Raw genomic sequence first — 57,671 nt, 5'->3', positions numbered from 1 at the left:
CTCCGGCGGCGCATCGGTGGTGACGCTGCAGTTCCAGCTCACGCTGCCGCTGGATGTTGCCGAGCAGGAAGTGCAGGCGGCGATTAACGCTGCCAACAGCCTGCTGCCTTCTGACCTGCCCAATCCGCCGGTGTACAGTAAAGTTAACCCGGCCGACCCGCCAATCATGACGCTTGCCGTCACCTCAACAGCCATGCCGATGACCCAGGTGGAAGATATGGTGGAAACCCGGGTGGCGCAAAAAATCTCGCAGGTTTCCGGTGTCGGGCTGGTGACGCTCTCCGGCGGCCAGCGCCCGGCGGTGCGGGTGAAGCTCAACGCGCAGGCGATTGCCGCGCTGGGCTTAACCAGTGAAACCGTGCGTACCGCTATCAGCAATGCCAACGTGAACTCGGCGAAGGGCAGCCTTGATGGCCCGACCCGCGCGGTGACACTCTCGGCAAACGATCAGATGCAGTCCGTGGACGAGTATCGTCGGCTGATTGTGGCGTATCAGAACGGTGCGGCCATTAGTCTTGGTGATGTCGCGACCGTGGAACAGGGCGCGGAAAATAGCTGGCTGGGTGCGTGGGCGAATAAACAGCAAGCGATTGTGATGAATGTTCAGCGCCAGCCTGGCGCGAATATTATCGATACCGCTGACAGTATCCGCGCGCTGTTACCGCAGCTCACCGAAAGCCTGCCCAAATCGGTCACGGTAAAAGTGCTGTCAGACCGCACCACCAATATCCGCGCGTCCGTCACCGATACGCAGTTTGAGCTGATGCTGGCGATTGCGCTGGTGGTGATGATTATCTATCTGTTTTTACGCAATATCCCGGCAACCATTATTCCGGGCGTTGCGGTACCGCTGTCGCTGATTGGCACCTTTGCGGTGATGGTGTTTCTTGATTTTTCCATCAATAACCTGACGCTGATGGCGCTGACTATCGCCACCGGTTTCGTTGTTGATGACGCGATTGTGGTTATCGAGAACATCTCGCGCTATATCGAAAAAGGGGAAAAACCGCTGGCCGCCGCACTGAAAGGCGCGGGCGAAATCGGGTTTACCATTATCTCGCTGACCTTTTCACTGATTGCGGTGCTGATCCCGCTGTTGTTTATGGGCGATATCGTCGGCAGGCTGTTTCGCGAGTTCGCCGTTACGCTTGCGGTGGCGATTTTGATTTCTGCGGTGGTGTCGCTCACCCTCACACCGATGATGTGCGCGCGCATGTTAAGCGCGGAATCCTTGCGCAAGCAGAACCGTTTTTCCCGCGCGTCGGAGCGCTTTTTTGAGCGCATCATCGCCGGTTACGGTCACCTGCTGGCGAAAGTGCTCAATCACCCGTGGCTGACGCTCAGCGTCGCGGTTGGCACTCTGCTGCTCTCGGTCATGCTGTGGGTTGTTATCCCGAAAGGGTTTTTCCCGGTGCAGGATAACGGCATCATTCAGGGCACCTTGCAGGCACCGCAGTCTGCTTCGTTTGTCAGCATGGCCGAGCGCCAGCAGCAGGTGGCGAATATTATTATGCAGGACCCGGCGGTGGAGAGCCTCACCTCGTTTGTCGGCGTGGACGGCACAAACCCGTCGCTGAACAGCGCGCGGCTGCAAATCAACCTCAAACCGCTCGATGCGCGCGATGACCGGGTGCAGCCGGTGATTGAGCGTTTGCAGCAGGCGGCCGCAAACGTGCCCGGCGTGGCGCTCTATCTGCAACCGACGCAGGATTTAACCATCGATACCACCGTCAGCCGCACGCAGTATCAGTTCACGTTGCAGGCCAATTCGCTGGACGCGCTGAGCACCTGGGTGCCGCAGCTGGTGGATAAATTGCAGGCCGCGCCGCAACTGGCTGATGTCAGCAGTGACTGGCAGGACAAAGGTCTGGTGGCGTATGTTAACGTCGATCGCGACAGCGCCAGCCGCTTAGGCATTAGTATGTCGGATGTGGACAACGCGTTGTATAACGCGTTCGGTCAGCGTCTGATCTCCACCATTTACACCCAGTCAAACCAGTATCGCGTGGTGCTGGAGCATGACACGGCGCAAACGCCGGGGCTGGCCGCGCTGGATAACGTGCGCCTGACCAGTTCAGATGGCGGCGTGGTGCCGCTCGCGGCCGTTGCTAAAGTGGAGCAACGCTACGCGCCGCTGAGTATTAATCACCTCGATCAGTTCCCCTCCACCACCATCTCTTTTAACGTGGCAGACGGCTATTCACTGGGCGATGCGGTGCAGGCGGTGCTCGATAGCGAGAAGAGCCTGAACTTCCCCAGCTCCATCACCACGCAGTTCCAGGGCAGCACGCTTGCTTTCCAGGCCGCGCTGAGCAGCACCATCTGGCTGATTGTGGCGGCAGTCGCCGCGATGTATATCGTGCTTGGCGTACTGTATGAGAGCTTTATCCACCCGATAACCATCCTCTCTACCCTGCCGACAGCCGGGGTCGGCGCGCTGCTGGCGCTGATGGTCTCCGGCAGCGAGCTGGATGTGATTGCTATCATCGGCATCATTTTGCTTATCGGTATCGTCAAGAAAAACGCCATCATGATGATTGACTTCGCCCTTGCCGCCGAGCGTGAAGAGGGCATGTCGCCGCGCGATGCGATTTTCCAGGCCTGTTTGCTGCGTTTTCGCCCCATTTTGATGACCACCCTCGCCGCCCTGCTTGGCGCGCTGCCGCTGATGCTCAGCACCGGCGTCGGCGCAGAGCTGCGCCGCCCGCTGGGGATTGGCATGGTGGGCGGTTTGCTGGTCAGCCAGGTCCTGACGCTGTTTACCACGCCGGTTATTTACCTGCTGTTTGACCGCCTGGCGCTGTGGGCGAAGAAACGTTTCCCGCAGCGTGAAGAGGAGGTGTAAGTGAAGTTTTTCGCGCTCTTCATTTACCGCCCGGTGGCGACGATTTTGATTTCGCTTGCCATTACGCTCTGTGGGATACTCGGCTTTCGCTTACTGCCCGTCGCACCGCTGCCGCAGGTGGATTTCCCGGTGATTATGGTCAGCGCCTCGTTGCCTGGCGCCTCGCCGGAAACCATGGCTTCTTCCGTGGCGACGCCGCTGGAGCGCTCGCTGGGTCGTATTGCCGGGGTCAATGAGATGACCTCATCCAGCTCGCTGGGCAGTACGCGCATTATCCTTGAGTTTAATTTCGACCGGGATATCAACGGTGCGGCGCGCGATGTGCAGGCCGCGATTAACGCCGCGCAAAGCCTGCTGCCGACCGGTATGCCGAGCCGCCCGACCTACCGCAAAGCGAACCCGTCCGATGCGCCAATCATGATCCTGACGCTCACCTCGGATACCTACTCCCAGGGCGAGCTGTATGATTTTGCCTCGACCCAGCTGGCGCAAACCATCGCCCAGATTGACGGCGTGGGTGACGTGGATGTCGGCGGTAGCTCCCTGCCCGCCGTGCGCGTGGATCTCAACCCGCAGGCGCTGTTTAACCAGGGCGTCTCGCTGGATGCCGTACGCAGCGCCATTAGCGAGTCTAACGTGCGTAAACCGCAGGGCGCGGTTGAGGATGGCGCGCACCGCTGGCAGGTGCAAACCAATGACGAGCTGAAAACCGCGGCCGAATATCGCCCGCTCATTATTCATTACAATAATGGCGCAGCCGTGCGCTTAAGCGATGTCGCCACCGTGACTGACTCGGTGCAGAACGTGCGTAACGCCGGGATGACCAACGCCAAACCGGCGATTTTGCTGATGATCCGCAAGCTGCCGGAAGCCAACATTATTCAGACGGTGGATAGCATTCGCGCCCGCCTGCCGGAATTGCAGAAAACCATCCCGGCGGCAATCGATCTACAAATCGCCCAGGATCGCTCGCCCACTATTCGCGCCTCGCTTGCAGAGGTCGAGCAGACGCTGGTGATTTCGGTGGCGCTGGTGGTCCTCGTGGTTTTTTTGTTCCTGCGCTCGGGCCGGGCAACGTTTATCCCGGCGGTGGCGGTACCGGTCTCGCTGATTGGTACTTTCGCCGCCATGTACCTGTGCGGCTTCAGCCTGAATAACCTGTCGCTGATGGCGCTGACCATCGCCACCGGTTTTGTCGTCGATGACGCCATCGTGGTGCTGGAGAATATCTCCCGCCATCTGGAGGCCGGGATGAAGCCGTTGCAGGCGGCGTTACAGGGTACGCGCGAAGTGGGTTTTACCGTTCTGTCGATGAGCCTGTCGCTGGTGGCGGTGTTCCTGCCGCTGCTGCTGATGGACGGTTTGCCGGGGCGCTTGCTGCGTGAGTTCGCGGTTACTCTGTCGGTGGCGATTGGTATTTCGCTGGTGATTTCCTTAACCCTGACGCCGATGATGTGCGGCTGGCTGTTAAAGCGCCAGAAGCCCAACACGCCAACCCGTTCGCGCGGTGTCGGGCGCTTGCTGGTTGCCCTGCAACAGCAGTACGCCCGCTCGCTGAAATGGGTGCTTAAGCACACCCGGCTTGTCGGGCTGGTGCTGCTCGGCACTATCGCGCTCAATATCTGGCTCTATATTGCTATCCCGAAAACCTTTTTTCCTGAGCAGGATACCGGGGTACTGATGGGCGGGATTCAGGCGGATCAAAGCATCTCGTTTCAGGCGATGCGCGGGAAATTGCAGAACTTTATGCAGATAATCCGCGACGATCCGGCGGTCGATAACGTGACCGGCTTTACCGGCGGCTCACGCGTCAACAGCGGCATGATGTTTATCACCCTGAAGCCGCGCGATGAGCGCCAGGCCACCGCCCAGCAAGTTATCGACAGGCTGCGTGGCAAGCTGGCGAAAGAGCCGGGCGCGAGCCTCTTTTTGATGGCGGTGCAGGACATCCGCGTCGGCGGTCGCCAGGCCAACGCCAGCTACCAGTTTGCGCTGCTCTCCGATGATTTGAGCGCGCTGCGCGAGTGGGAGCCGAAGATTCGTAAAGCCCTGGCAGCCCTGCCACAGCTTGCGGACGTGAACTCTGACCAGCAGGATAACGGCGCGGAGATGAACCTTATCTACGACAGGGAAACCATGTCGCGGCTGGGGATCAGCGTGCAGGCCGCCAACAACTTGCTCAATAACGCTTTTGGTCAGCGGCAAATCTCCACCATTTATCAGCCGCTAAACCAGTACAAGGTGGTGATGCAGGTTGACCCGCGTTACACCCAGGATGTCAGCGCGCTGGAAAAAATGTACGTGATTAACAGCGAAGGCAAAGCGATTCCGCTCTCGTGGTTTGCCCGCTGGCAGCCCGCGAATGCGCCGCTGTCGGTCAACCATCAAGGGTTATCTGCGGCGTCCACCATCGCCTTTAACCTCGCCACCGGCACCTCACTCTCCGAAGCGAGCGATGCTATCAACCGTGCGATGACGCAGCTTGGCGTACCGTCGTCGGTGCGCGGTAGCTTTGCCGGTACCGCCCAGGTATTCCAGGAGACGATGAATTCACAGATTGTCCTGATTCTGGCGGCCATCGCGACGGTGTATATCGTGCTGGGCATGTTATACGAAAGCTATGTGCACCCGCTCACCATCCTGTCGACGCTGCCGTCTGCGGGCGTCGGTGCGCTGCTGGCGCTGGAGTTGTTCGGCGCGCCCTTTAGCCTGATAGCGCTTATCGGCATCATGCTGCTGATTGGTATTGTGAAGAAAAATGCGATCATGATGGTGGACTTTGCGCTCGAAGCGCAGCGCCAGGGTAATCTGAATGCAGAAGAGGCTATTTTCCAGGCCTGCCTGCTGCGTTTTCGCCCGATTATGATGACCACGCTGGCGGCGCTGTTTGGCGCGCTGCCGCTGGTTCTCTCCGGCGGCGACGGCTCCGAGCTACGCCAGCCGCTGGGCATCACTATTGTCGGCGGCCTGGTGATGAGCCAGCTATTAACCCTGTATACCACGCCGGTGGTCTATCTGTTCTTTGACCGTCTGCGTATGCGTTTTAGCCGTAAACCGCGAGAACAGGCTCTCGAATGAATGAACTGCCAAGAAACATACGCTGGCAATTATGGATAGTGGCGTTTGGCTTTTTTATGCAATCGCTGGATACCACTATCGTGAATACCGCGCTGCCCTCGATGGCGAAAAGCCTTGGGGAAAACCCGCTGCATATGCATATGGTGGTGGTTTCCTATGTGCTGACGGTAGCGGTGATGCTGCCAGCGAGCGGCTGGCTGGCCGACCGGGTTGGCGTGCGCAACATTTTCTTTGCTGCCATCATCCTGTTTACCACCGGCTCGCTGTTCTGTGCGCTCTCTTCCACGCTGGATCAACTGGTGATGGCGCGCGTGTTGCAGGGCATTGGCGGCGCAATGATGGTGCCGGTCGGCAGGCTGACGGTGATGAAAATCGTGCCGCGCGAGCAGTATATGGCGGCGATGACTTTTGTGACCCTGCCCGGGCAGATTGGGCCGCTGCTCGGCCCGGCGCTGGGCGGGATACTGGTGGAATACGCCTCCTGGCACTGGATCTTTTTAATTAACCTGCCGGTCGGCGTGATTGGCGCTATCGCCACGCTGAGCCTGATGCCGAACTATAAGCTGCAAACCCGCCGCTTCGACGTGGCCGGTTTTTTGCTGCTCTCCTGCGGGATGGCGACGCTGACGCTGGCGCTTGATGGTCACAGCGGGCTGGGGATGAGCACGCCGCTGCTGGCGGCGCTGGTTATTGTCGGCGCGCTGGCCCTGCTCTTTTATCTCCTGCACGCCAGGGGAAATGACGGCGCATTGTTTAACCTGCGCCTTTTTGGCACGCAAACATTTTCTCTCGGCCTTGCCGGAAGCTTTGCCGGGCGGATCGGCAGTGGGATGCTGCCCTTTATGACGCCGGTCTTTTTGCAGATTGGCATGGGGTTTTCCCCTTTTCATGCGGGCCTGATGATGATCCCGATGGTGCTTGGCAGCATGGGGATGAAGCGGATTGTGGTGCAGGTGGTCAACCATTTTGGCTACCGCCGTACCCTGGTCGCTTCGACGCTCGGGCTGGCGCTGGTGTGCCTGCTGTTTATGGGTTGCGCGCTGCTGGGCTGGTTTTACCTGCTGCCGGTGGTGCTGTTTATGCAGGGCATGATCAACTCGATGCGGTTCTCATCAATGAATACCCTGACACTCAAAGATTTGCCGGATGATTTGGCGAGCAGCGGCAACAGCCTGCTGTCGATGATCATGCAGCTGGCGATGAGTATCGGTGTCACCGTCGCCGGTCTGCTGCTCGGTCTGTTTGGTCAGCAGCATCTGTCCGTTGACAGCGGCACGGCGCACCACGTTTTTCTTTACGCGTATCTCAGTATGGCGGTGATTATTGCCCTCCCGGCGCTGCTGTTTACCCGCGTGCCCAACGACACCAGTAAAAATGTTGTCATTGCCCGTCGCAAAAGGAGTCAAAAATGAAGTTCTGGCGGCCGGGGATCACGGCCAAGCTGTTTCTGGCTATTTTAACCACCTGCATCGTACTGCTGATAACCATGCACTGGGCCGTGCGGGTCAGTTTCGAGCGCGGTTTTATTGACTATATCAAGCATGGCAACGAGCAACGTTTACAGCTGCTGAGCGATTCGCTCGCCGAGCAGTACGCCCAGCACGGTAACTGGGCTTTCCTGCGTAATAATGGCCGGGTCATTTTTCAGATCCTGCGCTCGTTCGAGCATGATGACGACCGCCACGGTGGGCCGCCGCGTGGTGAATTTGACCTGCGTGACGAGGAAGGCCCGCCTCCGCCAGGCCCTGGCATGCCGCCGCACGGCTGGCGCACCCAGTTCTGGGTTATCGATCAGCACGCCAAAGTGCTGTTCGGCCCGCGCGCGCCGGTGCCAAAAGATGGCTCTCGCCGGGCGATTTTATTTAATAACCAGCCTGTCGGTTGGGTGGTTGCTTCGCCGATTGAGCGGCTGACGCGCAATACAGATATCAACTTTGACCGCCAGCAGCGGCGCACCAGCTGGCTGATTGTCGCGCTGGCTACGCTTCTGGCCGCGCTGGCCACCTTTCCGCTGGCGCGCGGCTTGCTGGCGCCGGTTAAACGCCTGGTCGAGGGAACGCATAAACTCGCCTCCGGGGATTTCACCACGCGCGTGAAGCCGGGCACACATGATGAATTAGGCCGACTGGCGCGAGACTTTAACCAGCTTGCCAGTACGCTTGAGAAAAACCAGCAGATGCGCCGGGATTTTATGGCTGATATCTCTCACGAGCTGCGAACGCCGCTGGCGGTGCTGCGCGGCGAGCTGGAAGCGATTCAGGATGGCGTGCGGCAGTTTACGCCTGAGTCGGTGGCCTCGTTGCAGGCGGAGGTGGCGACGCTCACCAAACTGGTCGATGATTTGCACCAGCTATCAATGTCCGATGAAGGCGCGCTGGCGTATCAAAAAACCTCGGTGGATGTGGTGTCGCTGCTGGAGATTGTCGCCGGGGCGTTTCGTGAGCGTTTCGCCAGCCGTAACCTGTCGCTTGCGCTGGAAGCGCCGGTGCAGGCCACGGTCTTTGGCGACCCGGATCGCCTGATGCAACTCTTTAATAACTTGCTGGAAAACAGCCTGCGCTACACGGATGCGGGCGGGCGCACCCTGATTCAGGCTTCACTGCACGACAATATGCTGCAACTGCGCATTTCAGACAGCGCGCCTGGCGTGAGCGACGAGCAACTCAAGCGCCTGTTTGAGCGCTTTTACCGCACCGAAGGTTCACGCAACCGCGCCAGCGGCGGCTCCGGGCTTGGGCTGGCAATTTGTTTCAATATCGTCGACGCGCACGGCGGGACTATCCATGCCGCGCACTCGCCTTTTGGCGGGGTTAGCATTACAGTGGAACTACCGCTTGAACGCGACCAATCGAGAGATGTATGACTGAATTACCCATTGATGAAAACACGCCACGCATCCTGATCGTGGAAGATGAACCCAAACTTGGGCAATTACTGATCGATTACCTGCGCGCGGCAAGTTATGCCCCCACGCTTATCGATCATGGCGATCGGGTGCTTGCGTATGTGCGCCAGACGCCGCCGGATCTTATCCTGCTCGATTTGATGCTGCCCGGCACCGACGGCCTGACCCTGTGCCGGGAGATCCGTCGCTTCTCCAATGTACCCATCATTATGGTGACGGCAAAAATCGAAGAGATCGACCGCCTGCTGGGGCTGGAAATCGGCGCGGATGATTATATCTGCAAGCCGTACAGCCCGCGTGAAGTGGTGGCGCGCGTCAAAACGATTCTTCGGCGCTGTAAACCGCAGCGTGAATTGCAGGCGCTGGATGCCGAAAGCCCACTGATTGTGGATGAAGGGCGCTTTCAGGCCAGCTGGCATAATAAACCGCTGGATTTAACCCCCGCCGAGTTCCGCCTGCTCAAAACGCTCTCCAGCGAGCCGGGGAAAGTCTTTTCCCGCGAACAGCTGCTGAATCATCTGTATGATGATTACCGCGTGGTGACCGACCGCACTATTGATAGCCATATCAAAAACCTGCGCCGTAAACTGGAAGCGCTGGATGAGGAGCAGTCGTTTATCCGCGCGGTCTATGGCGTGGGCTATCGCTGGGAAGCAGACGCCTGCAAACTGGCGTAAATAAGGACTAGCATGAAATATTGTTACCGCGCGCTGGCGCTGCTGTTTGTGGCCTTCGCCAGCCATGCTGAGATTACCGCAGAGGATGTTGCTGCCGACTGCGCAAAAATCAGTGAGTACGCGCAACAAGGTGAGCGATTTTATAAAGCCAAAAACTATCCAAAAGCGCGTGAAGCGTTTGAAAATCAGGTGGCGTGGCAGGAGCAGTGCGATGCGATAGCGCGGAATGTCGATAACGACTTGCTGGCAACCGCGTATAACAACGTCGCGCTGACCTGGATACGCGAAGGCGAGTACCGTAAGGCGCTGGCATGGCTCTCTATTATGCCGGAGAACAAAAAGTCGGCGTATAACCTGTCGCTGATCAAAGAGAAGCTGGCGGCGCTGCCGAAACCAGCGTCTGCCGCAGGCGAATACTGGCAGTATGCCGGGCGGGGCACTTTCGAAACCCTGACCCTTAAGCCGCAGGATAAAGAGACCTTTCTTGCCGACTGGTCAGGATACTATTTCGGAATGATGGCGATGTATTACGGCCCGAATCTCGGCGAATTCTCAGAAAAGGTGACGCTGAAAGCGGGCAAAGGCGTGATTAAGTTGCGCGACGGTAATATTTCGGATTGCACGATTTCGCTTAACCTGTCGCCGGATTTGCTGCACATAAAAGCCAAAACCGACGACCCGATGCAGTGCGGCTTCGGCCATAACGTCAGCGCCGACGGCACTTATCTGCGGGTAGATTAATCCGCCGGTTTACTCGCCTGCCGTGCGGCGCTACAATTCCCGCCCTAAAATCAGGGGAACTCCCCTGCAGCCCTGCTCAGGCGGGGCTGTCTGACCTGTCATCAGAACGAGAAAATCATGTTTAAACCGGAACTCCTCTCCCCGGCGGGAACGCTGAAAAATATGCGTTACGCTTTCGCTTACGGCGCAGATGCCGTCTACGCGGGGCAACCGCGCTACTCTCTGCGCGTGCGCAATAACGAATTCAACCACGAAAACTTGCAAATCGGCATCAATGAAGCCCATGCGCTGGGTAAAAAGTTTTACGTGGTGGTGAATATCGCGCCGCATAATGCCAAGCTGAAAACGTTTATTCGCGACTTAAAACCGGTGGTGGATATGGGGCCGGACGCGCTGATTATGTCCGATCCGGGGCTTATTATGCTGGTGCGCGAAAGCTTCCCGCAGATGCCGATTCACCTCTCCGTGCAGGCGAACGCCGTCAACTGGGCCACGGTGAAGTTCTGGCAACAGATGGGCCTGACCCGCGTTATCCTTTCGCGCGAGCTGTCGCTGGAGGAGATTGAAGAGATTCGCCGCCAGGTGCCGGAGATGGAGATTGAAATCTTCGTACACGGCGCGCTGTGCATGGCTTACTCCGGGCGCTGCCTGCTCTCCGGTTATATCAACAAGCGCGACCCGAACCAGGGCACCTGCACCAATGCGTGCCGCTGGGAATATAACGTGCAGGAAGGTAAAGAAGACGCCATCGGTAATATTGTGCACATTCACGAACCGATCCCGGTACAGAATATTGAGCCAACGCTTGGCATCGGCGCGCCCACCGATAAAGTGTTTATGATTGAGGAAGCCCAGCGCCCCGGCGAGTACATGACCGCCTTTGAGGACGAGCATGGCACTTACATCATGAACTCAAAAGATTTGCGCGCTATCGCTCACGTTGAACGCCTGACGCAAATGGGCGTGCACTCGCTGAAAATTGAAGGCCGCACAAAATCGTTCTATTACTGCGCGCGCACCGCGCAGGTGTACCGTAAGGCGATTGACGATGCCGCCGCAGGCAAACCGTTCGATACCTCTTTGCTGGAGACGCTCGAAGGGCTGGCGCACCGGGGTTACACCGAGGGCTTCCTGCGCCGCCACACCCACGACGACTATCAGAACTATGAGTACGGCTATTCGGTGTCTGAGCGCCAGCAGTTCGTGGGGGAATTCACCGGCGAGCGCAAAGGCCAGCTTGCTGCCGTGGCGGTGAAAAACAAGTTCTCCGTGGGCGATAGCCTGGAGCTGATGACCCCGCAGGGCAACGTCAACTTTACGCTTGAGCATATGGAAAACGCCAAAGGCGAAACCATGCCGGTTGCGCCCGGCGACGGTTATACCGTCTGGTTGCCGGTCCCGCAGGATATGGCGCTGGAGTATGCGTTGCTGATGCGTAATTTCAGCGGGCAATCCACCCGTAATCCACACAGCAAATAATCACATTGGGTTATTTTTTCAGGCCAGAAAAATCTTAGAATCGGATCACATACCTCCGTGATTATTACGGGTATTATCCATCGTGCTGAAAAACATAACCATAAACGCTAGCTGTACCAGGAACCACCTCCTTAGCCTGTGTAACCTCCCTTACACAGGCTGATTTTTTTCTCTTTGTCTGCTTTTTTCTCGCGTCCTTTCATCCTGAGGTAAACTTCTCACAGACTATTCTGTCAGGACGAAAAGAATGAACACATTTCCCTCAAGCCTATTGATACTTAACGGCAAAAGCGCCGGTGATGAAACGCTGCGTGAAGCAATAAATCTGCTGCGTGATGAAGGCATGGAAATTCATGTGCGCGTCACCTGGGAAAAAGGCGATGCCGGGCGTTATGTCCAGGAGGCGCAAAAGCTGGGCGTCTCGACGGTGATTGCCGGCGGCGGCGACGGCACCATTAACGAAGTGGCGACTGCCCTGGTTGGCAGCACGGGAGAAACGGTTCCGGCGCTCGGTATTTTACCGCTGGGCACCGCCAATGATTTCGCCACCAGCGTCGGCATTCCGCAGGCGCTGGACAAAGCCCTTCAGCTGGCGATTGTCGGCAAAGCCGTGCCGGTAGATATTGCCAGGGTGAATGATGAAACCTGTTTTATCAATATGGCGACGGGCGGATTCGGCACGCGCATTACCGCCGAAACACCAGAGAAACTCAAAGCGGCCCTCGGCGGTGTTTCTTATTTGATTCACGGGATGCTGCGTCTGGATGCGCTCAAACCCGATCGCTGCGAAATCACCGGCGAGAATTTTCACTGGCAAGGCGACGCGCTGGTGATAGGCATCGGCAATGGGCGCCAGGCCGGGGGCGGGCAGCAGCTCTGCCCGGATGCATTAATCAATGATGGGCTGTTGCAGCTACGCATTTTTACCGGTGATGAGTTACTGCCCGCGCTGGTCACCACTCTGACCCAGCCGGAAGAAGAAAACCCGCATATCATCGACGCGCAATCAGCGTGGTTTGAAGTCAACGCGCCCCATGAAATTATGTTTAACCTTGACGGCGAACCGCTGCACGGCGAGCATTTTCGTATCGAAGTGTTGCCCGCCGCGCTGCATTGCCGGTTGCCGCCGGACTGTGTATTGCTGCGCTAATAGGCCGCCACCGCCCGCGCCATTTCCCGGCTATATTGCTGGCTGGCATTGACCAGCATCTGCGTATAGTCGGTTCTCGCCTCGCCGCTTACCAGCGCATCAACGGTGAGCGTTTCGAGAATTTTACCGTGCTGCATCACCGCCACCTTCTGGCACAAATGTGCGATAACCCCAAGGTCGTGCGTCACCATCAGGTAGGTCAACTGCGACTCCTGGTGCAACTGTGCCAGCAGGTTCAATATTTCTGCCTGCACGGAGACATCCAGCGCTGAGGTCGGCTCATCGAGCAGCAACACCCTCGGCTCCAGGATAAGCGCACGGGCAATCGCCACACGCTGGCGCTGGCCGCCCGACAGCTGGTGCGGATAGCGCTCGCGAAACGCGCGGCTCAGACCGACCTTATCCAGTAGCGTATTGATGCGCCGGTCGCGATCGTTTATCGCATGGATTTGCAGCGGTTCCTCCAGAATATCGCCAATGGTGTGGCGCGGATGCAGCGAACCGTAAGGGTCCTGAAACACCATCTGCACCAGCCTACAGCGCTGCGGGCTGAGGCGTTTTTCCAGCGGCTGCTGATTAATCGATAGCTGCCCGTCCCAGTGGGTAAATAACCCGGCAAGACACTTCAGCACCGTGGTTTTACCGGAGCCGGACTCCCCCACCAGGCCGTAAATCTCGCCGGGTTGCACCGAGAAATTGACATCACAGAGCACCTGGTTGCGCTTTTCCCCCTCGCCGAACGCGAGGTTCAGATTTTGCACATCAATCATTTTGCTCTCCTTATTCACCAGACCAGCTTGCCTGGCGCTGTAACACCGGCAGCACCGGGCGGCGATTGTGGATTTCCGGCAACGCATGGATCAGCCCCTGCGTATAAGGATGCTGCGCGTTATCCAGATCGGCGGCGGCAATCGACTCCACCACGCGCCCGGCGTACATCACCAGCACCCTGTCGCAAAAACTGCGCACCAGGTTGATATCGTGGCTGATAAAGATAAGCCCCAGCCCGCGCGACTTCACCAGATCGTCAAGCAAACCCAGTACCTGCAAGCGCACCGACACGTCCAGCGCCGAAGTCGGTTCGTCGGCAATCACCAGCTCCGGGTCGGTGATCAGCATCATTGCTATCATGATGCGCTGCCCCTGGCCGCCGGAAATTTCATGCGGGTAGAGGTGATAAACGCGCTCAGGCTGGCGAATACGCACCACTTCCAGCATCTCCAGCACTTTTTCTTTGGCGTGTTTTTTATTGCCCGGATGATGGGTCAGCCAGGCTTCCGCAATCTGCTCGCCCACGCACACCACCGGGTTCAGGGAGTATTTCGGGTCCTGCATAATCATCGAAATACGCTTACCGCGCACGCGGCGCATCTGCGCTTCATCCAGCGTGCGTAAATCAAGCGAGCCAAACTGCATACGCTGCGCCTGAATGCGTGTTTTCGCCGGATGCAGGTGCAACAGCGCGCGCCCCACGGTGGATTTGCCGGAACCGGACTCGCCAACAATCGCCAGCTTTTCCTGCCCCAGCGTAAAGGAGACACCGCGCACCGCATGGGTGACCTCGCGGCCATTGATAAAATCGACGTGCAGATCGCGCACATCGAGAAGCGGCGCATTATTCGCTGCGGGGATCGAGGATGTCACGTAAGCCGTCTCCTAAAAAGTTAAACGCCAGGCTATTGATTAAAATGGCCAGTCCCGGAATGGTGACCACCCACCAGCACTCCATCATGTAGGTGCGCCCGCTGGAGATCATCGCGCCCCACTCCGGCTCCGGCGGCTGCGCACCGAGGCCCAGAAAGCCCAAACCCGCGGCGGTCAGAATGATGCCCGCCATATTCATGGTGATACGAATCACCACCGACGGCAGGCACAGCGGGACGATATGCCGCCACAGCACACGCACCGGTGATGCGCCCTGTAAACGCACCGCAGAGATAAAATCCGCCTGGCGCAACGAGAGCGTTTCAGCACGCGCCAGACGCGCAATCGGCGGCCACGCGGTCAGCGTGATGGCAATCACCACATGCTCCAGCCCCGGCCCGAGCGCGGCAACGAAAGCCAGCGCCAGCACCAGGCTTGGGAAGGAGATAAAAATATCGGTCACGCGCATCAGTACCGAGTCCACTTTGCCGCCAAAATACCCCGCCGTAACGCCAAGCAGCAGGCCAAGCGGCCCGACGGTCACGGAAACAAGCAGCACGATATAGAGCGTAATGCGCGCGCCATAGACCAGGCGGCTAAAAATATCGCGGCCAAATTCATCCGTGCCGAACCAGTGCGCGGCATTCGGCGGGCTAAGCGCCTGCTCCAGATCCTGTACCAGCGGGTTATAAGGTGCTATCCACGGGGCGAAGAGCGCCACAATTAACAGCAGCAGAATGATGCTGCCGCCAATCGCGGTCAGCGGATTACGCGCCATTTTGCCCACAAAACCAACCGCCCGCGCCGCGCTGCGCTTCAGCCGCTGGCCGCGCTCGTTGCTGCCTGAGGAAAGCGGCGTATCAAAAGAGACCGTCATGATTTCGTCCTCGGATCAAAGAGTTGATAAAGCATGTCGGAAAGCAGGTTGAGCATCACGAAAATCACCCCCACCAGCAGCACGCAGCCCATGACCGCGTTCATATCGCCAAGCAGCAGGCTACCGGTGAGATACGAGCCGAACCCCGGCCATGAGAAGACGGTTTCGATCAATACCGCGCCTTCCAGCAGCGAGCCATAAGCCAGCGCCACCACCGTCAGTAGCTGCACCAGAATGTTGCGAAAGGCGTGATTCCAGATGACCTGGCGTTCGGTCAGCCCTTTGACACGCGCCGTGATGATGAACTCCTGCGAGAGCTGCGCCAGCATAAAACTGCGCGTCATACGGCTGATATAGGCAAGCGAGTGAAAGCCAAGCAGCGAGGCGGGCAGCACCAGATGGTTCAGCGCGTTCCAGAACACCTGCCCGTTGCCTGCCAGTAATGCATCGACGGTGATTAACCCGCTGCGGCGCGGAACAAGACCTTCCAGCCCCAGATCCAGCCTGCCCGCGCCGCCGACCCAGCCAAGCCAGGCGTAGAACAGCAGCAGGCCCATCATGCCGACCCAGAAAATTGGCGTGGAGTAACCGGCAAGGCTGATGATGCGTACCACATAATCCGCGAGGCTGTTGCGCCGTGCGGCGGCCAGTACGCCCAGCGGGATGCCCAGCCCGGCCCCGACGATAATCGCCACGGTCGCCAGCTCCAGCGTCGCCGGGAAGACGCGCAGGATATCGTCCATCACCGGCTTGCCGGTCAGCAAGGCATTGCCCAAATCGCCCTGTAACAGATTCGTCAGGTAGATAACAAATTGTGTTGGCAGGGATTTATCAAAACCCAGCTGTTGATAGACCTGCTGGTAAGTGCTGTGATCGGCATCCGGCCCGACTATCGCCAGCACCGGGTCAATCGGCATCACCCGGCCAATCACAAAGGTCAGCACCAGCAAGCCAAACAGGGTCACGATAACCTGGATTAACCGCCCGGAGAGGCGTCTGGCGGGCGAGCCAGGCGCAAACAGTGACACACTCATTCTTTGCCTCCTTCGCGCTTATACACTTCGCGCAGGAACGTGGTGGCCGACGGGTGCGACTGGAAGTTTTTCACTTCATTGCGTACCACCACGGAGTCCACCATTTGTGAGAGCGGGAGAAGCGCCGGAAACAGCTGGTCATAGCGCATCTGGATGTGCTGGTAATCCGCCTTTTGCTTTTGCGGATCGCGCTCCAGCAAGGCGTTATCAATCATCTCGTTGAGCGGCTTATCATAAAAACTGGTGCGCCAGCCCTGGAAATTGGTGAGGCGCGCTTCGTCGCTATTGTCCGGGTTGTAGACCAGCGCGCGCAGGCTGGAGTGCGGATGAGGCTCGACGCCGCTGCCGCCGCGCCCGACCAGCATGTCGAACTTACGCTCGCGCATTGCGCCGTAGATTTGGTTGCCGGTGCCGGTGATGATTTTGGCGTTGATCCCCGCCTGCATCAGCGTTGACTGCACAGCGATAGCAATATTAAGAAACGGTTGGTCGGAAAGTACACGCAGCGTGGTGTCAAACCCCTGCGGGTAGCCCGCCTCTGCCAGCAGCCGCTTCGCCCTTGCGATATCCAGCCGGTAACCCGGGTCGGGCAACGTTGAAGGCATACCCGCTTTGATGGGGCGCTGGTGCAGCACGCCGTAGCCTGGCATCAGCGCTTTATTGATGCCCTGGTAATCAATCAGGTAGCGCACCGCTTCGCGCACTTTCGGGTTAGCAAAATGCGGCTCTTTCATACTCATCGCGACGTAATAGACCGTGCCCTTTTGCACCGCTTCGATGTGCAGGTTGGGGTCTTTGCGTAGCGCGTTGATATCCGAGACTGCCATATTGTTGGCGATGTCCAGATCGCCTTTGGCTATCATCAGGCGCAGGGTTTGCGACTCCTGAAAATGGCGCAGTACCACGCGGCTAAGCTTTGGGGCTTCACGCCAGTAGTCCGGGTTGCGCTTCATGCGCAGCACATCTTTTGCCTGCCATGTCTCCAGCATAAATGGCCCGGAACCGGCTTCGTTGGTGGTCAGCCAGCGATTGCCCCAGTCATTATTCACCGCGTGGCCCTGCACCGTTTTACTGTCGAGCACGCCCAGGTTGCCCAGCGCGCCGAGGGAGTAAATCACCAGTTGCGGATCGTTGGCTTTCGGCAGGCGGATTTGCACGGTGCTGGCATCCGGCGCGCTCACCTGCTGGTCGATATTTTTTTTGCTAAAACCGTATGATTTCCACACCGATGCCTGCGCCAGATTGAGGTGCAGCAGGCGGCGCATTGACCACACCACGTCTTCGGCGGTCAATGGATTGCCGGAGTGAAACCTGACGTTATCGCGCAGGTGGAAGGTCAGCGTTGTGCCGTCCGGGCTGATTTCCCAGGACTTTGCCAGCGCCGGTTTCACGTTTGTTAACTCGTTCGGGTCCAGCTCCACCAGCGAATCGTAAAGATTGACCACAATCCCCACCACCTCATTACCGGTCATTGCTGCCGGGTCGAGGCTCAGGAGGTTATTCATATTCATGCCAATAATCAGCTGATCGGGCGGCGTTGCGGCTTGCACAGCTCCGCTGCCAGCGATAAGCGAGAGCGCAAGCAGGCACGCGCCAGGGTAAGAAGTTCGTTTCATGTATACCGCCATGTAGGGTAGTCCCCTGTCCGGTGCGCGCCGTGCGTTTTCTGTGTAGCACTTTGCCCAAACACAACAGATTCAGGGGGAGGTTTTTATCTGTCAGTCGTGGCTGACGGTATTGGCTTCGATATACGCAAAATTGATGTCTTCCCCCAGCCCCGGCCCCTGCGGCAGGTGCACAAATCCCTCGTCATCCATCGGGTCGACGATGCTGTTGAGATAGGCCGCCGGTTGGTCGTAATCGAGGAAGGGGTGCAGCAGGCCGCGCTCGTACCAGCGGCAGTTACGGATAGCGCCGATGACCGCAAGGCTCGCCGCGCCGTTGCCGTGCACTTCACAATCCATGCCAAACGACTCGGCGAGGTTGGCGACTTTGAGTGTGGGCGAAATCCCGCCGACGCCGTTCGCTCCGGCGCGCAGAATGTCGCACGCCCCGGCTTTCACCCAGTCGGCGCGACTGTGATGCTTACCGCCCAGGCTTTCCGGCCCGATGATGGGAATCGACAGATTTTCCGCAAGCCAGGCGTAGGAGGCCATGCTCTCTTCTTCCATCGGCTCTTCAAACCAGGCAAAGTTGAGTTTTTCCAGCTGTTTACCTATCCACAGCGCCTCGGTGCGGCTGTACCAGTGATAACCGTCAATCATCAGGTCGATATCCGGACCGACCGCTTCACGCACCGCCGCGCAGGCTTTGATGTCCATCTTCGGGTCCGGCGCGAATTTCACCGGCGGCATCCAGGTGTGCAGCTTGATGGCTTTATAACCACGCGCCACCAGTTGTTCAGCAAATGCGGCGTACTCATCCGGCGTCGACAGGCCGCCTGGCAACTCATCACCGCACATCGTGCTGCCATACGCGGGCACTTTGTCACGGTAGCCGCCGAGCAATTTATAGACCGGCATATTGAGCTTGCGCCCAATCAAGTCCCACAGCGCCTGCTCGACAAAAGAGAGCGCGCGTTCGGTCAGCTGATGCGCGCTACCGCGCTGCCAGTGCACCAGATCCTGCCAGATGCGCTCACGGTTGAACGGGTCCTGGCCTGGCAGCACTTTGCGGAAAAAAGCGTTTAACACGAAGGGGCGCACCACTTCCGGCGGCGCAAAAGAATATCCTTTGCTGCCATCGTCTGCAGTGATGGAAAGCATCGCCATCTTTGCCCGGCTTTCCGGCCCCGGATGCGAATGCCCGGCGCTGTCCGACACCCGTCGGGTGGGATGTTCAAAGACAGTGACGTTTACAGATTCGATCTTCATTACATCTCCTTGTGTTTTTGAAAAGCTGTTTCATAACAGACTTTATGCACAAAGATACGCCATATCCTCGGACAATCACCGCTAAGCGGCGGTCATTTTTTGGGCATTAGCACGAGGCTACGTGATATTTTTCACAAAAGGTTAAAGAAATGTGACGAAGATCGGCAGGGAAAGGAAGACCCTCTCCGGCGCGGGAGAGGGTGAGGTGTGTCAGGCGATGGTGATTTTCTCGTCGAGATAGACATCCTGCACGGCATTGATTAGCTTGACGCCGTCGGCCATGGTTTTTTTAAAGGCTTTACGCCCCAGAATCAGGCCCATGCCGCCCGCACGTTTGTTGATAACGGCGGTGCGTACCGCGTCGCTCAGATCCGTCTCGCCACCAGATGCGCCACCGGAGTTGATAAGCCCGGCGCGGCCCATGTAGCAGTTCGCCAGCTGGTAACGCACCAAATCGATCGGGTTGTCGCTGGTCAGCTTGCTGTAAACGCGCTCATCGGTGTAGCCAAAGTTCACCGCCTTGTAGCCGCCATTATTCTCCGCCATTTTCTGCTTGACGATATCCGCGCCGATCGTGGCAGCAATATGGTTTGCCTGGCCGGTCAAATCCGCTGACGCATGATAATCGACGCCATCTTTCTTAAAGGCGCTGTTACGCAAATAGGCCCACAGAACGGTGACCATACCCAGCTCATGCGCACGCTCAAAGGCAGCAGAAATCTCTTCTATTTGACGACGGGACTCCGGCGAGCCGAAGTAAATAGTCGCGCCCACCGCAACCGCGCCCATATTAAACGCCTGCTCAACGCTTGCGTACAGCGTCTGGTCATATTCGGTCGGGTAGCTCAGGGTTTCGTTATGGTTGAGTTTGACCAAAAAAGGAATGCGGTGCGCGTAGCGGCGCGATACGGAGGCCAGCACGCCATAGGTGGAGGCAACGCAGTTGCAGCCCGCTTCAATAGCCAGCTCGACAATATTCTTCGGATCGAAATAGAGCGGGTTGGCGGCAAACGACGCGCCCGCCGAGTGCTCAATGCCCTGGTCCACCGGCAAAATGGAGAGATAACCGGTGCCAGCCAGACGCCCGTGATTATAGAGCGTTTGCATATTACGCAGCACCGCAGGCGGGCGGTTATTATCTATCATAACGCGGTCGACATAATCTTCGCCTGGCAGGTAAAGCTGGTCTGCGGGGATGGTCATACAACGGTGTTGCAGAAGGTGTTCGGCGTCTTTGCCGAGTAACTGTTCAATATCAGTCATCGCTAAACTCCCGTAAGCTTTGTGTAGGGCAAGTAAGTTTTCTGCCCATCATTAAAAATGGGCGAGTTAAGCCTGGTTCCCCTGGACGATATTTTCCACCGTCAAATTGCTTTTCAGCAAAATCGTATGATGGGCTACCACCACTGATGGAAATGGTGCACCGGGCCGATGCCCTTGCCCACTTCCAGCGAGTCCGCCTGCGCCAGCGCGGCCGTGAGCCATTTTTTTGCTTCGGCAACCGTCGCTGCCCAGTCGTTGTGACGCGGGCGCAGCGCGGCCAGCGCGGCAGAAAGGGTGCAGCCGGTTCCATGGGTGTTTTTCGTCGCAATGCGCGGGGTGCTGAACCGCACAGCACCCTCACGGGTAAAGAGCCAGTCCGGGCTTTCGGTGTCCTGGAGATGACCGCCTTTCATTAATACCGCCTCGCAGCCCAGCGCCAGCAGCGCTTCGCCCTGCTCATGCATCTCCTGCTCGCTTCGCGCATGCGGGGCATCGAGCAGCGCGGCGGCTTCAGGCAAATTGGGCGTGATCAGCGAAACCTGTGGCAGCAAATGCTGGCGCAGCGCCGAGACAGCATCCGGTGATAACAGCGGATCGCCGCTTTTGGCGAGCATGACCGTGTCCAGCACGACATTACGCACCTGATAGCGCTGCAAGCGCTCCGCCACCGCTTCGACAATGTCTGTTTCCGCCAGCATGCCTATTTTGGTGGTATCTATTCGCACATCGCTAAAAACGGAATCCAGCTGTGCGGCGACAAAATCCGGCGCGATGCGATAGACCGACTGCACGCCGCAGGTGTTCTGGGCAACCAGCGCGGTGATGACCGAGCAACCATAGGCGCCCAGTGCAGAAAATGTTTTCAGATCGGCCTGGATGCCCGCTCCGCCGCTGGGATCGGTACCGGCAATGGTCAGGGCGTTAATACGTTTCATCACAGCGCCTCCTCATTGAGTGCATAGAGCGCATCCAGCAGAGCTGGCTCAAAACTCCCCGGCCCGTGGCTGCGCGTAAGCGCGTGCGTGCCAGCCTTTGCCATAAACGCACAGCCCGCCGCCACGTTCACCAGACGATCGCCCGGCAAAGCGCAACAGGCCGCCACCACCGCCGAAAGCGCGCAGCCGGTGCCCACGACGCGCGTCATCAACACATCGCCGCCGGTGACCATCAATGTGCGGGTGCCATCGGTAACGTAATCCACTTCCCCCGTGACTGCGACCACGGCACCGGTCTGGCGCGCCAGCTGTTGTGCGCCCGGCAATGCTGCGCTGGCAGCGTCTGTGGAATCCACCCCGCGCCCGCGCCCCTGCATTCCGGCAAGCGCCATGATTTCAGAGGCATTTCCCCGAATGGCGGCCGGGCTGAGTGAAAGAAGTTGCAGGCAAAATTCTGTTCGGAACGTCAGCGCACCGACAGCGACCGGGTCGAGAACCCAGGGTTTGCGCGCGCGGCTGGCGCTCTCAATGGCTGCGCGCATTGCTCCGGCCCGTTCATGGGTTAAGGTGCCGACATTAATCAGTAAGGCATTAGCGATAGCGCTGAATTGCACGGCTTCATCGCGCTCAATGACCATCGCAGGGGAAGCACCGAGTGCGAGCAGAACATTGGCGGTAAACGTCTGTACGACGTCATTCGTCATACAGTGAACAAGCGGAGAAGCGTGGCGGAATTGCTGTAACGCATGCGCAGTTTGCGCACGGGTAAGCTGGTCAGGTTGCATGGTTTCGCTCCTGCCCGGCGTGAAGAAGCGATGACCAGGCAGGCATCTGACTTCCCTACGCTGGCATTATCCAGATCAGGTAATACGGGTATTTCTCAGCCTTCACGAAGAAGGGCACCCCGAGTCATTTAAGCGGTTACGATAAATAACCGCGTTTTACGATTAATTGCGGCAGGCACGCTTATAAATGCGCGGCTGCTCAGTGGCGAATTTGAGTGAGCTCGTCTTCAGACAGCCCGGTCATCTCCATCACCACGTTGCCGTCCAGCCCTCTGGCGAGCATCGCCCGGGCGATTTTCAGCGCTTCTTCCTTGCGCCCTATCGCGATGCCTTGCTGTTCTCCGAGCTGGATACCTTGTTCGATACCTTTTTCGACACCCAGTTGCTTAAGCTGCTGTGCGATGGTCATCATTTCATCCTTAAGCTGTGGCACCTGCTGTGCCAGTTGTTCAAGAAAGCGGGTTGCATCGGCTGTTTCACCCGTCTGCACGAGATAGTTTATCAGCGTATGGCGCTGCTGTCCTGTCATGTATTCCATGGCCAGCAGGGACGCGAGCTTTTCTGCCATATCGCTCAGTTCGCGCTGGTGAATATGCTTTTGCAGTAACGTCAGCGCCGCGATGCTGCGGTGGTTCAAGATCTCCTCGTCGGGGATTACCGTCACATCCACCACAGGAAACGCGTTGCCATAGAGCTTTTCTGCCAACGCCGGAGAATCAAAAAGCTGTAGCCAGTTCGTGGAGTAAGGATACGGGCTACGCTTACCCATATAAAACAGCACCGGAATGACCAGCGGCAGGTTTTTATGCCCCTTTTCCAGATGGCGCTGCATCGCCGCGACCGCGTAGCGCAGAAGGCGAAAAGCCATGAGGCGATCCGGCGTGGATTGATGCTCGATCAGCACATGGATATACCCCTCGCCCGAGGTTGTTTGCAGACTGTAGATAACATCGCTATAGAACGGTCGCAAATTCTCCTCAATATAACTTCCCGACTCCAGTTTCAGCGTGCTGAAATCGCACACTTCCTGTAACCAGGCCGGTAAGTGCAACTGCATAAAATCCTTCGCCGTCACCGGATTTGTCAGAAACTGTTTAAAAACCGCATCATGCGGCATCGGTGCAACGCCGTTACCCCGTTTGTTTTTATTATCCTGCATCATCTGTTCTCGCCTCCCGGCTTGCTGGTGGAGACAAAACCCTACCTGAACCCATGACACCTCACACGACATTTTTAAATAAAAATTTAATCAAAACAATTACTTAAATAAATGCATTACGAAGACTATTTACCGGCTGATGGCACGAAATATCACGCCAGCCCTTGTGATAAGTCGCAAGAGAAAGAAGAGAAAAACCAGGCGCTGCAATTAATCAAGTACTATGAGCAGTATGAGTAAATACAACGCCAGATAAGCAAAACTACGCCAGGCGGAACCCGGACACCGCGCGCTGCAGCGCCAGCGCCTGGTCACGCAACGACGCCGTCGCTGCCGCGCTCTGTTCTACCAGCGCAGCATTTTGCTGAGTCACTTGATCCATCTGCGCCATCGCATCGTTTACCTGCGCGATGCCTGTGCTCTGCTCATGGGAGGCACCCGAGATAGCGGTAACGATATCTGAAACGCTGCTAATTGACGCCATCACCTGTTTCATAGATTCCCCCACCTGCTCCACCAGCTTGCTGCCATAAACGATGCTGGAGGTCGAGTGAGTAATCATCTCTTTTATCTCTTTTGCCGCGCTGGCGCTGCGTTTTGCCAGCGCTCCCACTTCGCCCGCAACCACCGCAAACCCTTTGCCCTGGCTACCGGCACGCGCCGCTTCGACCGCCGCATTCAGCGCCAGAATATTGGTCTGAAAGGCTATTCCTTCAATTGATGAGATGATGTCACTCATTTGCGATACCTGGCTGTTCACCTCTTGCATGGTGCGCACCGCATCGCTCACTTTCTGATTAGTCTGCAAAGACGTCTCACGAGCGTTGGTTGCCATCAGGCTGGCTTTTTGCGCGTTGTCGGCGTTCATTTTTACCGTTACGGTTATCTGCTCCATGCTGGCCGCCGTTTCCTGCAACGACGAGGCCTGTTCTTCCGTGCGTTGGGAAAGGTCATCATTCCCGGCGGCAATCTCCTGAAAAGCCGTCTGCATGCTGTCTGCGCCCTGGCGTACGCCCCGCACCATTTCACCGAGCTGATGCTGCATTTTATCGACCGTTGATAACAGGCTAAAACTGTCCCCGCGGCGCAGTTGGATGTGTGTATCCAGATGTCCCTGCGCCACTTCGTCGATGATTTTTTGCGCATATTCAGGCTCTCCCCCGAGGCTGCGCCGCGCGCTGCGGATAGTCCAGACCATCACGCCGCAAACGCCGCCACCAACCAGAACAATCATGGCCAGGCAGGAGAGCAAAATGTGATAAAAAGCCCGTTGAACATCATCCATAAAAACGCCGGAGCCGATATACCACGCCCAGGGTGCATATTTACTGATATAGCTTATTTTAGGTTCGGCTTTACCGGTATCAGGGCGGTTGCTGACATAATTAACATATCCGCCACCTTTATTTCCCATTTCAACAAAATCGCGGTAATAATAATTACCCTTGGCGTCTTTTCTGTCGCCGACATTTTTATTTTCAAGCTTTTTAAGCGAGGTATTCCCCATCATCAGAACTGTCGGCTGGCTATTAAAAACAAACATATAGCCATCGTCGCCATATTTCATCGAATTCAGTTGCGCCAGTGCCGCTTGTTGTGCGGCCTCGCGCGTCATCAGCCCCTTTTTCTCCTGCAGGGCATACTCTTCAACGATGCCCTGTGCGGATTCCACCAAATTGCGCACTCCCTCCTCGCGCTCTTTAATCATTACCTCGCGCCCCTGAAAAGCAGACCAGGCGCAGAGCACAATTAACCCACCGAGCGCAATTAAAAGGATCATTCTTAACCTTGCCGTAAAACCTAACTTCATCATGCTATTTTTCCTCTGTAAGCAGGTAAGTGACTTAACGGCAGGCATTGCGGATATTTAACTGACAAAATGCTTCGAAATATGTCAATCAGGCAAACGTGAATATTTACCTTAATAATTTACGCTAAGGGCGAACAATAATAAAAAGCCATCACGGTGAGAAATAATCAGCAGCAATGATAATTCTGCACAGCGATTTTCACTTATTAAAGATAAGTGCTCCTCTTTTTCGCCGCTGTTTCAACCGCCAGATATTGACTAGCATGAGTGATATCGACCACATACATTTAACGAAGGAAGACGCTATGAAAGCCATCGCCATAACCCGTGCTGCTTCGGATGCCAGCAACCTGGATTTTCTTCAGGAGATTGAACTACCGCAGCCGATAGCCAGCGGGCACGACCTGTTAGTTGCGGTAAAAGCGATTTCTGTTAACCCGGTGGATACCAAAGTTCGCGCCGGTTTTAACGCCGACACACCTCGCGTGCTCGGTTGGGATGCCGTGGGCGTGGTGCAGGCAACAGGTGAATCGGTAACGTTGTTTCAACCAGGCGATGAAGTCTGGTATGCCGGGGCGTTAACCCGACCGGGCAGTAACAGCGAATATCAGCTGGTTGATGAGCGCATCGTGGCACTCAAACCGAAAACGCTGGACAACGCCCATGCCGCGGCCCTGCCGCTGACCGCGATTACGGCGTGGGAAATGTTATTTGACCGCCTCGGCATTAAAGAGCAAGGCAACGCAGGGGACGTGCTGCTGATCGTGGGCGCAGCGGGCGGTGTCGGTTCCATTTTGACGCAACTGGCACGCAAGCTGACAAAGCTCACGGTCATCGCGACCGCATCACGCCCGGACAGCCAACAGTGGGTCAGGGATCTCGGCGCACACCACGTGATTGATCACAGCAAACCGCTCGCCGAAGAACTGGCGCGTATTGGCGTCAAAGAGGTGTCGCACGTCGCCAGTCTGAACAATACCGAGGAGCACTACACGCAGTTGATAAGTGTGCTGAAACCGCAGGGCAAACTGGCGCTGATTGACGATCCGCAGCGTCTGGACGCGATGCCGCTGAAAGCGAAAAGTATCTCCCTGCACTGGGAATTTATGTTTACCCGCTCAATGTTTACCACCGACGATATTATTGAGCAGCACAACCTGCTGACCCGCGTCGCTCAGTTGATTGACGAAGGGGTGTTGAAAACCACGCTCGGCGAACATTTGGGGCCAATAACCGCCGCGAATGTGCGTAAGGCCCATCAGCTACTGGAAAGCCGCCGCGCGGTGGGGAAAATCGTGCTTGAAGGTTTTACCGCCTGATTTAAGAATGTTCTTAAAACAGCCGCAGGGAGTGCATGTCGTCACCTGCGGCTTTTGCGCTGATACGAGTTTGCTTACACTTTTTACCAACGCGTTATTTTTTCGCAGTTGCCGCCCCTAATTTTTACAGCAATGATGACGTGCTAAATTAGCCACTGCGTATATGGATAACAACAACCTGGAGAACGTATGAGTAAAAGAAAAATGCTGCTGCTGGGCGCGCTGCTGGTCACGGCAAGCTCCGTTTTCGCCGCAGAACAGACAGCAACCGTTACAGGGCCGCAATCGTATGAAGTGAACGAATTCGTTGCTGATTTCACAAAATTTAAACCTGGCGACACGGTTCCCGAAATGTATCGCAGCGAGCAGTACAACATTAAACAGTGGCAGTTACGTAACCTGCCCGCACCGGATGCCGGCAGCCACTGGACGTATATGGGCGGCAACTATGTGCTTATCACCGATGCCGAAGGAAAAATCATCAAAGCCTATAATGGCGATATATTCTACCATCGTTAATGCAGGTATGTCTGTGAAAATCCGTCCCTGGCAGGAAAGCGACAGGCCCTTTTTACGCACGCTCTATCTTAGCGCCCGCAAACAGAACTGGACGTGGCTGGACGGCGAGGCGTGGCGGCTTGAAGATTTTGATGCCGCTACGCTTGATGAGGTAATTTGGATCGCAGAAGACGAAGGTCACCGGCTGGGCTTTGCCTCGGTGTACGTCAACGATAACTTCCTGCATAACTTATTTGTCTCCCCGGACTTTCAGGGCAGAGGTGTTGGCAGCGCCCTGCTCAAACACGTCCAGTCACGGTTTACCAGCACCGGCGCGCTGAAATGCCTGCTACGCAACAGCGCGGCGCTGGCGTTTTATCAGCATCACGGATGGTATATTGAAGCAAAAGGCGAGGCCCCGGACGGGGAATATGTGTTGATGCACTACCGCGTCAGGTAAGCAGCAAAAAAGCCCCTCCCGGCAGGGAGAGGCTTCGGGTTACACCGCGCGAAACGCGATTTCGCCAGGGATGATTTCGCCCTGCCAGTAAAGCTGGGCCGCGACACGGTCGGCCAGCATTTTGTAGATAGCGGTAAATTCGCTATCCGGGCGGCTAACCACCGTCGGCGTACCGTTGTCGAGATCTTCGCGCAGCGTGATGTGCAGCGGCAGCTGGCCCAGAAGCTCGGTGTGATACTGCTGCGCCAGTTTTTCCGCGCCGCCGGTGCCGAAGATAGGCTCATGGTGGCCACAATTGCTGCAAATATGCATGCTCATGTTTTCCACGATCCCCAGAACCGGCACTTCAACTTTCTCGAACATCACGATACCTTTTTTGGCATCGACAAGCGCAATGTCCTGCGGCGTGGTCACCACCAGCGCGCCGGTGACCGGAATGTTTTGCGCCAGCGTCAACTGGATATCACCGGTGCCCGGCGGCATGTCCAGCACCAGATAATCGAGATCCGGCCACATAGACTCCTGCAGCAGTTGCAGCAGCGCTTTGCTGGCCATCGGGCCGCGCCACACCATGGCGTTATCATCGGTCACCAGATAACCAATCGAGTTGGTCGCCAGGCCGTGCGCCATAATCGGCGCCATATGCGTACCGTCCGGCGAGGTCGGGCGCTCGTTGCCGGTACCCAGCATAAGCGGAATCGACGGGCCGTAGATATCCGCGTCGAGAATACCGACTTTCGCCCCTTCCGCCGCCAGCGCCAGTGCCAGGTTGACGGCGGTTGAGGATTTCCCTACCCCGCCCTTACCGGAACTGACAGCAATAATATTTTTCACCCCGTTTATGCCGGGCTGATTTTTCACGCGTTTTAGCGTGGCGATGTTATGCGACAGCTTCCAGTCAATCGCACTGGCACCCGTAATGCGCAGCAGCTCAGCGCTGGTTTGCTCTTTCAACACATCAAACGCGCTGCGCCAGACAAACGGCATCACCAGCTCAATGTGCAGGGTATCGTCCAGCCAGGCAACATGATGCAGCGCTTTGAGCGTGGTCAGGTTGTGCTTCAGGGTTGGGTGCTGAAAATTAGCCAGCGTCCCGGCAACCATGGCTCGCAGGGCCTCCGGGGATTTGGCCTGGGATTGAGAACTCATCCCGACTCCTTTGTAGTTGTTCTGAAAATGAGATTGTACCCTCACAGTTTACCCTGGTGGCACAGATTATTCATTTAAGGATAAATGCCCTTATCGCGTGGCGCGCGAATTCCCCTTTTGGTAATATCGATACCCCTTTTTCTCAAGAAGATGTAATGCCAACTATGACTCAAGTCGCGAAGAAAATTCTGGTAACGTGCGCGCTGCCGTACGCCAACGGCTCCATCCACCTCGGCCATATGCTGGAGCACATCCAGGCTGATGTCTGGGTCCGTTACCAGCGAATGCGCGGCCATCAGGTAAACTTCATCTGCGCGGACGACGCCCACGGCACGCCGATTATGCTCAAAGCACAGCAGCTGGGGGTTACCCCGGAGCAGATGATTGCTGAGATGAGTCAGGAACATCAGACGGATTTTGCTGGCTTTAACATCAGCTACGATAACTACCACTCCACCCACAGCGAAGAGAACCGCGAGCTGTCGGAGCTTATCTACACGCGCCTGAAATATAATGGTTTTATTAAAAACCGCACCATCTCTCAGCTCTACGATCCGGAAAAAGGCATGTTCCTGCCGGACCGTTTTGTCAAAGGCACCTGCCCGAAATGTAAATCCCCGGATCAGTACGGTGATAACTGCGAAGTGTGCGGCGCGACCTACAGCCCGACCGAGCTTATCGAGCCGAAATCCGTGGTGTCGGGCGCAACGCCGGTGATGCGTGATTCTGAGCACTTCTTCTTCGATTTGCCCTCTTTTAGTGCCATGTTGCAGGCGTGGACGCGCAGCGGCGCGTTGCAGGAGCAGGTCGCGAATAAGATGCAGGAGTGGTTCGAATCCGGCTTGCAGCAGTGGGATATCTCCCGCGATGCGCCCTACTTCGGCTTCGAAATTCCGGGCGCGCCGGGGAAATATTTCTACGTCTGGCTGGATGCGCCGATTGGTTACATGGGCTCGTTCAAAAACCTGTGCGATAAGCGCGGCGATCTGAATTTTGACGACTGGTGGAAAAAAGACTCGGATGCCGAGCTGTATCACTTTATCGGCAAAGATATTGTCTACTTCCACAGCCTGTTCTGGCCTGCGATGCTGGAAGGCAGCGGTTTCCGTAAACCGACCAATCTTTTTGTGCACGGTTATGTAACGGTTAACGGCGCGAAGATGTCCAAGTCGCGCGGCACCTTTATCAAAGCCAGCACCTGGCTTAACCACTTTGACGCCGACAGCCTGCGTTACTACTATGCGGCCAAGCTCTCTTCACGCATTGATGATATCGATCTGAATCTGGAAGATTTTATTCAGCGCGTGAATGCCGACATCGTCAACAAAGTGGTCAACCTCGCGTCGCGTAACGCCGGGTTTATCAATAAACGTTTTGACGGCGTGCTGGCCGGTGAGCTTGCCGACCCGGCGCTGTACAAAACCTTCACCGATGCGGCAGCCAGCATTGGTGAGGCCTGGGAGAGCCGCGAGTTCGGTAAAGCCGTGCGCGAAATTATGGCGCTGGCGGACCTGGCTAACCGCTACGTTGATGAGCAGGCACCGTGGGTGGTGGCGAAACAGGAAGGCCGCGACGCCGACCTGCAGGCCATCTGCTCGATGGGCATCAATCTGTTCCGCGTGCTGATGACCTATCTGAAACCGGTGCTGCCAACGCTTGCAGAACGCGCCGAAGCGTTCCTCAACACCACGCTTACATGGGACGCGATTGCACAGCCGCTGCTCGGCCATAAGGTCAATGCATTTAAAGCATTGTATAACCGTATTGAAATGAAACAGGTGGAAGCATTAGTGGAAGCATCAAAAGAAGAGGTCAAAGCGGCGGCGGCCCCGGCCACCGGCGAGCTGGCGGAAAATCCGATTCAGGAAACAATCAGCTTTGATGATTTCGCCAAAATCGATCTGCGCGTGGCGCTGATTGAAAACGCCGAGTTCGTTGAAGGCTCTGACAAGCTGCTGCGCCTGACGCTGGATCTGGACGGCGAGAAGCGCAATGTGTTCTCCGGCATTCGCTCTGCTTACCCGGACCCGGCGGCGCTTGTTGGTCGCCTGACGGTGATGGTCGCGAACCTCGCCCCGCGTAAAATGCGCTTCGGCATCTCCGAAGGGATGGTGATGGCCGCAGGTCCTGGCGGGAAAGACATCTTCCTGCTCAGCCCGGACAGCGGAGCAAAACCTGGCCAACAGGTTAAATAATCTAAAAAAGGCGCTGACATCAGCGCCTTTTTCTATACTAAGAAGCGACACAAGGACAAAGGAGAATCACCGTGAATTTCAAAAAATACATCGCAGCATTTTTTCCGTCGCTTTACTGTTCGCTATGAGTGGCTGTGGCGAGAATGAGCCCAGCAGAACCTTCACCTATAAGGGGCAAGGCACAGAAGTAACGCTGACCTACTACTACAAAGATGACAAAGTGCTGCGCCAGACCGCGCACAATAAGATTTACTACTCATCGTTGGGAGCAAACAGCGTCGAGGAGGCGAAAATCAAACTCGATCCGGTCAGTGACAAATACCAGAACGTGAAAGGGGTGAAAGAGAGCATCGATTATAAAGATACGTATGCAGAAGAGACGCTGGATGTGGATTACGCCGCGGTGAACCCGGCTGAATTACCGGCGCTGCAAGGTTCTGAATTCACCGGCGCGGTGCAGGATGGCATCAGCATGCAGAAATCGGCTGAGCTACTGAAAGCCCGCGGTTTTGTCGAAACCACCAAATAAGCCTGCCTGCCCGGCGACACACGCGCCGGGCTTACCTCACATTTTTACGCCTGCGGCTTCTGCTCCCGGACCGCCAGCCCACGCAGAAAATAGCGCAAAAACTGATCGCCGCACTCGCGGAAGTTCTTATGCTCCGGCGCACGCATCATCGCGGTGATTTCCGGCATCGACACGCGAAACTTCTGCTCCGTCATCAGCGCCAGGATGTCATCTGTTTTGAGCGAAAAAGCGATACGCAGCTTTTTCAACACGATGTTGTTGTTGAGCTTACGCTCGACCACCAGCGGCGGCGCGCTCTCATCTTTGCCACGCTTTTCATAAATCAGGCCATTGAGAAACGCTGACAGCACAATATCCGGGCAGGGTTTGTAGCCTGCTTCGTCCTCTTTGCGCAGCCAGGGCGCCAGTTGTTCTGCGCTGACAGTCGTGTCCGCCAGCGCAAGGATCCGCACCAGTGCGTTGTTATCGGCGTGCAGGGTGTAACGCAGGCTGCGCAGGATATCGTTATTCAGCATCTCTTTTTTCCACAATTGTAAAACCTGCGCGCAGTGTAGGCATCGCACAGGATTTTACAACCCCAGCGCCTCTTTTAAATTTTTCAGATAGCGGCGACTGACCGGCACCGTCTGGCCATCGCGTAGCAGCAGCTCCGCCTGGCCGTTATCTTCCAGCCGTATTTCTTTGAGGTGCGCCATATTCACCAGATACTGGCGGTGGCAGCGCACCAGCGGCGTGCGGTTCTCCAGCGTGCGCAGGGTCAGCTCGGTAAACCCCTCTTTGCCTTCATGACTGGTGACATACACCCCGCTCAGGCGGCTGCTGACAAACGCCACCTCATCCATCTGCAACAAATAGATGCGGCTGTGGCCGGTGCAGGGAATAAACTTCAGCGCCTCCTGGTTTTCCGGCAGCACCGACATATCCTGCACGCCGCGATCCTGGCGCAGACGCGTAAGGGTTTTCTCCAGCCGACGGCTCTCTATTGGTTTTAGCAGGTAATCAAACGCGTGCTCTTCAAACGCCTGCACCGCGTATTCATCAAACGCGGTGAGAAACACCACATAAGGCCGGTGCTGCGGGTCGAGCATACCGACCATTTCCAGCCCGCTGATACGCGGCATCTGGATATCCAGAAACAGCACATCCGGGCGCAACGCATGCACCGCACCGATGGCTTCGACCGCATTGTTGCATTCACCAACAATATCAATATCGCTCTCTTCCTGAAGCAGAATACGCAGGTTCTCCCGGGCCAGCGGTTCATCATCAACAATCAGCACTTTTAACATGCGCTTTCCTCCAGAGGGAGTCGTAAGGTAATTCGTGTAAACAGATCCGGCTCGCAGGCAACGGTAATGCCGCATTCGTCGCCGAAACGCGCGCGCAGGCGTTTATCCACCAGACTCATGCCCAGGCCGCTGGCATTGGTTTTTGGCTGGTACAGCCCGGCGTTGTCTTCAATATCCAGTCGCAAATGTTGCCCTTCAAGCCGCGCGGCAATGGTGATTTCACCGATGCCGAGCAGTTGCGAGGTACCGTGTTTGATAGCGTTCTCGACAATCGGCTGCAAAGTAAAGGCTGGCAGGCGAAGGTGCGACAGCGCTTCAGGCACCAGAAGCTGCACCTGCAAACGCGACTGAAAGCGCGCCTTTTCAATTTGCAGGTACGCATTTACATGCTCTATTTCATCGGCCAGGGTGACGATTTCCGCCGGGCGCTTGAGGTTTTTGCGAAAGAACGTCGATAAATATTGCACCAGTAAACCCGCCTGTTCGCTGTCCCGACGAATCACCGCCTTTAGCGTGTTTAACGCATTAAACAGAAAATGCGGGTTGACCTGCGCATGCAGCAGCTTGATTTCAGACTGAGTTAGCAGCGCTTTCTGGCGCTCATACTGCCCGGCGAGGATCTGCGCCGACAACAGCTGGGCGATACCTTCACCCAGCGTGCGGTTAATGGAGCTAAACAGGCGGTTCTTCGCCTCATAGAGCTTAATGGTCCCCACCACACGCTGATTTTCGCCGCGCAGCGGGATAACAAGCGTCGAGCCTAGCTTGCACTGCGGGTGGAGCGAGCAACGATAAGGCACTTCGTTACCGTCGGCATACACCACTTCGCCGGTGTCGATAGCGCGCTGCGTCCAGACTGACGAGATGGGTTTTCCCGGCAAATGGTGATCGTCACCGATACCGGTAAAGGCCAGCAACTTTTCCCGGTCGGTGATCGCCACCGCGCCGATATCCAGCTCCTGAAAGAGCACCTGCGCCACCTTCATGCTGTTCTCTTCATTGAATCCCTGGCGCAGGAAGCCCTCGGTCGAGGCCGCCACTTTCAGCGCTGTGGAGGAGAACGCCGAGGTGTATTTTTCGAACATGGCGCGCTTATCCAGCAAGATACGCATAAACAGCGCCGCACCGACGGTATTGGTCACCATCATCGGCGCGGCAATGCTCTGCACCAGATGCAGAGCGCTGTCGAACGGGCGGGCAATCAGCAGGATAATCAACATCTGCGTCAGCTCCGCCACGCAGGTGATAGCGCCTGCGGTAAACGGGCTGAACACCAGATCGGTGCGCCCGCGCCTGATGAGCACGCTGTGGACCAGGCCGCCCAGCAACCCTTCGACCATGGTCGAAATCATACAGCTTAGCGCGGTCATCCCGCCCATTGAGTAGCGGTGCAAGCCGCCGGTTAAACCAACCAGACCGCCAACCACCGGGCCGCCAAGCAGACCGCCCATCACCGCGCCAATGGCACGGGTGTTAGCAATCGAGTCCTCAATATGCAGGCCAAAATAGGTGCCGAGAATACAGAAAATGGAGAAGGTGACGTAGCACAAGAGTTTGTGTGGCAGGCGCACGGTGACCTGCATGAGCGGGATAAACAAGCGCGTTTTGCTCATCAGCCAGGCAATCACTAAAAAGACGCACATCTGCTGAAGCAGTAATAACACCAGGTTAAACTCGTACATACCGGCAACACCACATCGACTGAAAGCGCGTAACATACAGGGTGTCGCCTTTCGTTTCTTTGAAGCGCTGCAAAAAAATACCAAATCGTGCTCTGCGTCACAAACCCGGCCCGCCTGATTTAACTTTAGTACTTCGACTGCATAAATTTTCACCAGAGGGTCGCGGTACGGCTACAGTTAGACTGGGCGTTTAGCAGAGGTGAAACCATGGCGTTTTACACGATTGGGGAAGTCGCTTCGCTTTGCGATATCAATCCCGTCACGCTGCGGGCCTGGCAGCGTCGCTACGGGTTGCTTACCCCCCACCGCACCGATGGCGGCCACCGCTTGTTTACCGATGCCGATATCGATCGCATCCGGGAGATCAAGCGCTGGGTGGATTTTGGCGTGCAGATAAGCAAGGTGCAGGCGCTACTGCAAAGCGAGCCGGAGGGCGGGTACAACGGCTGGCATAAGCAACAGGAAATCCTGCTTGAGTATCTCCAGCATAACAACCTGCATCAGCTGCGTGTATGGATCAAAGCGCATGCCCGCGACTTCCCTGCCCGCACGCTGGCGACGCAGCTGCTGATACCGTTGCGCCACCGTTTGCAAAGCCAGCAGCCCGCGCTGCTGCCGATGCTCAGTCTTCTGGATGGCGTGCTTATCAACTATATTTCGTTGTGCCTGGCGTTTGCGCGACGCCGAAACCACCAGGACGCGCTGGTGATTGGCTGGAATGTAAAAGATACAACCCGTTTATGGCTCGAAGGCTGGATAGCAAGCCAGCAAGGTTGGCGCGTGGAGATCCTCGCCCACTCGTTTCGCCACCTACGCCCGGAGATGTTCGACGGCCAGACGCTATTAGTCTGGTGCGGCGAAAGCCCCTCGGCGATGCAGCGCCAACAGTTGCTGAAATGGCGCGAGAAAGGGCACAGCGTGCACCTGCTCGGCATTTAAGGTTTTTAACCCCTTCGTGATGCTTTATACTGCCCGCCTTATTAAAAAGGAGCGCAACATGAAGCCGGTTAAAATTATTGTCATCGCTATCTTTCTGCTGATGGCTATCAGCGGCATCGGTGGCGTAATGCTCGCAGGTTATTCGTTTATTGTGCGCGGTGGTGCCGGTTGAGGCGCCTGGAGAGCCGCTCAAATCCTTTATCAACAATGATAGCCGCCAGCGCAACCAGCACCGCTCCCTGCACAACATAGGCCGTATTAAAACCGCTCAGACCGATAATGATCGGCGTACCCAACGTTTTTGCGCCCACCGTAGAGGCGATGGTGGCCGTGCCGATATTAATGATAACCGAGGTGCGTACCCCGGCCAGAATCACCGGCGCCGCCAGCGGCAGTTCAACTTTTACCAGCCGCTGCCAGGTGCTCATACCCATGCCTTTCGCCACGCTTTGGACACTTTCCGGCACCGCCGCCACGCCAGCAAGGGTGCCTTGTAAAATCGGCAGCACGCCATACAGCACCAGCGCAATGATCGCCGGGGTTTCACCAAACCCCATCACCGGCACAGCAATTGCCAGTACCGCCACGGGCGGAAAGGTCTGACCGACGGCGGCCATGGTTTCTGCCAGCGGGCGAAACTCCCGGCCAGCCGGGCGCGTGACCGCAACCCCGACGCCAATGCCAAGCACAATAGCAATGATGCTTGAAACGCCAACCAGCGTAAAATGCGCGGTAGTGAGCGCAAGAAAACTCTCCTGCAAATAGACCGGGCGCGGCTGTTGGGGAAACAGCGCGCTAAACAGCGCAGCGCTGTGAGGCAGCCAGAAGAGCAGCGCAAGAAATGCCAGCACCAGCCATAACAGCGGATCACGCATCTTCTTCACCGCTCGCCTCCCTGCGTAACAGGTCACGAAAATGCAGGTTACCGCACGGCTGGCCCTGGGCGTTACTCACGGGCAGCACCTCGCATCGCCTTGCAACAAATGCCGACAGCGCCTCGCGCAGCGTCATCTCCTCGCGCAGCGGTTCACCCGGAGCAAGCTCACCGGGGCGCAGATAGCTGCGTACCTGGCGCAGGGAGAGCAGGCGCACGCCAAGCTCGCTGCGGCCAAAAAATTCGCGGACAAAATCATTACGCGGCGCGGTCAGTAACGCCTGCGGCGTCCCCTGCTGCACCACTTCGCCCCCGTCCATCAGCACCAGATGATCCGCCAGATGCAGCGCTTCATCAATATCGTGCGTGACCAGCACAATGGTGCGCCCAAGCAGGCGATGAATGCGCACCATCTCCTGTTGCAACACTCCGCGCGTTACCGGGTCGAGCGCGCCAAACGGCTCATCCATCAGCAACACTTCAGGATCGGCGGCGAGCGCGCGGGCAACCCCGACCCGCTGCTGCTGCCCGCCCGAAAGCTGGTGCGGAAAACGCCCGCGCAGCGCAGGTTCCAGCCCAAGCAACGCCATGAGTTCATCCACCCGCGCATCGCGTTTAGCGCGAGGCCATTTCTGTAACTGCAAAACGGTGGCGATGTTCTGCGCTACCGTCCAGTGCGGGAACAGGCCGATGGACTGAATGGTGTAGCCCATACGGCGGCGCAGTTCGAGTATCGGCAGCGAGCGAATCTCTTCTCCGGCAAAAGTAATGGTGCCCTCATCATGCTCGACCAGGCGGTTGATCATTTTTAACGAGGTCGATTTCCCGGAACCTGAAGTGCCTATCAGCACCGAAAACGCGCCGGTTTTGAAGTGCAAGTTGAGATGACTCACCGCCCGCTGACCGGCAAAGGATTTACTGACGTTATGAAACTCAATCATGATTGTTTACCTTTCAGCAAGGCGATAGCTAAGCCAAAGAGCGCATCCACCACGACGGCGAGTGCAATCACCGGGATAACGCCAAGCAACACTAAATCCAGCGCGCTACTGAGTAACCCCTGGAATACCAGCGCGCCGAACCCGCCAGCGCCAATCAGCGCGGCGATAACGGCCATGCCGACGGTTTGTACCGCCACCACGCGCAGGCTGCGTAATAAGAGCGGCAATGCCAGCGGTATGCGAACATGCCAGAAGCGCTGGCGCGCGCTCATCCCCATCGCTTTTGCGCTCTCCAGCACCTCCTGCGAAACCTGGTTAAGACCCGCCACCACCCCACGCACCATCGGCAGCAGCGCATAAAGAATGAGCGCGATAAGCGCAGGCGTCAGCCCGGTCCCGGCGATACCCAAAGCACCAAGGCGGGGAAACGCCAGCACCAGCGCGGCCAGCGGTGCAATCAGCAGGCCAAACAGCGCAACAGAGGGAATGGTCTGGATAATATTGAGCGCCGTAAACATCGGCGTCTGGCGCGACGAATGGCGATAGCACCACAGGCCAATCGCAAAACCAAGCACCAGCGCGGGCACCAGCGTGCCAAACAGCAGCGTCAAATGCTGCATCAGCGCATCGTTGAACACCTCGCGCCGGTTCGCATACTCACGCAGCAAAGAGAGGTTATCCAGCTCGCCGTGCCAGAGCAAAAACAGCGGCACACACCATAACTGAGCATGCAATAACCAGCGCCACAGCGGGTTTGCGCTGATACGCCGAATGGCATCACTACAGGCTAACAGGGCAAGCGCCAGCCATAACCACAGCCCGCTGCCGGGCGAAGTGCGCGCGAGCGAGCTTCCCTCCTGCGCGAGCTGGCTGGCAGCGCTGCCCGCGCTCCATACCAGCAGGCAGAACAGGACTTCGCACAGCACCAGGGTAAGAAGTGGCACACTCCGCCCAGGCATAAAGCTGATAATAACCAGCAGGCAGGGCGCGAATAACCAGAATGCAGGGAAAAGTTGCCATAGCGCGCGGCTCTCACCGGACACCAGGCGGTTAGGTGCATAGCTGATAAAAGGCAGCCAGGCTGCCAGCACGCCAAGTATCCCCAGAAGCAATAACACACGGTTATGGCAGCGTATTGAAACATCCATACTGTTGCTTATTTCACCAGGCCTTGTTCTTTCAGGTAATCTGCCGCCACTTTTTTCGCATCCAGCCCTTCAACGGCGATACGGGCGTTGAGCTGCTGCAGCGTTTTTTCATCAAGCCCGGCGAAGACCGGTTTTAGCCACTCAGCAAGCTGCGGATTGGCTTTGAGCACCGCTTCGCGAACGACCGGCGTCGGCGCATAAATAGGCTGTACGCCTTGCGGGTCGCTTAACGTTTGCAGGCCCAGCGCGGCGACCGGCCCGTCAGTACCATAGGCCATCGCAGCATTCACGCCGGAGGTTTGTTGCGCCGCCGCTTTGATAGTCACAGCCGTATCGCCCCCGGCAAGGGATAACAGCTGATCCTGCTTAAGTTTAAACCCGTAGGCTTTTTCAAAGGCGGGCAGCGCATCGGTGCGCTCAATAAACTCTGCCGAGGCCGCGAGTTTAAATTCGCCCCCCTCTTTTAAGAAACGGCTGAGATCTGCAAGCGACGTGAGTTTATTTTTTTGCGCCAGATCCTGGCGAACCGCAATCGTCCAGGTATTATTAGCCGGAGCCGGAGTCAGCCATACCAGCTTATTGTGCTGCGCATCGAGTTGTTTGACTTTTTCGTAGCCTTGCTGCGCGTTTTTCCACGCCGGATCGTTTTCATCTTTAAAGAAGAATGCTCCGTTGCCGGTATATTCCGGGTAAATATCCAGTTCACCGGCGGTAATTGCGCCGCGAACCACCGGCGTGGTGCCAAGCTGCACTTTATTCACTGTCTTGATGCCGTGGCTTTCCAGTACCTGCAAAATAATATTTCCCAGCAACGCGCCTTCGGTATCAATTTTCGAACCCACTTTTATCGGTTCAGCGGCCTGCAAAGGCAAGCTTACTGCCGCCATCAATATCAGCGAACGGGTCATTTTATGGACGATTGTCATTACGCTTTCCTCGTTTTTACCGCATCTATCAGCAGTTTGTGTGAAAAGCGTAGACGAAAATCACCGCTTTAACATAGGCGGAGCTGTTATTCGTTATTCTCCTGCTATTATTGAGAGAGTTCCCTCCTGAATGCCGACGGCATAAAACAATTATTAAAAATATTACACTAGCTAACGGCGGTGCCCGGGGCTGGTATACGTAAGCGGTGATGCAGGATCGAATGGTTTATTTTCAGCAGGTAAGCCTGTGCGCATTTTATTATTTTTACACAGTGCGTGTATTTGTTCCTGATTGTTCCTCATTTCTGAATTCTTTTATAAATAAGGAAAAAAGAGGAATTTATTTATTCATATCAATTAATCGTGTAACTAAATGATAAAATGGGACAAAAGAAACATTTCGACCATAATATTATCTTACGTTCTCGTTTCTCTTCAGACGTCTGCAGAGAGAACACCGCTTGCGCCACTTTCTGTCCCGGATCGCGAAGCAGAAATAACGCAAGTAAGGCTCCCCCCGGCAGCGCCTCAATTATCACCAGGAAGAACGTTACCTGTTATTATTCCAACGAGATCGGCAATGAAAATCAACGAGTTAACCCCGCTTATCCTTGACGTGCGGGTTAATAATGCAAAGTCAGATGATTTTGGGCATTTCCAGCAAGACCCACAAGGTAACCTTTTGGCCTGGGGAAAAGAGCTGCGTCGCTTACGTATTAAAATCGATCCGACGATTGCCGATAATGAATTTGTTAATCTCCATAGTGTCCCCTCTTTACGCTATGAATATCATGTTGATAGCCAAAGTATTGATATCAATATACCCCCATCGCAGCTCCTGCCTTTCCAGCTGGAAATGGGTCAGGACCGTTTCAATAAAAAACAGAATATGGATGCCGGTGGGATAAACGCCGGGATCGTGAATTACCGGCTCTATAACCAGAACAGCAGCTGGGGCAGTTTTTTTTCGGCAAATATGGAAGGCATTTACAGCAGTGACTATGGCAATTTTGTCAGCTCCGGCTTGTACAATAACGGTAATAACCGGTTTATTGATGATGATTTTGTTCGCCTCGATTCCTACTGGCAGTATGTGGATGCGCGCAATATCCGCTCGTGGCTGGTGGGCGATTTTGCCAGTAATACCGTGGAGTGGGGAAGCAGTGTGCGCATGGCCGGCTTTCAGGTCGCCAGCGCTTACGAACAGCGCTCGGATATTATTACCACCGCGCTGCCCTCTTACTCCGGCTCGGCGGCGCTCCCCTCTTCGCTGGACCTCTATATTAATCAGCAACGTATTTATAGCGGCGAAATACCCTCCGGACCGTTTGATATCAGAATGCTGCCTTCGGTTGCAGGTAATGATGTTACGCTTATCACCCGTGACGCCAGCGGTCGGCAAATTACCACAACCGAGTCCTGGTATTATACGCCGAAGGTTTTACGCCCTGGAATTAAAGAGTATTCCCTGGATATTGGCTTTCCCCGTTTCGGCTACGGTACGGACTCCAGCAATTATGATGAACATCTCTTTGCGATGGGATCATTACGCTATGGATGGCTTCCGACTACCACCCTTACCGGGCATACAGAATATGCTGCAGATGGGCTGGTTAATATTGGCGCGGGTATTGCAAAAACCGTTTCTGGTATGTCAGCGGTAAACCTTGATGCGGCCCACAGTGAATATAAAGCTGCCTCCGGTAATTTGCTACTGGCAGGTATTGAAGGACGTTTATCAAAACAGATTACATTTAATGCCAGCACGCAACGGGCTTATGGCGAATATTATGATGCAGCTCGCGTGGCAAATCGTCTGGCCTTACAAAAATATACCCGCTCACGCCGCGAACAATCCGGGTCTGATAGTTATATTAATTACAGCGCGATAGCGGACAGAATAGACAGATACGGTGTCTCCTGGGCGCCCATCCCGCGTCTTTCATTGAGCGCCTGGTATAATGAAATCGCGTGGCCGGATAATACCTGGCGTACGCTGTCATTAAATGCCAATGCGAATATTACTAATAACACCACGCTGTACACCAATTTTTATAAAGATCTCAACGATAATAATGCCTGGAGTTTATGGGTAGGCTTGCGTATTTATTTTCTTGATAAATTCAATTCCACCACCAGCCTGGTAAAAAATAATGACAGAACCGGCTATAGTCAGGAATTCAGCAGTACCAGTAGCCAGCAACTTAATACCTTTGGCTGGGGAGTCAATGCAACCCATTATGATAAAGGGCCAGGTCTTATCAGCGTACGCGGCGATTACCGCGCGCGGGCGGCATGGCTTAATGCACAACTGGCGCAATATGGCAGTCAGCGCCAGTCGACTTTCACCGCCACCGGCTCGTTAGTCGCCGCCGACGGGCATCTGTTTGCTGCCAATGAAATTGGTGATGCATTCGTGGTGGTCAAAAATGCCGGGCCAAACAGCACGATTTTAAAAGGTGGCGTAGAGCTTGGCAAAAGCGATGCCGGGGGGAATTTCCTGGTACCGAACATTCTGCCGTGGGTCGACAACGCTATTTTTATTGATACCACAGATATGCAGGAAGGCTGGGAACCGTCAAGCACCGAACAAGTCACGACGGCGGGCTGGCGACGCGGTAGCGTGGTGGATTTCCGCACCGAAAATATTAACAGCGCAAGAGCAAAACTTTTTTATGGCGCGCGCCATCAGGTTATTTCGCCAGGTTATGCGGTAACGCTCAACGGGCAAGAAAGCAGTGTGGTGGGCTACGACGGCCTTGTTTATTTGCGCGGCGTCAAAGAGGGGGCGAACCAGCTTAGCGTGGATCTGCTCGACAAAGGCAGCTGCCGTGCACAATTCCGTTGGCAAAAAGGCGCTGCACGCACCAGTCCCGGAGAAATTATATGCCAATGATACATGTGCTCCGCCGCCTGCTGCTACCGGCTCTCCTGTGCCTGGCCTGGTTCCTGCCGCAAGCTCATGCGAATTGTACCAGTAGCGTGAATACCACCACCTTCACCTACACCGCAGCGACCGTCGGCCAGGCGCAAACCATTACCATTAATGACAGCTGGAGCTGTAATTCCGGCAATATTTTCCTGCCAAATTACAGCCAGTCGGTCTGTTTAAATATGGATTCTTACACCGGAAGCTCTTCAGCCATCTCCTGGAACGGAACCAGTTATACGTTGAGTTATTCACTCTATGGCACCGCAGGCACCGGGGCGACATCGCCTAACCCCGCCCCCGCCTCAGTCGCCGCCGGGGCGGGGTTATGGTATGGCATCAACGGGACGTCTCAGGTGGGAACATCCGGCACAACGAACGGCCCGTTACACAGCTCGCTTGCCATCACTATTCCTGCTGGCGCAGCGCGCGTGGTGCCGCCAGGCACTTATACCGTAACCGTACGTTATGGGCTTGATATGCAAGGTGAAGGCCCCGGCAGTAACTGTACCCGTGCAGGCCAGGCGGGGCCTAATGGTGATGGCTGGGACTGGGGCGTGACAACGTATACCTTTACCATTATCGTCCCCAAACTCTGTTCTATTGATGCCGTTAATAACATTAACTTCGGCAATATTTCCGTCAGCAGGCCCCTGAGCGCCGATGTGACAGCGCAAGGGAATGTCTATTTTACCTGTAGCCTCAGTACCCCTTATACCCTGTACCTGGATGACGGCCTGCACCGTGACGCACCCGGGAGCGGCAACCGGAATATGGTCGCCAGCGACGGCACCACGCGGCTTCCCTATCAGCTTTATACCACCGCAGGCGCGACAACCATCTGGGATAGCGTCAATGGCATAAGCGGTACCGGTTCGGCCAGCCAAAGCTTTAATACCGTCTACGGCAAAATTGCCGCCGGTACGCTAATGCCCGACTTACCGGGAACGTACCAGGACAGAGTTATCGTGACCATTTCGTATTAGGCAGCGAGGAGCGAAACATGAAACCTAACCTTTTTACCACGCTGGCGATAGGCGTCTGTTTTTCCGCTCCGGCGATGGCAGATACCGCCACAAGCACCATGCTTGTGCAGGCAACGCTGGTCGCCACCTGCGTGGTCAACACGGGGACATTTCGTGATGCCCCCGCCCCGGCTATCCTCAATTTTGGCGTGGTTATTGCGGGGCGAACAACCCGCGCGGACACCACCGCAGCGGCTGCAGGCTCCGGCGCGGCTTCTGTGATTTGCTCGACAGGCATCCCCTGGACACTGACGGCCAGCGGCGGCGATCACCTTAGCGGCACGCAAAGACAGATGAGCGATGGCGTCATGACGCTGCCCTACAGTTTGTACCGCGACGGCGGTCATGCTTTCCCTATTGGCATCGACGATCCGGCGAATCCCGTGGCGTCAGGCACCGGCACCAGCGCAGTGCAAATGACGCCCATGTACGGGGTCATCACCTCCGACACGCCGATCCCGTCCGTCGGGAATTACAGCGACAACGTTACGCTAACGGTTAATTATTAACCTTTATGACAGGAGAAAAAGAATGCGCGCGGTGTTGATAAGGTTCTGCATGCTCTTCGGCTTTCTGCCATTTATCCTGGCGGAGCAGAGCCACGCGGGCGCGCTGACCATCTCCCCTGTTTCATTGCAAATGGACGAAAGCCAGAAAGCCATCTCCATGACCATAAAAAATGATGCGCCTGAAGCCACGCAAATCCAGCTGCGGGTATTTCAGTGGCAACAAGAAAACGGCAACGATCGCTTCAGTGAGACGGAGGATATTGTCATCAGCCCACCGTTTATCAGGCTCGACGCGCAGCGCTCTTATAACGTCAGGATTTTCAGGAAATCAGCCAGTCTTCCGGCCACAGAAAAGACCTACCGCATCATCATTGATGAGATCCCACAACCTGTTGATACCAGAACGACCGGTGAAGGGGTAAAAATCAGCCTGCGAACGTCGCACCCTTTGTTTATTACCCCGGCACGGGCTATTGCCAGCCTCTCCTGGGCGATGAAGCGTGACAATCAGGGTTGGTATATTTCGGCGCGCAACGACGGCGTGCGTCACGCCCTGCTGACGGAGGTCTATTTGATTGACCAAAACACCGGGAAAAAGACCGCGCTGAAGGTGAACTCAGTGAATGGCTACATTCTTGGTCTGAGTTACCGGGACTATGAAATCGATCAGCGGCAATTTACGCCACTGAGCGGCCACCGTTATCAAATAGAAGCCAGGGTAAATGGCAAAGCTATCGCTGGCAGGTTGTAACACCCGATAACCCGAGGTAAGCGAAATGAAAAATGCATTGATATTCTGCTCTCTTATGGCGGTTCCGCTGATCGCAGAGGCAGCGACAGCAACCGGAACGCTTCAGGTTCAGGCGACCGTGCAGGCAACCTGTTCGGTGAATACCTCCTCCGCAGGGGCCATTGGCCCTGCCCTGCTTGATTTTGGCACGATTACCAATCTGACGGCGGACGTCACGGCGGACACCACGGCAGGAACCGTGGCGAACGGTGCGGTATCCACACTTTGTTCAACAGGAACAACCTGGACGCTGACGGCGGATGGCGGCCAGAATGTGACCGGTACACAACGGCAAATGTCGAATACGGCAACCGGCGTGCTGCCCTATAACCTGTACCGTGATGCAGCTCGCAGCTTGAGTATTGGTATCAATGATGCGGCGAACCCGGTAGCAACCGGAACCGGGACGGGCAGCGCAGAAACCACACCCGTTTACGGCGTGATCCCTGCCGGTACCGCCATGCCGCCTGCGGGCAGCTATAACGANCCCCCCCCCCCCCCCCCCCCCCCCCCCCCCCCCACGCCATTAGCTTAGAGCAGTTCGAACTCCGCCTTGTTAACACGCGCGGAATCGACACCGATAAAGACGTTGAACTTGCCAGGTTCCGCATCATATTTCATGCGCTGGTTCCAGAATTTCAGCGCGTTAATATCAATCGGGAAGCTGACTGTTTTCGTCTCGCCAGGTTTGAGCGTGACTTTATTAAAGCCGCGCAGCTGTTTCACCGGGCGGCTCATCGATGCCGTCACGTCCTGCACATACATCTGAATCACCGTCGCGCCTTCACGTTTTCCGGTATTCGTCACCTCCACGCTGGCGGTCAGGGTGCCATCACGCTGCAGGGTTGGTGCCGACATCTTCACATCCGACACCTTAAAGGTGGTGTAGCTCAGGCCATAACCAAAGGGATAGAGCGGGCCGTTGGCTTCATCGAAGTAGCGTGAGGTGTATTTGTTCGGGTTGTCAGCATTATAAGGACGCCCCGTATTCAGGTGGCTGTAATAGACCGGAATTTGCCCGACAGAGCGCGGGAAGGACATCGGCAGCTTACCGGAAGGGTTATAATCGCCAAACAGCACATCGGCGATCGCGTTCCCCCCTTCGGTTCCGGCAAACCAGGTTTCCAGAATCGCATCCGCCTGCTGATCTTCTTTCACCAGCGCCAGCGGGCGGCCATTCATCAGCACCAGCACCAGCGGTTTTCCGGTGGTTTTCAGCGCCGCAATCAGGTCGCGCTGGCTCTGCGGAATGGTAAGATCGGTACGGCTTGAAGCTTCGTGCGCCATCCCCTGCGCTTCACCGACTACCGCCACAACAACGTCGGATTTCTTCGCCGCTGCCACTGCTTCATCAATCATCTCCTGCGGGGAGCGCGGGTCGACGACCACCGCCGATTCGTAGAGATTAAGGAAGTTGACGATATCTTTATCATCCGTCACGTTTGCGCCTTTGGCATAGACCACTTCGCCTTTGCCCGCCAGCGCATTACGAATGCCCGTCAGCACGGTCACCGATTGATCGGTTACACCAGCGGCAGACCAGCTCCCCATCGAATCACGCTTGCTGTCGGCAAGCGGACCGACCACCGCGATGGTGCCGGATTTTTTCAGCGGCAGCGTTTCAAGACGGTTTTTCAGCAGCACCAGGCTTTCACGGGCCACTTCCCGCGCCTCTTTGCGATGCAGGCGGCTCTCGGCATTGGTATCCTGCGGGTCGCTCTCTTTCGCGCCAAGGTGGCTGTAGGGATCGTTAAACAGGCCCATATCGTATTTCACATTCAGCACATGGCGCGCGGCATCATCCAGCTCTGCCATCGTCACCTTGCCGGATTTCACCAGGCCTGGCAGATATTTGCTGTAGTACTCATCACTCATACTCATGTTGATGCCGGACTTCAGCGCCACGCGCACCGCATCTTCCGGATCAGACGCGGTACCGTGCTTGATGAGTTCCTTTATCGCGCCATGATCGGAGATAGTGATGCCTTTAAAGCCCCATTCATCGCGCAACAGGTCTTTGAGTAGCCACGCGTCCGACGAGGCAGGTGTGCCGTTGAGCGAATTGAGCGCCACCATCACCCCGCCGCTACCCGCATCCAGCGCGGCTTTGTACGGCGGCAGGTAATCGTTGAACAACCGCTGTGGGCTCATGTCTACCGTGTTGTACTCTTTGCCGCCTTCCACCGCGCCATAGGCCGCAAAGTGTTTGACGCTGGTCATCACCGAGTAGCGATCCGCCGGGCTTTTGCCCTGCATCGCCTCGACCATGGTTCTGCCCATCTCGGCGGTCAGGAACGTGTCTTCACCAAACCCTTCAGAGCCACGGCCCCAGCGCGGGTCGCGCGAGACATCGACCATCGGCGCCCAGGTCATATTCAGACCATCATCCGCCGCTTCATAAGCCGAAACACGCCCAACGGTTTTTACCGCCTCAAGGTTAAAACTGGAGGCAAGGCCAAGGCTAATCGGGAAAACGGTGCGCTGCCCGTGCACCACATCGTAAGCAAAGAAAAGCGGGATTTTCAGGCGGCTTAGCTGCATGGCTTGATCCTGCATCGTGCGGATATCCTGCCGGGTAACCGTATTGAAAATCGCGCCGACCTGGCTTTCTTTAATCATTTCGCGAATGGCTTCTTTCGGATTATCCGGGCCAACGCTTATCAAACGCAGCTGGCCGATTTTTTCATCGACCGTCATTTTTTTAAGCAGCTCAGTGACAAACGCATCCCTGGCCTGAGGCGTCAGCGGATGTTTGCCAGGCAACTCTTCCGCCAGCGCAGGTTGCAGCGCAAGGCTCACAGCGACACCGATAGTACATAGCCATTTCATGTCGTTTTACTCTCTTGTATTTTCAACTAAAGCAGCCGCCTGGCCGCGCAAAAAACGCAGTGTGCCATAATCCTGGCACGACTTGCGAAGCTGGATACTGATTTTAATACTAATTTACTTCTCCCGTCCGGCTTTAAAGGTCTACTATGATTTTGCCTATCAAGAAAGCAGCCACAAGGAGTGATCATGTCCTTTTCTTCGTCACACGATAACAGCGCCCTGCTAAACGAGCTGAAACGGCTGGTTGGGGCCTCCCATGTACTTACCGATCCTGCAAAAACTGCCCGCTACCGCCACGGTTTTCGTACCGGTCAGGGCGACGCGCTGGCGGTGGTTTTTCCAGGCTCGCTACTGGAGTTGTGGCGCGTACTTCAGGCGTGTGTGAGTGCGGATAAAATCATTCTGATGCAGGCGGCGAATACCGGCCTGACGGGCGGTTCCACACCGGATGGCAACGACTACGATCGCGATATCGTGATGATAAGCACTCTGCGGCTGGACAAACTGCAACTGCTGGATAACGGCGAGCAGGTTCTGGCGTGGCCCGGCGCCACGCTCTACTCGCTGGAAAAGGCGCTCAAACCGCTGGGTCGCGAGCCGCACTCGGTGATTGGTTCCTCCTGTATCGGCGCGTCGGTTATCGGCGGAATTTGCAATAACTCCGGCGGTTCGCTGGTGCAACGCGGCCCGGCTTACACTGAAATGTCGCTGTTCGCGCGCATAAATGAGCAGGGGCAGCTGCAACTGGTGAACCATCTGGGGATTGATTTGGGTGAAACACCGGAGCAGATCCTGAGCAAACTTGACGACGAGCGCGTGAAGGATGCCGACGTACGCCACGATAGGCGTCTGGGCCATGATACGGATTACATCACGCGCGTGCGCGATATTACAGCCGATACACCGGCGCGCTACAATGCTGACCCCAAAAGGCTGTTTGAATCTTCCGGCTGCGCGGGCAAACTGGCGGTCTTTGCCGTACGCCTTGATACCTTCCCCGCCGAACCGAACCAGCAGGTCTTTTATATCGGTACCAACCAGACCTCGGTACTGACGGAGATTCGCCGCCATATTCTGGCCAACTTTACCCATCTGCCCGTTGCCGGTGAGTACCTGCACCGCCATATGTATGATATCGCCGAGCGCTACGGCAAAGACACTTTCCTGATGATCGATAAACTTGGCACTGACAAGATGCCGATGTTCTTCACCATGAAGGGCCGCACCGAGGCGCTACTGGAAAAAGCCGCGATTTTCAAGCCGCACTTTATCGATCGCTCCTTGCAAAAAATCAGCGGCATTTTCCCTTCTCACCTGCCGCCGCGCATGAAAGAGTGGCGCGATAAGTACGAGCACCATCTGCTGTTGAAGATGTCCGGCGACGGCATTGCCGAAGCCCAAAGCTGGTTGCAGAACTATTTTGCCAGCGCGGAAGGGGATTTTTTTGCCTGTACGCCGGAAGAAGGCAGCAAAGCGTTTTTGCACCGTTTCGCTGCCGCAGGTGCTGCCATCCGTTATCAGGCCGTTCATGCCGACGAGGTCGAAGATATTCTGGCGCTGGATATCGCCCTGCGCCGCAACGACACCGAATGGTTTGAGCACCTGCCGCCGGAAATCGACAGCCAGCTGGTGCATAAGCTCTACTACGGCCACTTTATGTGTCACGTTTTCCACCAGGACTATATTGTCAAAAAAGGGGTCGATACCCATGCGCTCAAAGAGCAGATGTTAGCGCTGCTGCGCGAGCGTGGCGCGCAGTATCCGGCGGAGCATAATGTCGGGCATCTGTACGAAGCCAGCGAAACGCAAAAGCAGTTTTACCAGCAAAACGATCCTACCAACAGCATGAACCCTGGCATCGGCAAAACCAGTAAGAAAAAGTTCTGGCAAACATCTGATGGCGAAAACCCAGCGCTAAAATGACCGCTTTCAGGGCTATTCCCGACAGGGCTTTCATAATATTGTGATAGAAACGCCGGAGAATATGTCTCCGGCCTGACGCCCGAAGGAGCCTGCCTGTTATGTCTGCTGTTGATGTCTTACCCGGCCCTGCCATAGAGGTGCGGGACGCCTGCCCGCAAGACGTTCACGCGATAGCCGCGCTCTACGCATGGCATGTGCTAAATGGCCGCGCCTCGTTTGAAGAGGTGCCGCCCACCGTAGATGAAATGCGCAGCCGCATGAGTAAAATCGCTAACGATGACCTGCCCTGGCTGGTTGCGCTGTATCAGGGCATTATCGTCGGTTATTGCTACGCCGGGTTTTATCGCCCGCGCCCGGCCTACCGTTATACGCTTGAAGAGTCTATTTACGTTGATGCCAGCATGCCCGGTCGTGGCATTGGCAGCCTGCTGATGAGCGCGCTTATCGCCCGCTGCGAACAAGGCCCCTGGCGGCAGATGGTAGCGGTGATTGGCGACGGTAATAACAATGCCGCTTCGCTGCGTCTGCATAAAAAGCATGGCTTTGAGGTAGTCGGGCAACTGCGCAGCGTAGGCTATAAGAAAGGTGACTGGCGGGATACGCTCATTATGCAGCGTCCACTCAACGACGGTGACTGGACGCTGCCGGAGTAATTAATCGTTCTGCGCGGTCAGCTCCCCTTGCGCTCGCGTTTGCGCCATTTGCGCTGCTTTCTGGCGCTTATAACTCAGCGCCGAGGCCGGAACAGGCTGCACGTTGCCGGTTTCAATCCACGTCCGTAACCGGCTGGCGTCGGCAAAATGGGTATATTTACCAAACGCATCCATCACCACCAACGCCACCGGTTTGTTATTAATAACCGTGCGCATCACCAGGCAGTGCCCTGCTGCGTTAGTAAAACCGGTTTTTGTCAGCTGAATATTCCAGTTGTCGCGATAGACCAGATGGTTGGTATTGCGAAACGGCAGGGTGTATGCCGGGCTGGAGAAGGTCGCCATCTCTTCACGCGTGGTACTCAACTGGCCAATCAACGGATACTGTTTGGTAGCGATTAAGAGCTTCGTTAAATCCCGCGCGGTGGATACGTTGTGAATCGATAACCCGGTCGGTTCGACAAAGCGGGTATTGTTCATGCCTAACGCTTTCGCTTTTGCATTCATCGCATGGATAAACGCGTTGTATCCCCCCGGATAATGATGGGCAAGGCTCGCCGCCGCACGGTTTTCTGACGACATCAACGCCAGCAGTAACATATTCTTACGGCTTATTTCACTGTTCAGCCGCACGCGCGAGTAGATACCTTTCATCTCCGGCGTCTGGCTAATATCGACGGCCAGTTTCTCATCCAGCGGCAAGCGGGCATCAAGCACCACCATTGCCGTCATAAGCTTAGTAATAGAGGCAATCGGGCGCACCAGGTCAGGGTGGCTTGAGTAAATAACCTGATTGGTTTGCAGATCGACTATCATCGCGCTGCCGGACGCAATTTCAGGTTGCGCGGCGGCGCTCGCCACAGTGGTTTTCGCTAACGCATTCGGTGCCACAGGCACGGCCAGCAATAAAGCCAGGCTTAATAAGGAAACACGGAATTTCTGCATGGTGAGTGTTCTGAAAATTTTTCACGCACGTGGTTACGTACACCGCTTTCATTGATCAGGTAAATAATGAAGCTGGCATTTGCATGATAGCCGCCGCTCCGGGTCGTCGCCAGCAGAGAATCGTTGCTGAACGTTGCGTTGCTGGCATTTACGCCAGCAACGCCGTGGCATCAAAACAGCCGGTAGCCGTAGCCCCAAAGCACGACGGTTAGCGCCAGTAACACTTCCAGCACCAGCACACCAATCGCCAGCGTGGAACTGGAGAAATTCAGCCCCTCCTCTTTGTTAATGTTGAGGAAGGTAGGCACGCCAATATACAGCAGGTAGCCGGTATAGAGCAGCGCGACGGAACCAACCAGCACGCAGAGCCACACCAGCGGATAAAGCGCTACCAGCCCGCTGAGAAACAGCGGCGTCGCCACATACCCGGCAAACACCATGCAGCGGCCAAGCGACGGGCGCTGCGGGTAATTACGCGCCATCCACCAGATAACCCGCCCCATTACTGCGACCCCGGCCAGCATCAGCGCATAAAACATCACGGCCAGTGATAACGCAGTCGCTACTGATAGCGGCACGACGCTATTTTCGCCAAAATTCCAGCCAATTTGCGTGGTGCCAATAAAGGCGCAAACGACCGGGATTGCGGCCATGATCAATACATGGTGGGTATAATGGTGCGAAATCGTCTCGTTTTCGCCTCTGATAACGTGCATTTCACGATCGGGATGAGAAAAGAGTCCCCAGACATGGTTCATAACGCCCCCTTGCTGACTGCCCGAACATCGACCGTATAAGTATAATTCACTATTGAGATTATTTTTTGTACAGCTCATAAAATGGCGCTGCAGCGAACCCCCACAGGCGCGCTTTCGGGTGTATGCTTAAGCGTTTGACCAGAAGGACGTATTTGTCATGGATATCAATAATCTTATCAGCGACTATGGCTACGCGGCACTGGTGATTGGCAGTATTGCTGAGGGTGAGACCATCACTTTGCTTGGCGGCGTGGCCGCACATCAGGGGCTACTGCGCTTTCCGCTAGTGGTGCTGGCCGTTGCATTAGGCGGAATGATTGGCGATCAGGCGCTCTATTTTATTGGCCGCCGTTATGGCGCGAAGATCCTGCGCCGCTTCGCCCGTTACCGGGACAAAATCCACCAGGCGCAAACGCTGATCCGCCGCCATCCCTATCTGTTCGTGATCGGTACGCGTTTTATGTACGGCTTTCGTATCCTCGGGCCGATCCTGATTGGCGCCAGCCACCTGAAACCGAAAATCTTTCTGCCGCTGAATATACTCGGCGCGTTTGCCTGGGCGCTGATTTTCACCACGCTGGGATACGTGGGGGGCGAGGTCATTGGCCCGTGGCTGCATCAGTTCGATCAGCATATAAAACGCTGGATCTGGGTCGTTATCGCACTGGCGCTGGTGGTTGCATTGCGCTGGTGGTTCCGGCGTCGCAATAAAAAACGCCAGGATAACCCGCGGTAATCATCGCAGCTTTTTTACAGACTTCGCTCTGCGGTTATTAAATAAGCAATCGGGTCGAGAAACAAGGCGAAATACTTCGAGATTGCCTACGCTTTGCTTGAACAAACAATTCTTTGAGGGACTAAGACAATGATGAAAATTATACTTTGGGCGATCCTGATTATCTTTTTGATTGGTCTGTTGGTGGTCACCGGCGTGTTTAAAATGATTTTCTAACGGATGAGCCGGGTGCTAATGGATGCACCCGGCCTGCGCTATTAATTGCCCTGCGCGCTGTAATTGACCGGCACCCAGCGATACCCTGTGTCAGCTTTCATAACCTTGCCAATCCCCGGAAACGCAATATGCGCTGCTGCCACCCAGTCTCCTTCCTGTGCCACCTGCGCCAGCACTTTTTCACGAGTGGCGATAGCTTGCGGGCGATCGACGTCAAAATGGATAGCCACTTTCGGCTGCGGTAACTGTACCGGGTGAGCATGAATAATATCGCCCCACAGCATGACCGTTTTGCCGCCATGCGTGACCCGATAAATTACGCTGCCAGGCGTGTGCCCCGCTGCCGGAATGGCCTCAATGCCAGGAATGATTTGTACCGGAGCGTGAAACGTACTCAGTTTCCCGGCATCAATCACCGGGCGCAGGGAGCGCTCAGACTCAGCAAAGGTGTGCCGCTGCCCTTCCTCGACCTGTTGCTTATGCGCGGGATCTAACCAGAAATCCACATCACGTTTATCCACTCGCACTGTTGCATTGGGAAACACGGGCTTGCCATCGCGCTGCACGCCGCCCGAATGATCGGCATGAATATGCGTCAGCAGCACCATATCAATCGCTTCAGGCGCAATCCCCGCAGCCCGCAAATTGTCTGGTAAATGCCCCCCCGCCTCCTTAAACAGATCGCCCGCGCCCGCATCAACGAGGATCAGTTGCTGGCCGGTATTGATAACAAAGGCGTTGATTGAGGTTTCAGCCTGCAGCGGTAAATTGGCCTGCGCCATATGTTGTTGCAGTGCCTGCGGAGTGATATCGGTCAGCAATTTATCAAACGGCACCGTTACCGTTCCGTCTGACACGGCGGTGATTTGCCAGTCACCCAGCGCCATGCGGTAATAGCCCGGTGCCTGCGGCTGGTGAGGAGAAAGTGGCGTGCTGTTAGCGCCGAGCGTCATACCGCCTGTTATCAGCGCCATTAATAAGGGATAATATTTCATCATCTGCTCCGATAGTTTCAGTTGCACCAGTATCACGCCGCCGCTACTATCACACCAATTGATTGGAGCGATAATGACTATCAAAGAGAATGATTTTCGCAAAATCGATCTGAACTTATTGATCGCCTTTGCCGTACTGTTTCGCGAACAGAGCGTTTCTGGCGCTGCTGATAAGCTGCATCTCGGCCAGCCGGCGGTGAGCGGCGTGCTGTCGCGCCTGCGCACACTGTTTGACGACCCGTTGTTTATCCGCAGCGGACATAAAATGCAGCCCACCGCCCGCGCCGAAGAGCTGCATAGCGAACTTTTACCGTTGCTGGAGCAGTTGCAAAGTACGCTCTTCCAGCAGGCGGCTTTTGATGCGCAAACTGTTAACGTAACGCTAACGCTTGGCATGGCTGACTGGGTAGAAATCTGGTTAATGCCGAAGCTTATTCCGGCGTTGCAGGATGCCGCGCCCGGCATGCGCCTGAATGTTGTGGCAAGCTCTCCTTTTAGCGATGCCGGAAGGCTTGAAGGCGGCGAGATGGATTTGGCTATCAGTGTGGCGACGGGCGGGCCGCGCTGGCTGGAACGTGAAGTGCTCACCAGTATGGATTTTATCACGCTCTGGCACCCGGATAAGCTGCGTCTTACGCCTCCGCTGGACACCGCGACTTTCGCCGCACAGCCGCATTTGATGGTGAGCTACCGGGAAGCCACCCGCAGCCATTTTGATACATTGCTGGAAAAAATGGGTCACCAGCGGCGCGTTCTTTACACCACTCCGCACTTTGCCGCACTGCCAGGTTTGCTGGAAACCCTGCCAGCTCTCGCCACCGTGCCCGCAGGGCTTGCCGACGAGTGGCAGCGGCAGCGCGGTTTGCAGGCAAGCCCACTGCCGCTGGATGTCGAACCTGTTGAGGTCGCCATGTTGTGGCATCAGCGACACAGCAGCGATCCGGCGGTGATGTGGCTTAAGGATTTCATCCATCAACGGATTGTGTAGCCCGAAGCGCACGCGCCACCGGGCAAATTTCGCTAACTGGCCAGCGCCAGCAGGGGTTTACCGGCATGTACGGCGCTGGAGGCAAGCATGGTGATGCCGCCATACTTTTCGCTGTTGCTGATGATGATGGGCGTGGCAAGGTCAAACCCGGCGGCAAGAATCGAGCTGCGATCGAACTCCAGCAGCAAATCCCCTGGCTGAACCCGGTCACCGACGCTGACATGCGTGGTAAAGGGTTTACCTTCCAGCTTCACCGTGTCGATCCCCACATGAATCAGCACTTCAATGCCGGTATCGCTGAGTAAACCAATAGCATGTCGGGTTTCAAAAAGGGACGCCACGACCCCGGCAAAGGGCGCGATAACACGCCCATCCTCAGGAATTATCGCCACCCCTTCCCCCAGCAGACCGCTGGCAAAGGTCGCATCCGGCACCTGGTTTAGCGCCAGCACCGTGCCGCTCATCGGTGAAAAGAGTTCATTATCCTTCGGCTTGACGGGCGCTGGCGATTCGCCGGAAGCCGTCTTCGTCGCGCCTGCCATACAGGTCAACAAACAGGCGAGCACCAGTGCGACCAGGCTACCGGTGATGCCCCCCCAGAGCGTGGCGTCAATGCCGCCTGGCGGGATCATCTGCGCAAAGGTAAAGATATTCGCAAAACCCGCAGAGTAAGCGTGGCTGCCGCTAAAGCCAATAATAGCGCCACCGATGGCACCCGCGATGCAGCCAAAAACAAACGGACGACGCAGCGGCAGCGTCAGCCCATACACCGCCGGTTCAGTCACACCAAAAATGCTGGCAGTAAATGCCGAGCCTGCCAGCATTTTTTGCTGCGCGTCGCGGGTACGTAAAAAGATACCCAGCGTCGCGCCCGCTTGCCCGAACACCGCTGGCAGCAGAAACGGCAGCATCGTATCCTGACCGAATACCGCGATATTGTTGATCATTAACGGTACCAGCCCCCAGTGCAGGCCAAAGATAACGCAAACTTGCCACAAGGCCCCCACAGCCGCGCCCGCCAGCCACGGCGCAAAGGCATAAACGCCCTGAAAACCTTCGGCTAACATCTGGCTAAGCCAGGTCGCAACCGGGCCAATAATAAGAAACGCCAGCGGAACAGTAATCACCAGGCATAATAGCGGCGCGGTAAAGTTTTTAATCGACGCGGGCAAATAACGGTTGCTCTGTTTTTCGAGCCAGCAACTTACCAGCGATGCGAGGATAATCGGGATAACCGAACCGCTGTAGTTAATAAAGATGATTGGGATGCCGAGAAAGGTTTCGCTTTGCGCACCGGCAAGCTGGCTTGCGTTAAAGGCATCCAGCATCATCGGGTGCATGAGCGCCCCGCCAATGACCATCGTGATAAACGGGTTGCCACCAAATTTTCGCCCGGCGGTGAAGCCCAGAATCAGCGGCAGGAAATAGAACATCGCATCACTGGCCGCTTGCAGTACTTTCCCGGTACCGCTTTCGCCAGACAAAATGCCGCAGACCATTGCCAGCGACAGCAACCCTTTCAGAATGCCCGATGCGGCAAGGATACCAATAAAAGGGGTGAATATGCCCGACAGGATGTCTATCAGTCGCGCCAGTAAACTGCCGTTGGTTTGCGCCGCTGCTGCCGGGGCATCTTCTGACAGCCCCGCCTCGACGCAGACCGCTTTCCACACCTCGTTAACATGATTGCCAATCACCACCTGGAATTGCGAGCCACTTTCCAGCGCCATAATAATGCCAGGATGTTTTTTTAATCCTTCGGCGTCGGCTTTTTTCATATTTTTTAAATTAAAGCGCAGCCGGGTCGCGCAGTGTACCAGGCTACTGATGTTTTCCTTGCCCCCAACGTGGCTAAGGATGACTTTTGCCAACGCTTGATATTCCATTGCTTTTTCCTTACTTCGTCGCTCCGGGCGATCGTTAAAAAAAACCTGAGCGAATACTTCACAGTATTCAACTCAGGTTTTGCCTGCGGTATGCAGTAACAATCCTGAAAAATGTATTACGCTGCTTGCTCAGCGTCGGTCTTTTCTGATGCGCTCAATATGAATGGCGAGAAACATAATTTCTTCGTTAGTCAGTTCACGCTGATACGTCGTTATCAGATGGCGGGCTATTTTTTCTGCACACTTCCACGCCAGGCTGTAATTCTCTTTTACCGCTTTATGCAACACAGGATCGTCATCTTCCACGACCGTGCGGGTGAGTAAGCGCTGTGAAAAAAACTTTAAATGCGTGACGAAACGATGATAGCTCAGCGACTCTTCATCATATTCCTGTTTCAACTGGTACTTCACAATATGCAGGATTTCCTGCATCACTTTCGTGATATCAATCACCTCCGGCATTTCGCTATTAAGTTGGGCCGTCACCAGATGTAATGCAATAAATCCAGCCTCGTCTTCGGGTAATTCAACGCCAAGACGTTTAGCAAGAATTGCACGCGCTTCCTGGCCCAGCTGGAATTCCTTTGGATAAAGCCGCTTTATTTCCCATAACAGAACATTGCGGATAACCGTGCCCTTTTTCATTCGTTCAATGGCTGAATAACAGTGATCGGTTAGCGTAATGTAAAGACTATCCTGTAATTTTCCTAAACGCCCGCTTGCCAGGTTAATAATCCGATCGCAGGCGGTCATGACTTCCAGCGGGATCTGGTTCAAAAGCTCGCTGAGCCTGCGCACCAGTTCATCGCTTTGCAATGAAAAAACTTTTTCGATACGCCGCTTGTCCAGAAAATCTCCTGGGCGTTTCTGAAAAGAGAGTCCTCTGCCCATGACTACCTGTTCGCGATGATATTCATCCAGAACAATGACGACGTTATTATTTAATATTTTGGCGATCTTCATTCCGACCCCGGAAACAAAAAAACCTGACTTCTGACAGTAGCCAGAAAATCAGGTTTAGCCTGCTTACGCAGTAACAATCCACTGGCTCACTCTAATCAGCTTCCCGACTGTATACAATGAGACGGAAAGTAAAACGTGATCGCTATCGCGCAAAACTTGTTGCGCAAGAGCGGGCGAAACCGCCTGAAAAACAGTAACCATCCCGCCTGCCGCAAGGCGTGGCGCGCAAACACCTCATAGCGCCAGGCACGAGATGAAGGCTGGTCATCAGGCCTTGCAACACAATGCTTAGGATGCCCGCGTGCTCATGACCCTTTTCCAT

The 57,671-nt window shown here is 55.9% G+C and carries 51 protein-coding genes and 1 riboswitch (1 of these 52 only partly in view); of the genes, 26 read left to right on the top strand and 25 right to left on the bottom strand.

Annotated features, from left to right (window positions below):
* From ACTU3N_RS13380 to yegS, 8 genes are all read left to right on the top strand, one after another.
* Window positions 1-2,845: the 3' portion of an MdtB/MuxB family multidrug efflux RND transporter permease subunit gene (locus ACTU3N_RS13380; RefSeq protein WP_443086626.1), read on the top strand. It extends 278 nt beyond the left edge of the window; the window shows 2,845 of its 3,123 coding nt (coding positions 279-3,123); its start codon lies beyond the left edge, outside the window; it ends in the stop codon at window positions 2,843-2,845.
* Entirely contained in the window at window positions 2,846-5,923 is a 3,078-nt protein-coding gene (mdtC, locus tag ACTU3N_RS13375) for a multidrug efflux RND transporter permease subunit MdtC (RefSeq protein WP_443086625.1), read from the top strand.
* Entirely contained in the window at window positions 5,920-7,335 is a 1,416-nt protein-coding gene (locus tag ACTU3N_RS13370) for an MFS transporter (protein WP_443086624.1), read from the top strand. Before mdtC ends, ACTU3N_RS13370 begins: the two co-directional genes overlap by 4 nt.
* Window positions 7,332-8,786 (top strand): two-component system sensor histidine kinase BaeS, encoded by a 1,455-nt coding sequence (baeS, locus tag ACTU3N_RS13365; protein WP_443086623.1) that lies wholly within the window; start codon window positions 7,332-7,334, stop codon window positions 8,784-8,786. The genes ACTU3N_RS13370 and baeS overlap by 4 nt, the downstream gene beginning before the upstream one ends.
* Window positions 8,783-9,505: a two-component system response regulator BaeR gene (gene baeR / locus ACTU3N_RS13360; RefSeq protein ID WP_443086622.1), complete on the top strand. Its 723-nt coding sequence runs from the start codon at window positions 8,783-8,785 to the stop codon at window positions 9,503-9,505. Before baeS ends, baeR begins: the two co-directional genes overlap by 4 nt.
* A 12-nt stretch (window positions 9,506-9,517) precedes the next feature.
* Complete coding sequence (locus ACTU3N_RS13355) at window positions 9,518-10,246, top strand: hypothetical protein (protein ID WP_443086621.1); 729 nt, start codon at window positions 9,518-9,520, stop codon at window positions 10,244-10,246.
* A 117-nt stretch (window positions 10,247-10,363) separates the two neighbouring features.
* Window positions 10,364-11,725 (top strand): prephenate-dependent tRNA uridine(34) hydroxylase TrhP, encoded by a 1,362-nt coding sequence (gene trhP / locus ACTU3N_RS13350; RefSeq protein ID WP_443086620.1) that lies wholly within the window; start codon window positions 10,364-10,366, stop codon window positions 11,723-11,725.
* 247 nt (window positions 11,726-11,972) lie between these two features.
* Window positions 11,973-12,875, top strand: a complete 903-nt coding sequence (gene yegS / locus ACTU3N_RS13345) for a lipid kinase YegS (protein WP_443086619.1) — start codon at window positions 11,973-11,975, stop codon at window positions 12,873-12,875.
* On the opposite strand, the gene ACTU3N_RS13340 is transcribed toward yegS, so the two are convergent.
* From ACTU3N_RS13340 to ACTU3N_RS13295, 10 genes are all read right to left on the bottom strand, one after another.
* Window positions 12,872-13,645 (bottom strand): ABC transporter ATP-binding protein, encoded by a 774-nt coding sequence (locus tag ACTU3N_RS13340; protein ID WP_443086618.1) that lies wholly within the window; start codon window positions 13,643-13,645, stop codon window positions 12,872-12,874. The genes yegS and ACTU3N_RS13340 overlap by 4 nt on opposite strands.
* A gap of 10 nt (window positions 13,646-13,655) precedes the next feature.
* Window positions 13,656-14,519 carry an ABC transporter ATP-binding protein gene (locus tag ACTU3N_RS13335; RefSeq protein WP_443086617.1) on the bottom strand — a complete coding sequence of 288 codons (864 nt, stop codon included), beginning with the start codon at window positions 14,517-14,519 and terminating at the stop codon, window positions 13,656-13,658.
* Window positions 14,491-15,396 carry an ABC transporter permease gene (locus ACTU3N_RS13330; RefSeq protein WP_443086616.1) on the bottom strand — a complete coding sequence of 302 codons (906 nt, stop codon included), beginning with the start codon at window positions 15,394-15,396 and terminating at the stop codon, window positions 14,491-14,493. The genes ACTU3N_RS13335 and ACTU3N_RS13330 overlap by 29 nt, the downstream gene beginning before the upstream one ends.
* The gene (locus ACTU3N_RS13325; protein ID WP_443086615.1) at window positions 15,393-16,430 is read right to left on the bottom strand and encodes an ABC transporter permease; all 1,038 of its coding nucleotides are present in this window, start codon (window positions 16,428-16,430) and stop codon (window positions 15,393-15,395) included. Before ACTU3N_RS13325 ends, ACTU3N_RS13330 begins: the two co-directional genes overlap by 4 nt.
* On the bottom strand, window positions 16,427-18,046 hold the full coding sequence (locus tag ACTU3N_RS13320) for an ABC transporter substrate-binding protein (RefSeq protein WP_443086614.1): 1,620 nt from the start codon (window positions 18,044-18,046) through the stop codon (window positions 16,427-16,429). The genes ACTU3N_RS13325 and ACTU3N_RS13320 overlap by 4 nt, the downstream gene beginning before the upstream one ends.
* A gap of 102 nt (window positions 18,047-18,148) precedes the next feature.
* A complete protein-coding gene (locus ACTU3N_RS13315; RefSeq protein WP_443086613.1) occupies window positions 18,149-19,303 on the bottom strand; it encodes a mandelate racemase family protein in 1,155 nt (384 codons plus the stop codon).
* Window positions 19,304-19,513: 210 nt separating this feature from the next.
* On the bottom strand, window positions 19,514-20,566 hold the full coding sequence (gene fbaB, locus ACTU3N_RS13310; RefSeq protein ID WP_443086612.1) for a class I fructose-bisphosphate aldolase: 1,053 nt from the start codon (window positions 20,564-20,566) through the stop codon (window positions 19,514-19,516).
* A 134-nt stretch (window positions 20,567-20,700) separates the two neighbouring features.
* A complete protein-coding gene (gene thiD / locus ACTU3N_RS13305; protein WP_443086686.1) occupies window positions 20,701-21,501 on the bottom strand; it encodes a bifunctional hydroxymethylpyrimidine kinase/phosphomethylpyrimidine kinase in 801 nt (266 codons plus the stop codon).
* Complete coding sequence (gene thiM / locus ACTU3N_RS13300; protein WP_443086611.1) at window positions 21,501-22,286, bottom strand: hydroxyethylthiazole kinase; 786 nt, start codon at window positions 22,284-22,286, stop codon at window positions 21,501-21,503. The genes thiD and thiM overlap by 1 nt, the downstream gene beginning before the upstream one ends.
* Window positions 22,287-22,321: 35 nt before the next feature.
* Window positions 22,322-22,418, bottom strand: a riboswitch (TPP riboswitch).
* 67 nt (window positions 22,419-22,485) lie between these two features.
* Complete coding sequence (locus ACTU3N_RS13295; protein ID WP_443086685.1) at window positions 22,486-23,445, bottom strand: Rpn family recombination-promoting nuclease/putative transposase; 960 nt, start codon at window positions 23,443-23,445, stop codon at window positions 22,486-22,488.
* A 111-nt stretch (window positions 23,446-23,556) separates the two neighbouring features.
* On the opposite strand from ACTU3N_RS13295, the gene ACTU3N_RS13290 reads away from it, so the two are divergent.
* Entirely contained in the window at window positions 23,557-23,685 is a 129-nt protein-coding gene (locus tag ACTU3N_RS13290) for a hypothetical protein (protein WP_443086610.1), read from the top strand.
* Between the two features lie 22 nt (window positions 23,686-23,707).
* Here the strand turns inward: ACTU3N_RS13290 and ACTU3N_RS13285 are convergent, their stop codons facing one another.
* Window positions 23,708-25,258, bottom strand: coding sequence for a methyl-accepting chemotaxis protein (locus ACTU3N_RS13285; RefSeq protein WP_443086609.1), 1,551 nt, complete (start codon window positions 25,256-25,258; stop codon window positions 23,708-23,710).
* 302 nt (window positions 25,259-25,560) lie between these two features.
* On the opposite strand from ACTU3N_RS13285, the gene ACTU3N_RS13280 reads away from it, so the two are divergent.
* From ACTU3N_RS13280 to ACTU3N_RS13270, 3 genes are all read left to right on the top strand, one after another.
* The gene (locus ACTU3N_RS13280) at window positions 25,561-26,574 is read left to right on the top strand and encodes a zinc-binding alcohol dehydrogenase family protein (protein WP_443086608.1); all 1,014 of its coding nucleotides are present in this window, start codon (window positions 25,561-25,563) and stop codon (window positions 26,572-26,574) included.
* Window positions 26,575-26,763: 189 nt separating this feature from the next.
* Window positions 26,764-27,093 carry an RcnB family protein gene (locus ACTU3N_RS13275; RefSeq protein ID WP_443086607.1) on the top strand — a complete coding sequence of 110 codons (330 nt, stop codon included), beginning with the start codon at window positions 26,764-26,766 and terminating at the stop codon, window positions 27,091-27,093.
* Window positions 27,094-27,106: 13 nt separating this feature from the next.
* A complete protein-coding gene (locus ACTU3N_RS13270; RefSeq protein ID WP_443086606.1) occupies window positions 27,107-27,532 on the top strand; it encodes a GNAT family N-acetyltransferase in 426 nt (141 codons plus the stop codon).
* Between the two features lie 39 nt (window positions 27,533-27,571).
* Here the strand turns inward: ACTU3N_RS13270 and apbC are convergent, their stop codons facing one another.
* Window positions 27,572-28,681 carry an iron-sulfur cluster carrier protein ApbC gene (gene apbC, locus ACTU3N_RS13265; protein WP_443086605.1) on the bottom strand — a complete coding sequence of 370 codons (1,110 nt, stop codon included), beginning with the start codon at window positions 28,679-28,681 and terminating at the stop codon, window positions 27,572-27,574.
* Between the two features lie 155 nt (window positions 28,682-28,836).
* Here apbC and metG point away from each other — a divergent pair, with 155 nt between their 5' ends.
* Both metG and ACTU3N_RS13255 read left to right on the top strand, forming a co-directional pair.
* Window positions 28,837-30,876: a methionine--tRNA ligase gene (metG, locus tag ACTU3N_RS13260; RefSeq protein WP_443086604.1), complete on the top strand. Its 2,040-nt coding sequence runs from the start codon at window positions 28,837-28,839 to the stop codon at window positions 30,874-30,876.
* 124 nt (window positions 30,877-31,000) lie between these two features.
* Window positions 31,001-31,405: a YehR family lipoprotein gene (locus ACTU3N_RS13255; protein ID WP_443086603.1), complete on the top strand. Its 405-nt coding sequence runs from the start codon at window positions 31,001-31,003 to the stop codon at window positions 31,403-31,405.
* Between the two features lie 44 nt (window positions 31,406-31,449).
* Here the strand turns inward: ACTU3N_RS13255 and ACTU3N_RS13250 are convergent, their stop codons facing one another.
* Genes ACTU3N_RS13250 through ACTU3N_RS13240 form a run of 3 tightly spaced genes read right to left on the bottom strand, consistent with a single transcriptional unit; the run spans window position 31,450 to window position 34,376 of the window.
* Complete coding sequence (locus tag ACTU3N_RS13250) at window positions 31,450-31,920, bottom strand: DUF1456 family protein (protein ID WP_443086602.1); 471 nt, start codon at window positions 31,918-31,920, stop codon at window positions 31,450-31,452.
* Between the two features lie 54 nt (window positions 31,921-31,974).
* Window positions 31,975-32,694, bottom strand: a complete 720-nt coding sequence (btsR, locus tag ACTU3N_RS13245) for a two-component system response regulator BtsR (protein ID WP_443086601.1) — start codon at window positions 32,692-32,694, stop codon at window positions 31,975-31,977.
* The gene (locus ACTU3N_RS13240; protein WP_443086684.1) at window positions 32,688-34,376 is read right to left on the bottom strand and encodes a LytS/YhcK type 5TM receptor domain-containing protein; all 1,689 of its coding nucleotides are present in this window, start codon (window positions 34,374-34,376) and stop codon (window positions 32,688-32,690) included. Before ACTU3N_RS13240 ends, btsR begins: the two co-directional genes overlap by 7 nt.
* Window positions 34,377-34,583: 207 nt before the next feature.
* On the opposite strand from ACTU3N_RS13240, the gene mlrA reads away from it, so the two are divergent.
* Both mlrA and ACTU3N_RS13230 read left to right on the top strand, forming a co-directional pair.
* Entirely contained in the window at window positions 34,584-35,315 is a 732-nt protein-coding gene (gene mlrA, locus ACTU3N_RS13235) for an HTH-type transcriptional regulator MlrA (RefSeq protein ID WP_443086599.1), read from the top strand.
* A 58-nt stretch (window positions 35,316-35,373) separates the two neighbouring features.
* Window positions 35,374-35,487 (top strand): protein YohO, encoded by a 114-nt coding sequence (locus tag ACTU3N_RS13230; RefSeq protein ID WP_443086598.1) that lies wholly within the window; start codon window positions 35,374-35,376, stop codon window positions 35,485-35,487.
* On the opposite strand, the gene ACTU3N_RS13225 is transcribed toward ACTU3N_RS13230, so the two are convergent.
* The 4 genes from ACTU3N_RS13225 to osmF are packed head-to-tail and all read right to left on the bottom strand — an operon-like array spanning window position 35,462 to window position 39,204.
* Complete coding sequence (locus tag ACTU3N_RS13225) at window positions 35,462-36,190, bottom strand: ABC transporter permease (protein ID WP_443086683.1); 729 nt, start codon at window positions 36,188-36,190, stop codon at window positions 35,462-35,464. The two genes, ACTU3N_RS13230 and ACTU3N_RS13225, sit on opposite strands and share 26 nt — an antisense overlap.
* A complete protein-coding gene (locus ACTU3N_RS13220; protein WP_443086597.1) occupies window positions 36,183-37,130 on the bottom strand; it encodes an ABC transporter ATP-binding protein in 948 nt (315 codons plus the stop codon). Before ACTU3N_RS13220 ends, ACTU3N_RS13225 begins: the two co-directional genes overlap by 8 nt.
* Complete coding sequence (locus ACTU3N_RS13215; RefSeq protein WP_443086596.1) at window positions 37,127-38,278, bottom strand: ABC transporter permease; 1,152 nt, start codon at window positions 38,276-38,278, stop codon at window positions 37,127-37,129. Before ACTU3N_RS13215 ends, ACTU3N_RS13220 begins: the two co-directional genes overlap by 4 nt.
* Window positions 38,279-38,286: 8 nt before the next feature.
* A complete protein-coding gene (gene osmF, locus ACTU3N_RS13210; RefSeq protein ID WP_443086595.1) occupies window positions 38,287-39,204 on the bottom strand; it encodes a glycine betaine ABC transporter substrate-binding protein OsmF in 918 nt (305 codons plus the stop codon).
* Between the two features lie 580 nt (window positions 39,205-39,784).
* On the opposite strand from osmF, the gene ACTU3N_RS13205 reads away from it, so the two are divergent.
* From ACTU3N_RS13205 to ACTU3N_RS13185, 5 genes are read left to right on the top strand one after another with little or no spacing between them, the layout of a single operon-like run.
* The gene (locus ACTU3N_RS13205) at window positions 39,785-42,100 is read left to right on the top strand and encodes a fimbria/pilus outer membrane usher protein (RefSeq protein WP_443086594.1); all 2,316 of its coding nucleotides are present in this window, start codon (window positions 39,785-39,787) and stop codon (window positions 42,098-42,100) included.
* Entirely contained in the window at window positions 42,091-43,119 is a 1,029-nt protein-coding gene (locus ACTU3N_RS13200; RefSeq protein WP_443086593.1) for a Csu type fimbrial protein, read from the top strand. The genes ACTU3N_RS13205 and ACTU3N_RS13200 overlap by 10 nt, the downstream gene beginning before the upstream one ends.
* A 17-nt stretch (window positions 43,120-43,136) precedes the next feature.
* Window positions 43,137-43,667 carry a Csu type fimbrial protein gene (locus ACTU3N_RS13195; RefSeq protein WP_443086592.1) on the top strand — a complete coding sequence of 177 codons (531 nt, stop codon included), beginning with the start codon at window positions 43,137-43,139 and terminating at the stop codon, window positions 43,665-43,667.
* Window positions 43,668-43,689: 22 nt separating this feature from the next.
* A complete protein-coding gene (locus ACTU3N_RS13190; protein WP_443086591.1) occupies window positions 43,690-44,418 on the top strand; it encodes a fimbrial biogenesis chaperone in 729 nt (242 codons plus the stop codon).
* Window positions 44,419-44,443: 25 nt separating this feature from the next.
* Entirely contained in the window at window positions 44,444-44,992 is a 549-nt protein-coding gene (locus ACTU3N_RS13185) for a Csu type fimbrial protein (protein ID WP_443086590.1), read from the top strand.
* On the opposite strand, the gene bglX is transcribed toward ACTU3N_RS13185, so the two are convergent.
* Entirely contained in the window at window positions 44,989-47,286 is a 2,298-nt protein-coding gene (bglX, locus tag ACTU3N_RS13180) for a beta-glucosidase BglX (RefSeq protein WP_443086589.1), read from the bottom strand. The two genes, ACTU3N_RS13185 and bglX, sit on opposite strands and share 4 nt — an antisense overlap.
* A 186-nt stretch (window positions 47,287-47,472) precedes the next feature.
* On the opposite strand from bglX, the gene dld reads away from it, so the two are divergent.
* Entirely contained in the window at window positions 47,473-49,209 is a 1,737-nt protein-coding gene (dld, locus tag ACTU3N_RS13175) for a D-lactate dehydrogenase (protein WP_443086588.1), read from the top strand.
* Window positions 49,210-49,307: 98 nt separating this feature from the next.
* Window positions 49,308-49,862: a GNAT family N-acetyltransferase gene (locus tag ACTU3N_RS13170; RefSeq protein WP_443086587.1), complete on the top strand. Its 555-nt coding sequence runs from the start codon at window positions 49,308-49,310 to the stop codon at window positions 49,860-49,862.
* On the opposite strand, the gene pbpG is transcribed toward ACTU3N_RS13170, so the two are convergent.
* Window positions 49,863-50,807 (bottom strand): D-alanyl-D-alanine endopeptidase, encoded by a 945-nt coding sequence (pbpG, locus tag ACTU3N_RS13165; RefSeq protein WP_443086586.1) that lies wholly within the window; start codon window positions 50,805-50,807, stop codon window positions 49,863-49,865.
* Between the two features lie 170 nt (window positions 50,808-50,977).
* Window positions 50,978-51,565, bottom strand: a complete 588-nt coding sequence (locus tag ACTU3N_RS13160; protein WP_443086585.1) for a Yip1 family protein — start codon at window positions 51,563-51,565, stop codon at window positions 50,978-50,980.
* A 157-nt stretch (window positions 51,566-51,722) separates the two neighbouring features.
* On the opposite strand from ACTU3N_RS13160, the gene ACTU3N_RS13155 reads away from it, so the two are divergent.
* Both ACTU3N_RS13155 and yohP read left to right on the top strand, forming a co-directional pair.
* Window positions 51,723-52,301 carry a DedA family protein gene (locus ACTU3N_RS13155; RefSeq protein WP_443086584.1) on the top strand — a complete coding sequence of 193 codons (579 nt, stop codon included), beginning with the start codon at window positions 51,723-51,725 and terminating at the stop codon, window positions 52,299-52,301.
* A gap of 129 nt (window positions 52,302-52,430) precedes the next feature.
* Window positions 52,431-52,517: a small membrane protein YohP gene (yohP, locus tag ACTU3N_RS13150; RefSeq protein ID WP_443086682.1), complete on the top strand. Its 87-nt coding sequence runs from the start codon at window positions 52,431-52,433 to the stop codon at window positions 52,515-52,517.
* A 41-nt stretch (window positions 52,518-52,558) separates the two neighbouring features.
* Here the strand turns inward: yohP and ACTU3N_RS13145 are convergent, their stop codons facing one another.
* Window positions 52,559-53,539 (bottom strand): MBL fold metallo-hydrolase, encoded by a 981-nt coding sequence (locus tag ACTU3N_RS13145; RefSeq protein ID WP_443086583.1) that lies wholly within the window; start codon window positions 53,537-53,539, stop codon window positions 52,559-52,561.
* 46 nt (window positions 53,540-53,585) lie between these two features.
* Here ACTU3N_RS13145 and ACTU3N_RS13140 point away from each other — a divergent pair, with 46 nt between their 5' ends.
* Complete coding sequence (locus ACTU3N_RS13140) at window positions 53,586-54,500, top strand: LysR family transcriptional regulator (protein ID WP_443086582.1); 915 nt, start codon at window positions 53,586-53,588, stop codon at window positions 54,498-54,500.
* A gap of 32 nt (window positions 54,501-54,532) precedes the next feature.
* On the opposite strand, the gene bglF is transcribed toward ACTU3N_RS13140, so the two are convergent.
* Together bglF and licT are read right to left on the bottom strand one after the other, a co-directional pair.
* The gene (bglF, locus tag ACTU3N_RS13135; RefSeq protein WP_443086581.1) at window positions 54,533-56,386 is read right to left on the bottom strand and encodes a PTS beta-glucoside transporter subunit IIABC; all 1,854 of its coding nucleotides are present in this window, start codon (window positions 56,384-56,386) and stop codon (window positions 54,533-54,535) included.
* A 129-nt stretch (window positions 56,387-56,515) separates the two neighbouring features.
* Window positions 56,516-57,349: a BglG family transcription antiterminator LicT gene (gene licT, locus ACTU3N_RS13130; protein WP_443086580.1), complete on the bottom strand. Its 834-nt coding sequence runs from the start codon at window positions 57,347-57,349 to the stop codon at window positions 56,516-56,518.
* Window positions 57,350-57,671 lie beyond the last annotated feature (322 nt).

The sequence above is a fragment of the Vagococcus sp. WN89Y genome (assembly GCF_052220145.1).
Taxonomy (GTDB): Bacteria; Pseudomonadota; Gammaproteobacteria; order Enterobacterales; family Enterobacteriaceae; genus Kosakonia.
This window is presented reverse-complemented; position numbering and strand designations above follow the sequence as displayed.

Coding starts and splice junctions, on each gene's coding strand:
- bglX (WP_443086589.1), bottom strand. CDS start 47,286: ATGAAATGGCTATGTACTATCGGTGTCGCTGTGAGCCTTGCGCTGCAA.
- yegS (WP_443086619.1), top strand. CDS start 11,973: ATGAACACATTTCCCTCAAGCCTATTGATACTTAACGGCAAAAGCGCC.
- ACTU3N_RS13155 (WP_443086584.1), top strand. CDS start 51,723: ATGGATATCAATAATCTTATCAGCGACTATGGCTACGCGGCACTGGTG.
- mlrA (WP_443086599.1), top strand. CDS start 34,584: ATGGCGTTTTACACGATTGGGGAAGTCGCTTCGCTTTGCGATATCAAT.
- ACTU3N_RS13370 (WP_443086624.1), top strand. CDS start 5,920: ATGAATGAACTGCCAAGAAACATACGCTGGCAATTATGGATAGTGGCG.
- osmF (WP_443086595.1), bottom strand. CDS start 39,204: ATGACAATCGTCCATAAAATGACCCGTTCGCTGATATTGATGGCGGCA.
- baeS (WP_443086623.1), top strand. CDS start 7,332: ATGAAGTTCTGGCGGCCGGGGATCACGGCCAAGCTGTTTCTGGCTATT.
- ACTU3N_RS13140 (WP_443086582.1), top strand. CDS start 53,586: ATGACTATCAAAGAGAATGATTTTCGCAAAATCGATCTGAACTTATTG.
- ACTU3N_RS13275 (WP_443086607.1), top strand. CDS start 26,764: ATGAGTAAAAGAAAAATGCTGCTGCTGGGCGCGCTGCTGGTCACGGCA.
- ACTU3N_RS13250 (WP_443086602.1), bottom strand. CDS start 31,920: ATGCTGAATAACGATATCCTGCGCAGCCTGCGTTACACCCTGCACGCC.
- ACTU3N_RS13225 (WP_443086683.1), bottom strand. CDS start 36,190: ATGCGTGATCCGCTGTTATGGCTGGTGCTGGCATTTCTTGCGCTGCTC.
- ACTU3N_RS13330 (WP_443086616.1), bottom strand. CDS start 15,396: ATGACGGTCTCTTTTGATACGCCGCTTTCCTCAGGCAGCAACGAGCGC.
- ACTU3N_RS13290 (WP_443086610.1), top strand. CDS start 23,557: ATGCATTACGAAGACTATTTACCGGCTGATGGCACGAAATATCACGCC.
- ACTU3N_RS13255 (WP_443086603.1), top strand. CDS start 31,001: ATGAGTGGCTGTGGCGAGAATGAGCCCAGCAGAACCTTCACCTATAAG.
- thiD (WP_443086686.1), bottom strand. CDS start 21,501: ATGAAACGTATTAACGCCCTGACCATTGCCGGTACCGATCCCAGCGGC.
- ACTU3N_RS13230 (WP_443086598.1), top strand. CDS start 35,374: ATGAAGCCGGTTAAAATTATTGTCATCGCTATCTTTCTGCTGATGGCT.
- bglF (WP_443086581.1), bottom strand. CDS start 56,386: ATGGAATATCAAGCGTTGGCAAAAGTCATCCTTAGCCACGTTGGGGGC.
- ACTU3N_RS13200 (WP_443086593.1), top strand. CDS start 42,091: ATGCCAATGATACATGTGCTCCGCCGCCTGCTGCTACCGGCTCTCCTG.
- fbaB (WP_443086612.1), bottom strand. CDS start 20,566: ATGACTGATATTGAACAGTTACTCGGCAAAGACGCCGAACACCTTCTG.
- ACTU3N_RS13220 (WP_443086597.1), bottom strand. CDS start 37,130: ATGATTGAGTTTCATAACGTCAGTAAATCCTTTGCCGGTCAGCGGGCG.
- yohP (WP_443086682.1), top strand. CDS start 52,431: ATGATGAAAATTATACTTTGGGCGATCCTGATTATCTTTTTGATTGGT.
- trhP (WP_443086620.1), top strand. CDS start 10,364: ATGTTTAAACCGGAACTCCTCTCCCCGGCGGGAACGCTGAAAAATATG.
- ACTU3N_RS13355 (WP_443086621.1), top strand. CDS start 9,518: ATGAAATATTGTTACCGCGCGCTGGCGCTGCTGTTTGTGGCCTTCGCC.
- dld (WP_443086588.1), top strand. CDS start 47,473: ATGTCCTTTTCTTCGTCACACGATAACAGCGCCCTGCTAAACGAGCTG.
- ACTU3N_RS13205 (WP_443086594.1), top strand. CDS start 39,785: ATGAAAATCAACGAGTTAACCCCGCTTATCCTTGACGTGCGGGTTAAT.
- ACTU3N_RS13340 (WP_443086618.1), bottom strand. CDS start 13,645: ATGATTGATGTGCAAAATCTGAACCTCGCGTTCGGCGAGGGGGAAAAG.
- thiM (WP_443086611.1), bottom strand. CDS start 22,286: ATGCAACCTGACCAGCTTACCCGTGCGCAAACTGCGCATGCGTTACAG.
- ACTU3N_RS13295 (WP_443086685.1), bottom strand. CDS start 23,445: ATGCAGGATAATAAAAACAAACGGGGTAACGGCGTTGCACCGATGCCG.
- ACTU3N_RS13195 (WP_443086592.1), top strand. CDS start 43,137: ATGAAACCTAACCTTTTTACCACGCTGGCGATAGGCGTCTGTTTTTCC.
- ACTU3N_RS13325 (WP_443086615.1), bottom strand. CDS start 16,430: ATGAGTGTGTCACTGTTTGCGCCTGGCTCGCCCGCCAGACGCCTCTCC.
- ACTU3N_RS13170 (WP_443086587.1), top strand. CDS start 49,308: ATGTCTGCTGTTGATGTCTTACCCGGCCCTGCCATAGAGGTGCGGGAC.
- ACTU3N_RS13320 (WP_443086614.1), bottom strand. CDS start 18,046: ATGAAACGAACTTCTTACCCTGGCGCGTGCCTGCTTGCGCTCTCGCTT.
- pbpG (WP_443086586.1), bottom strand. CDS start 50,807: ATGCAGAAATTCCGTGTTTCCTTATTAAGCCTGGCTTTATTGCTGGCC.
- licT (WP_443086580.1), bottom strand. CDS start 57,349: ATGAAGATCGCCAAAATATTAAATAATAACGTCGTCATTGTTCTGGAT.
- ACTU3N_RS13215 (WP_443086596.1), bottom strand. CDS start 38,278: ATGGATGTTTCAATACGCTGCCATAACCGTGTGTTATTGCTTCTGGGG.
- btsR (WP_443086601.1), bottom strand. CDS start 32,694: ATGTTAAAAGTGCTGATTGTTGATGATGAACCGCTGGCCCGGGAGAAC.
- ACTU3N_RS13315 (WP_443086613.1), bottom strand. CDS start 19,303: ATGAAGATCGAATCTGTAAACGTCACTGTCTTTGAACATCCCACCCGA.
- ACTU3N_RS13190 (WP_443086591.1), top strand. CDS start 43,690: ATGCGCGCGGTGTTGATAAGGTTCTGCATGCTCTTCGGCTTTCTGCCA.
- ACTU3N_RS13160 (WP_443086585.1), bottom strand. CDS start 51,565: ATGAACCATGTCTGGGGACTCTTTTCTCATCCCGATCGTGAAATGCAC.
- ACTU3N_RS13285 (WP_443086609.1), bottom strand. CDS start 25,258: ATGATGAAGTTAGGTTTTACGGCAAGGTTAAGAATGATCCTTTTAATT.
- apbC (WP_443086605.1), bottom strand. CDS start 28,681: ATGAGTTCTCAATCCCAGGCCAAATCCCCGGAGGCCCTGCGAGCCATG.
- ACTU3N_RS13240 (WP_443086684.1), bottom strand. CDS start 34,376: ATGTACGAGTTTAACCTGGTGTTATTACTGCTTCAGCAGATGTGCGTC.
- metG (WP_443086604.1), top strand. CDS start 28,837: ATGCCAACTATGACTCAAGTCGCGAAGAAAATTCTGGTAACGTGCGCG.
- baeR (WP_443086622.1), top strand. CDS start 8,783: ATGACTGAATTACCCATTGATGAAAACACGCCACGCATCCTGATCGTG.
- ACTU3N_RS13280 (WP_443086608.1), top strand. CDS start 25,561: ATGAAAGCCATCGCCATAACCCGTGCTGCTTCGGATGCCAGCAACCTG.